Here is a 57,671-nt window from a genome sequence, read left to right on the forward strand (position 1 = left end):
CTTATATGTATCATCCTTAGTTACTTTAATATTTTTTTCGCCTTCGCCACTATTCAACTTTAGTATTGTATTATCATTTGAATCCACAACATAAGCAATTATAGTTCCTTTTTTAGTTTTATCATCAAAAGAAAATATCCAATTCTCACCTTTTTTAACTTTCCTATCTTGAGTTGCAGATCCAGTAAATTTTCTATAATCCCCAGATATACTACCAGATACACTATCTGAAGAACCATGAACTTTACCACCAACGATAGTTCCTTCTCTTGTAAAACAACCACTAAGAATTACTAAACACAAAACAAATAAAATTGTATTTCTAAAAATCCCCAACATCATTACCCCTTTTCTAAAACCATAAAGAACGTACTATCCGGTAGCGCAACCGTATTCCCAGACTCATCTTGAAACTCGATTTTCTCGCTAAGATGGTTTGTATATCCATCCTGCAAATAGTTCATAGCTTGAATGATGTTTACTTTATCTCCAAAGATACCCTTTACGAAATCCTTATAGTCGTTTGGCGTAAAGATTCCAAACTGCTCCTGCACCTCATGAACGAAGGAATCCTCACCCCAGGTATACGTATATAAGAACTCCATTGCATCATTAACAGGCATTTTGACTGTATTGTCTGCAAGTACCTCATACTGGATTATACGACCCTTAAATTGATGGACATACTGCTCTAAGAACTTCATTCCGCCCGCATCTTTAAAACGAATCACACGCATTAACCTTTTATCTTCGGTCATGATGCCATCACGAATGATAATACGACCTCCCGGCTTTAACACCTCGTAGGCACTCTGCAGACCCTTTTTAATTACTTCAAGATTGAATTTCTTACCTTCATACTCGATATAAGAGAACAGCTCATGAAGGATAGATGAATATACAATCGTATCAACCGATTCTTTATCAAACGAGCTGCTTAAGTTGATTGCATCCCCTTTAATGACGTCCCAAGAACGACCCTCGTTTTGCTTCTTCTTTTTCAACGTATCAATCACGTTTTCGGAAATATCGATACCGTAGATTCGTTTATCCTTGTTCGCTTCTTCAATCATGTCTAGCATGACACCACCACCGGCTCCGACATCTACAACCGTATCTCCCTTTATATATTCAAGAATAATTCGTTTATCATCAGCCGAACTATTCATATGCTCCAGATACACTTCTTCGTTATGGAATCTATCATACGCATCCTTACGTAACCCGAAGAAATCAAACAGCAGCACATTTGCCCGAGCATGCATCATATCTACCTTTTCTGCCTCTACACAGAAGGTAATTAACGCCTCACCTACAGCAGAAAACTGAAACGACACATACGCAGTCTTCATATCTTCATCGACTTTAACCTCAAAGGAAACATGCGTTGTATCGGGTTTCTCGTTCTCACGGTACTCCCGTAGATATTTCTCAATAACCCGCTTACGATACACATTGTCCTTCTTCTCGCCTTTGAAATCATAGTGCAACTGCTGCATCAATTTCTCGAAATGGATATGCTGAACCTTTCCAGTGCCTATCTCGTTCTTTAACATAACAAAAACTGTCCAGATATCCTCGAAGCTAAGAGCATGCATAGACGGTTCTACATACCACAAATCCTTATCAGATAAGAAGGTTTGAACACCACTCTTCTCGCTCCCCATAATTATATCTTTTTCAAATGCTGACTCCTTATGTTTTGGCGTAAGTCTATGTATGCGAGAAGTAAATGGTTCCACATAGCCATCAAACAGACCATCAATTGTAATCTTCACATTGTCCTTTACTTCACTCCACAAAGATTTTGATACGCCCTCAATAATACAATGGTTAAGATAGTATAGAATCTCCTTTAACCTACCGTCTCCGTACTCTTCTCTATACGTGTTAATCAAATCAATATGAGAGTCCAAACGAGCCTCACCGCGGATATACTGCCCAATTAATCCATGTGTTCTAATTAAATCTCGAACAAACAAATACTCAGTAGAGTTTAAGTTTGTCTCTAAACGTTCGATAAACTGAATATCACTAAAGATATCCGCAGAACCCTCGTTATGTACCAATAGGTTAATCCCGTTTTTTTCCCATTGCTCCCGCTGTTTTAAAGAACCTACCTTTGCAAGCTCACTATACGTTAGTACCTTTTCAATAATGCGATACGCTTCTTCATCTAAAGACAACCCCTCTAACACTTGCAGCGTACAGTGTACATAGTACAACACCGCATCTGTCTTTAATGCACCAAGTACCTGTACATTCTCATAGTTTTGATGTATCTCTTCTGCCTCGATTAGATGCTTTAACCACGTAGGGAGAGCATCAGAAAACCCTTCAATGTATTTATTTAGAACTTCAATGTTTTTCAACGTATTTCCCCCTCGATGATACGGACTATATATATTCATGGATAACCATTTTAATTATATCTATTTCTCCCCCTGTCTGTTTGTCATTTTAAATACTTTTTTTAAATCTTATTCTTTAACGAGTTTTATGTAGAATACCGAGGTAATAAATAAAAGAATAGTCAATGACTATTCTTTTATCAGAGTGTTGGGAAACTTTACTTTTAAAAGTAAGGTTTTTTATTTACTTCTTATCGATATAAGCATTTTTATAAGTATAAACACCACCAAATTGATGCTTTTCAATTCCCTTTACATAATCCTTTTGTACATATGCTGAACCAATATGATAAAGCGGTGCCACAGCAGCATCTTCTAATAAGACCTGCTCAGCTTCTAACAATACTATCCATCGTTTCTCTGGTTCTAGTACAAAATCAGTTTTTGCTTTCTTTATTAATTCATCGTAACGAGAATTGGAGTAATTCATTTTATTATTTGGATTACCCGTCGTAAATAGCTCTAAGTAACTAATTGGGTCTTTATAGTCAGGTCCCCAATTTGCCATAGTTATATCGTAATCACCTGTTTGTTCTAACTGTAACTTTTGTTTAAATGGCTGCTGTTTAATTTGTAGCGTTAATCCAGGCAAATCCTTTTCTAAGTCACCTTTTATATATTCTGCCATACGTTTTGCATTATCTTGTTCATACGTTAAAAACTCGAGGTTTACTTCGTCTACTCCAAGCTCTTTTTTCGCTTCATCCCAAACCTTTTGCGCAGTTTGTAAATCATATGAAGAAATATTTCCGTTTTCTTTTCTAAAATCTTTTCCAGTCTTTTCATTTATATGACCAACTGGTACAAGTCCACTTGCAGGTTTTGCCCCGTTATTAATAAAGTGAGCAACAAAATCTTCTTTATTTAACGCAAATGAAATGGATTGACGAACTTTTTTATTGGCTAACGCCGTATTTTTTTCATTAAAACGTAGCATAGCAATTCCAGGATCACTCGACATGTGTAATTCCTTATTCCCTTTATACTTGTCTACAAATTGTGAATTAATAGGTACTCGGTCCAAATCACCAGCTTCATATAAATTCACAGCCGTCATTGTGTCTTTTACAATATGAAAGTTTATTTCGTCTAACTTCACTTTCTTTTCATCCCAATATGTATCATTTTTCTTCAATTGAAATTCTTGTTCATGCTTCCATTTCTCTAATACAAATGGGCCGTTATATATGAGATTACTAGGTTCCAATGCATAATTCTTTCCTTGTTCTTTCAAAAACGATTCATGTTGTGGCAAGTATATAGGTAACGCTAACACCTGTAAAAAATACGGAATTGGCTGTTCTAGTTCCACTTCTAACGTATAATCATTTATAACTTTAACCCCAAGTTCATCAAGCGGCATTGTTCCTTTATTTATTTCCTTCGCATTTTTCACATAAAAGAGCATGTATGCATATTGAGACGCTGTTTCATGACTTACCGCTCGTCTCCACGCAAACATAAAATCATTTGCTGTTACATTATCACCATTTGACCATTTTGCATCTTTGCGCAACTCAAATGTATATTTTTTACCATCTTCACTTCTTTTAAACGATTTTGCTACTGCTGGAATAGGATGATCTTGATCATCTAGCACATACAATCCTTCAAATATGTTTTGCATAACATGTGCTGATGTACCATCCATCGTTTTCGCAGTGTCAAGGGAAGGAATTTCTTCTGATACTGTTACATTTAACACTTGTTTTTTAGCCTCTGTGTCACTTTTAATCGTTTTATTATTACAAGCTGTTAAAAATAAAGATGTAACAAGTGCCATTACCATTAAATGGCTCGTTTTTCGTTTCATGAATTGTTCTCCTTAGAAATAAAATGTTATAAAACGTTATATTTTGTTGTTTTGATTATAATAAATCATTATACATTATAAGTGGTTATTTATTAATATTTTATCAAGGGACATATTAGCGATATTTTATGTCTATTTCGTATAGGTGTTAGCAAGTTCGCTTGCAAACTTGTTAGCACTTTTTTATACGTACTAAAAATTAAAATTTGTCATTAGAATGGCTTGAACAAACAGTTAAAATGATAAAACAAACATTAAAAAATAATTAGTAAAAATTGACCGCCCGTAATAGGTGGTCTTTTGTTCATATTACTTCACATACGCATTACTAGCCGTAATGTAGTCTGTATTCCCTTTCGAATTGTGTACTTTATATTGCGGTGAGCCGTTAACGTCAACTTTACTACTTTTTTCCCTAAAGATTGAAATACGTAACAAATCGTAGACAATATAAATGAGGCATACAGCAATAAAATTCACATGGGTGGTATTACTAATATCTATGATGAAATAGGGATAGATGGTCTACCTATTCGTTTGTTTTTAGATGATAATGGTAAAATTATTTCTGCATTTCCAAGACAAGGTCGATAATTTAATTTTTGAAGGAGAAAATAATATGGATTACAAATTTGAGTTACTTAGTACAGGTAGTTTAGCTATTAGACTACCAAAGGAATTCGATATTTTAGAAGCTTTTTTAAATGTAGAGGTATCTGCATTCGGTGATTGGATAGCAGAAACTGTAGATAAAGTTTTAAATAAAGAAAGTGATCATGAAAAAATAAGTGCGAATATTTTTGGAGCAGATGTTCGAAGAGATAAAACTTTTATATTTAATAAGTATGATGAAAATGAGATTGAAATCCCTCTTGAAATAGAAACTATTACATTACGAAATCTAATAGATATTTGGTTAAATGAGCACACAAAATTGAAAACCGAAAAAAATAACAAGTAAATAATGTTACATACAGCGCGAAAAAGGCCGCCTGTAATAGGCCATATCCATCAATTTGTCCCTCTTTTGTTATAAAAGCCGTATATTATAGCAGAAATACTAACATAAAGATGCGACATTCTTTTGAATATTTATTCGTTCAAGACAAAAAGCTATCCTTTTAAAAAAGGATAGCTTTTTCAACTGACATGTAAATATCTATCTTTGCAAACCTCGTTTATATCGACTTGCTTCAAATATAATACGCTCTTCATCTAACGTTTTACATTCGCCATTCCAAACGACATGTTTTCCGTTAATAATTACATCGCTTATATCTTTCCCGCTAGCAGCATACACAAGATGTGATAACACTTCATCCGCTGGTTGTAAATGCGGCTTATTAGACGGGTCAATCGTAATAAAATCAGCACACTTTCCAACCTCAAGTGATCCTGTTTGTTTCATACCGATTACTTCAGCAGCTCCTTTAGTCGCAAGTGTAAGTGCGGTTTCAACTGGTAACGCTGTTGCATCTTGGTGAATACCTTTTTGTAATAATGTTGCAACGCGCAGTTCTTCAAACATATCTAAATTATTGTTAGACGCAACACTATCTGTTGCAATCCCTACTTTAATCCCTGCTTCTAGCATTGCTTTTACATTCGCTATACCAGAACCTAGTTTTAAATTACTATTCGGATTATGAGCTACTCGAACATCATGTTCTGCTAAAAATGCACGCTCACTTTCATTTAATACTACACCGTGTGCAATAACTGTTGGACGTTTAAACAATCCGCAACTTGCCGCATATTCTACTGGACGTTTTCCGTATTGTGCTTCAATATCACGTACTTCACGATCTGTTTCAGAAAGATGAATATGAACCATAGTTTGATTTTCTATTGCAATACGTGCACACTCTTCTAACATTTCTGTAGAGCATGTATATGGACTATGCGGCGCAATCATCGTAGTTAACATACCACTTTCGTTATAATAACGCTTCACATATTTCTCAGCTTCTTCAATTGCTTTCTTTTCATCTTCTTTCGTCCCAAAGCTAAATAAAGTTCTTGAAACAGCAGCTCGCATTCCGCTTTTTGACACCGTTTCCATAATTGCATCTTGATCTACTCCAATTGGATTAAACATATCTGAGAATGATGTTGTACCACTTTTCACCATTTCAAGTAATCCTAATTCCGTACTAGCAACCGCAAGCTCTGGAGTAAACTGACTTTCAAGCGGCCAAATTCTCGTCTCAAGCCATGGTTGTAATAACATATCATCGCCAATACCTCTTAAAAGGCTCATCACAACGTGTGTATGTGTATTTACAAGTCCAGGTAAAAGCCACTTTCCTTTCATATCAATTACTTCATCTACTTCAAAATCATTAGCGAATTCTCCGCTATTTACATCTATAATTTGATCATTTTCTACAATGATATATCCATTTTCTATCACTTCGTTTTGTTCATTCATCGTTACAATAGTAGCGCTTACATAAGCTGTTTTCAAAAGTATTTCCCCTTTCAACTCTATGAAGTTCCCTTTAATAAGTTACCACCATTATAGTAACTTATTAAAGATTAAGAGTCAAAAGATAATTTTAATTTTTTTGTTACCTTTTCATTCAAAATATCATATTGCTTTTCATTTGTATCTGCAAATGCTTCTTCCCGATTTGATTCCACATCCATATAATTCAATTTCCCATTAAATTGTGTCTCTGTAAAATCAAACCTCTGCCCATCTATAATGTTATAAAAGTGCCATACTTCCCCTATTTTTGTCTTTTTAATCTTTCCACCGTATATCTCTTGAATGACTAGTGCGGTTACACCACATTGTCCCTTGGCTGGATTCTCATTCGTCCACTTAGAGCTCGTTTCTATTGACCAAGATCTTATTAATGCTTCATATATTTGTTTTTTCTTCACATTATCCATTCTCAGCTTCCCCCGCTATTAATAGTTTTACACATCATATTGTAAAAGAGGTAACAGTCGATCCTTAAATACTGTTGATGGCGTCTCTCCAATTAACTTTGCTCCCATATTCAAGTAAAACCCTTTTGCATTCGGATCACTATCAATCGTAAAACTTTTTATTCCTAGTTCATTTGCTTGCTCTATTACATACTTCCACATTATTTTCCCGTACCCTTTCCCTTTGTAATGAGGATAAATGTATAGGAAATCGAGAGCTTTATCATTTCGTAAAAATGAGAAAAAGCCAATCTTCCTATTATCATTTTCTAAAACATATACAAAGTTATTCTTTATGTACTCTTCTGTAATTGTTAAATCTTCCTTACAAGCAAGTATGAATTCTTCGCTATAATTCCATGTTGCCTTTGAATGTAGTGCGAGTTCACTTAATTCATTCGCTTCACTATAACGCTTTTCTTATCTTCATGATTCTTTCTCCTCATCTTCAATATATAAGCTATTAAAATGATTCGAAAAGCAATTTAAAAAACCTCTTATTTCATAGATAAGAGATCACTTTTATTAATCTTTATTATAAAACTACAACGTTTCACCATATTATAGGTAACAATTTTTTAAAAGAAAAAAACGCCATTCCTAAAATTGGCGTTCTTTTCTTTAAATCTTTATAGCATACTATACTAAGAATCATTTGTTTTACTACTTCTTATCATACACACCTATACAGTTTCTACTACCGCTTCACGCATTGTTCCATTTTTAGCATAATTCGTATGCCAAGAAAAAGCTTTTTCTAAAACATGAGGGGTTTGTCCGCCTCTTGTTTGTGCTTCTTCGTAATAAGCTCGTAGCTGGTCACGATACATTGGATGCGCGCAGTTCTCAATAATAAGTTCTACTCTTTCTCTTGGTGCCAATCCTCTTAAGTCAGCATACCCTTGTTCAGTAACGATAACATCAACATCGTGTTCCGTATGGTCTACATGAGAGACGAAAGGAACGATACTTGAAATGTTACCGCCTTTCGCAATCGATTTAGTAACAAAGATAGCTAAGCGTGCATTTCTTGCAAAATCACCAGAACCACCAATACCATTCATCATTTTTGTACCTAAAACGTGAGTAGAGTTAACATTTCCGTATATATCTAATTCTAAAGCCGTATTAATCGAGATTAATCCAAGGCGGCGAATGATTTCCGGATGATTAGAAATCTCTTGCGGGCGCATCATTAATTTGTCACGATATTTTTCAAAGTTAGAAAATACTTGTTGCATTTTTTCTTCAGAAAGTGTGATAGAGCAGCAAGAAGCAAAATTGACTTTCCCTGCATCCATAAGATCAAAGACTGCATCCTGTAAAACCTCAGAATACACTTCTAAATCTTCAAACTCCGAATCTAACATTCCATGCAGGACTGCATTGGCAACTGAACCAATTCCTGATTGTAACGGTGCTAATCGATTTGTTAATCGCCCTACTTTTACTTCTTTTCGAAGAAATTCTATTAAATGCTGTGCCATAATAACAGTTTCTTCATCCGGAGGAACAATTGTCGATGGCGAATCCAGTTGGTTCGTAAACACAATACCCTTCACTTTTTCAACATCAATTGGAATACCGATTGTTCCAATTCGATCATCCGTTTTCACGAGTGGAATTGGAAGCCTTTCTCCTTGTTTACCTGGTTCATATAAATCATGTAGCCCTTCTAGTTGCGCGGATTGGGCCATATTCATTTCAATAATGATAGACTTAGCATTTAAGGAAAATGCTAAGGAATTTCCAATTGAAGTCGTTGGAATAATCATTCCGTCCTCAGTAATCGCAACCGCTTCCAAAATAGCGTAATCTATATCCATAACGTCAGCACGAAGTAACTCTGCTGTATGAGATAAGTGCTGATCTACAAATAAAAAGTCTCCATTATTAATCCCTTTTCGCATAGTCGCATCGGCTTGGAAAGGCAATCTTTTTCCTAAAATTCCTGCCTCAGCAAATAATTTATCTACATCCGAACCTAATGAAGCCCCAGTATAAACATTTACTTTAAAAGCTTCCTCATTCTTAACTCGGTTTACTAGCGCAAATGGGACTGCTTTCACATCACCTGCACGTGTAAACCCACTTAAGCCTAAAGTCATTCCACTTTGAATCCAGGAAGCTGCTTCTTCAGGTGTAACTACTCTATCTTTCAGACGTTGGTCTCTAATTCTATCCAAATTATGCTCCATATGTAATCCCTCTCCTATTGAATATTCATAATTATTTTACACATTAACATCATCAAAATAGGGATTTTAGTATACAATGCCGAAATTTCAGATAGAACAGCAAATCTAGGTTCTAAAGCAGAAAAATCTAGAATCCTAGAAGTTTACGAAAATAACTGGCGTATGATTGACTAACTGGTACTCTCTCACCATTATCCATTGAAAGTAAAAAAGTAGAATGAGTATCAGGATATATTGCTTTAATATGATTTACATTTACAATGAATGAACGATGGCATCTAATAAATGAATCTTTAGGAAGGAAGTATTCAAATTCTTGCAAAGAGGATTTATGTGTTCCTGATAACTCCTCTGAATTCACATACGTCTTTTTATCTTTCGCCTCTAAATACATGACCTTTGAAAAAGGAACCGGAATCCACCCGTCTGTTGTTTTTAAAGTAACAACTGACTTTCCATCCGTTAAAGCTGGATAAATTGCCGTCACGCAGCCTTCAAGCTTTCCATTGTTTGAAAATGGTACGGCCATTCCATGATAAGGAATACCAAAAACATCCCGATTAATAAACTCAGAGGCTTTTTGGTTCGTCACCATTGCTTTATGGGCAATCGTTCCTTCCTTTATAGGGTCCCCGACGCTAATCTTTAAATCAATTCGTTTACTTGGCCGATAGTAGATATATTCTTTCGTATTCGAAACAGCAATTGAAATTTCATCTGAAAATAATTCACCAACAACATCTAGTAGTAAACCTAACGTTTTATCTTCCATACTATTAACACCTCATTCATTATTATACTACTATTATGAGCAGACTTTTGGAGGATAAAAAGTTTGATTAGAAATTATCCTTAAAACCTTGGTTCAGTGTATATGCGAGCATTTGTTTTAAATAATCTATCTTTTTTATAAGGATTGGAAATGTATTGATGATAAAAATTTTATATTTCAGATTTAGAATTCCTCCGTTTCCTCAAAGAAACCCCACTTCAAAAAAGTGAGGTTTCTTCTTATACAATATGTCTATCTAACCACGAAATCAAATCTTTAAACACTTCATCTCTATTCACTTCATGAAACATTTCATGTCTTCCATTTTCATATAAACGAAGTGTTACATCTTTCACACCACATTTTTTATAGTTTTCGTATACTTCTTTTACACCTTTCCCCATATCTCCAACAGGATCCCGATCCCCAGAGAATATATGTATTGGAAGATTGCTTGGCGTCTTCTTATATTCTTCTAACTTATTTACCTCTAATACACCATGAAATAATTCTCGATAAAAACTCGTCGTACAAATGAATCCACATAACGGATCCGCAATATATTTATCAACTTGATCATTATCTGAAGATAACCAATCAAATTTTGTACGATTCGGCTTAAAGTTTGAGTTAAAATTTCCGAAAGATAAGAAATTTAGCATCGGACTTTTCGTTTTCACTCCGCGTAGTTTCATTTCGATTGTTGCTACTTTATGACCGATGACACCTAAAAAACCTGGGTTGCCACCAGTTCCTGAAATGAGGAATCCATCATATAATTCGCCTCGAAGTTGTACAGCTCGTCTGGATAAAAAAGATCCCATACTATGTCCGAGTAAAAACAACGGACATGTCTGCTCTTCTTTTATCATTTCCGAAACAAAGATTACATCAGATACAACCTGATTCCACCCTACATTTGGTTCAAAATGACCATAGTCTTCTTCTCTTTTCACTGTTTTTCCATGCCCTTTATGATCATGAGCGTAAACACCATATCCTGCCTCTAATAAAGCATCAATAAATTCTGTATAAACACCTGTATGTTCTGTCATACCATGTGCAATTTGAATAATCCCTCGCGGATTCCTTTCTGGTAACCACTTTCGTAAATAAATTTCCGATCCATCCAATGCCGTAACGAAACTTTCCTGTACGTTCATTTCGTCAGCCCCCAAATCTATTATGTATCTTAAAAATGAATACTCATTCATTATTCTTACTATATATTATATGCAATTGCTTTCATTATGACAAATTCCTTATTTATTATTCAACTATTGTCTTGACGACTCTGAAATAAAATTATATAGTTACTTACATAAAGTAATTATTATATTTTTAGGAGGTTTCTACTATGATGCCATCACTATTTTTAGCACATGGTTCACCAATGCTTGCTATTCAAGATACAGATTATACAGATTTTTTAAAAACACTTGGACAAACATATAAACCGAAAGCAATCGTCATTTTTACCGCTCACTGGGAAAGTGAAGTATTAACAATCTCCTCATCAGACAACGAGTATGAAACAATTTATGATTTCGGTGGATTTCCTCCTGAGTTATATGAAATTAAATATCGAGCAAAAGGCTCTTCTACCATTGCATCTATGTTAGAAACAAAATTAAAAAATAAAGGTATTCCAGTCCATCATAATATGACGAGAGGTTTAGATCATGGTTCATGGACACTATTGCATCGCATGTATCCAGAAGCAAATATTCCTGTCGTACAAATATCAGTAAATCCATTCCTTCCTGCAAAAGAACAATTTGAAATTGGAGAAGCATTAAAAGGACTTGGCCAAGAAGATATTTTAGTAATTGGCAGCGGCGTTACTGTTCATAATTTAAGAGCTCTGAAATGGAATCAGACTACACCTGAAAAATGGGCAATTGAATTTGATGATTGGATTATTAAACATATGCAGAATAATGACAAAAATTCATTGTTTAATTGGGAGAAAAATGCACCTCATGCACAATTAGCAGTACCAAGAGCAGAGCATTTTGTTCCTTTGTTTATCGCAATGGGAAGTGGTGAGAATAACGGAGAAGTCATTCACCGTAGTTACGAGCTCGGTACATTAAGTTATCTCTGTCTTCAATTTTAATGAAAAAAGGATGAAGCAACTGTTGCCTCATCCTTTTTTGTTTACTTAGTTAACTAACTTCCAAATGTTGTTTCTCTAATACCTCTTCGTTCTTATTATGAAAATATACCCAAATACACGCAATGAATAATAGTGATGATGTAGAGAAGAAAACATATTGGAAACCTGCATGTGCTGCAATTTGTCCCCCGAGTACTGGATCAATCATATTTCCTAAAAATTGAAATGACTGATTATATCCAATTAAATTCTTCGTACTTTTTTTAAATTTATAATTGTTATTCTGGAAATTCCATTTATCTTCCTAAGTGGCCCGTGAAACAATTTCTTGTTCATCAAGTAAGAACTTCAAGCTTGATAAAGAGATTGTTTGGAAATTTTCTTTCGACATACGTTTTCGATAATGCGTAGGTGTTTCTCCAATCATTTTTTTAAATATGCGGCTAAAGACTACTAAACTACGAAAGCCCACCTGATAAGAAATGTTTTCTACCGATTCATTTGTCATTGAAAGTAAATACGTTGCGTAATTAATGCGCATCCTTAAAATCCATTCCTTCATGGTCATCCCGAAATGATTGTGAAAGACTCGTGAAAGATGACTTCGATTGACCGCGAGATGATCTGCCACATTCCTTACTGTAATCTCCTCTAGATAGTGCTCTCCAATATATGTCATCGCTTCAATCGCGAGTCGTGAAGACTTTTGTTTTACTCCTTTTGAGAATTCACCACCATCGGTAAGTAATACTCTTAAAAATCGATAAGTCAACTCATTTAACTTTAATTCATCTTCTAATGTATCGTTGGAACAATTCATACACTCCAAGATAATATCCAAATATTTCTGAATATTAACCGAAGTAACAGAGTGGTTATCTTCTTTAAAACTCGAATAATGAATAATTTTGTCTGCTATCTTCCCACCAAATGAAAGCCACGCATACAACCATGGTTCTTCTGCATCCGAGCGATAAAAGGTCGATTCCCCTGGGCGAATGAGAAAAATATTTCCTTTCTTTAATGAATATTTTTCATCTTTTACATAGTACATTCCTTTTCCATCCAACACGACATGAATAATGTAGCTGTTACGTACAGCTGGTCCAAAAGCATGAAAAGGCAGTGTTTTTGAAAAACCACAAAATTCAAAATAAAGATCGCTTGAGAAGTGACGCTGTTCTTTTTTAAAAAAGAGTGCTTGTTCCATGGGTTTCTCTCCTCTTCGTGATTGCTATAACTTCATCTTCCTTTTAAAGGAAAAAATGCAACAAAAGGTTAAATCAATGTCACAAAATGATATAAAACAGAAAACGCTTTCTTGTTAAAATATACTTGAAATAGAAAAGCATAGGAAGAAGATTCATGTAGTTTGTTAGTTTTTTATGTTTAACGTGTAAACGCTTTTATATCCTTATTAAGATTAAATGAAGAAAAAATTGGCAACATTCGCACGACTTAATTCATCACTTGGTGCAAATGAGACTGCACTAGCAGTTGTACAAATCGTCAAAGAGCTAGAAGCAAAGTTAAATCATGGCGGGGATGCAACTGAAGAGTTCAATTCTAGTGCTGCACTTGCTCATTCTAAATAAAGAAGTAGAGGATATCTAAAATGAACATTATAACAAAAGATTTCGGTGCAGGTTATACGATTATCACTATTACCAATCTGAATGGCCTGCAATTGACCGTTTCAGATTTAGGCGCTCGCATTACAAGTTTAAAGGTACCAACAACAAATGGTCTACGTGAGCTCGTACTTGGTTTTGATACGGCACAGGAATATCTTGAAAAGGATTTATATATTGGTGCCTCAATTGGACGAGTAGCTGGACGAATTCAATACGGAACTTTTCAAATTGATGGAGAAATCTATAAAGTACAAATTGATGAGACAACCGGAAACACTTTACATGGCGGTACCCCGGGATTTGAAAGTAAAAAGTGGCACTATCAAGTTATCGATAATAATGATGAGGTCTCAGTGATATTTCATACGGTGAGTCCAGATGGTGAAAATGGTTTTCCAGGGAACCTTGATGTCGAGATACGTTACACATTAACTAACACGAATGTTTGGAAAGTAGAAACTAGGGCGACAAGTGACAAAGATACCTTGTTTAATCCAACAAATCACGTGTACTTCAACTTAACTGGTGATGTAATGCAACCTGTAAATGAACACACATTATGGGTGAATAGTGATAGATTTGCACCACTTGATCAGAAAAGTATTCCAATTGGTGAAAAGCGGCCTGTAGAAGGAACTGCGTTTGATTTTCGAAAGCCAGTTAAACTCAAAGAAACCTTTAGTAGTACTTTTGGTCAAAAAGAATTAGTGGATGGAATTGATCACCCATTTTTCTTGAACCGACCTAAACTATCACATAGTTCAGTGAAACTCATTAGCCCGGATGAAGTGGTTACAATTGAAATAGCCACAAAAGAACCAAGTGTCGTCATCTTTACGGCGAATTTTGGTAAGAATACGCCTCTTATGCATGGCAAGCAACTTGCAAACCATGGCGGAATTACCTTTGAAACACAGGTTTCCCCGGGTGCTGAACAGTATTCTGATTTTGGGGATATAGTTCTTAGGGCGGATTCGACTTATCAAACGATGACAGAATTTCATATTATTGCTCCATTACCATAAGTTAGGGTTATATGAAGTTAGATTGAATTATTTTCCATAAAGGACTATAAAAAAAGTGAAAACTCCCGAATCGTAATTGTTATCGAGACAAACCAAGAGATGAGTTTTCACTTTGTAAGCTAAGTTTATCAAAATAATTTTGCCATATGATTACAGACTTAGGTTAATTCGTTCTTCCACGGCTTCGTTTTTGTGCGCTGTTGTCATGGTCACTCCTTGTCAGATGTAGCATGGGAATACGACATTCCTTATACCACGTTAGAAACATATATAGAAAAAGTTAGATACTGCTATCAGAATTTATTTAAAATACGATGTTGTGTCTAGAAATAATAAGGAACTGTTAGAAGTGATCCAGTGAGTACGGAGATAATTTCCTTGCTTAGAATAAATGTAAAAGAGAGGTTTATACTTATGGAAAAGAAACGTGAACTAACTTTAAAATTTGCTGAGGTATTTGGACCTCAAGAAACAACTCAATATTTCTCTCCAGGACGTATCAACTTAATCGGAGAACATACAGATTACAATGGTGGCTATGTGTTCCCCGCTTCTATTACTTATGGAACTTACGGAGTAGCTAAACGTCGTGAGGATGATAGAGTATTAGTTTACTCAACGAACTTTGAAGAACTTGGAGTGATTAGCTTCACGTTGAATGAACTAGATTATGATAAAAATGCAAATTGGGGAAATTATGTAAAAGGAGTTATCTTAACACTGAAAGAAGCAGGTCATAAAATAGACTGTGGTTTTGAGTTATTAGTTGAGGGAACGATTCCGAATGGAGCGGGACTTTCAAGTAGTGCTTCACTTGAATTACTGGTAGGCATAGTATTAGAAGACTTGTTCAACTTAGACGTAACGCGACTTGAATTAGTGAAAATGGGTAAAAAAGTTGAAAATGAATTCATTGGTGTAAATTCTGGTATCATGGATCAATTCGCCATTGGATTTGGTGAAAAAGACAAAGCAATTCTCCTTGATACCAATACGTTAAAGTATGAAATGGTTCCAGTGGTTTTGGACGACTATGCTATTGTAATTATGAATACTAATAAACGTCGTGAACTAGTAGATTCAAAATATAATGAGCGCCGTGCTGAATGTGAAGAAGCACTCGCACGTCTCCAAACGAAGTTAGAGATTCATGCACTTGGAGAACTAAGTGAAGCAAAATTTGATGCAAATCAAAATCTTATTGGAGATGAAGTCCTAATTAAACGCGCGAAGCATGCAGTTTACGAAAATGAACGCACAAAAAAAGCCAAAGCAGCTCTTACTGCAGGTGATTTAGAAGAATTCGGAAAGCTATTGAATGCTTCTCATACATCTTTAAGAGATGATTATGAAGTAACCGGAATTGAATTAGATACATTGGTGGCCACTGCGCAAAAACAAGAGGGTGTGCTTGGTGCCCGTATGACTGGAGCTGGATTTGGGGGCTGCGCCATCGCATTAGTAAAAGAAAGTGAAACCCAAACTTTTAAAAATAATGTTTATGATGAATATATCAAAGTTGTAGGATATGCGCCTGTCTTTTATGTGGCACACATTGGTAGTGGAACTACAGTGATTGGATGATGAATGAGGTGGAGACGATGAACACATGTCAAGCAATTTATGATTTTACTACACTTGCAATTGAGAATGGAGCCATTGAGGAAAATGACCGAATTTATACGCACAATCAACTATTACGTTTGATTGGCGAATCGGAAATGGGAGAGATTACTAGCGTAGTCGAAAAGAATCCACATGTGCTGTTAGATACGCTCATAGATAAAGCGACGGAAAATCTTATTATCTCTAAAAACCAAGCCAATCGTGATATGTTCGAAGCGCTTTTAATGAATGTGATTACACCACTTCCCTCCAAGGTCAATGCAAATTTTCAGGAGGCATATTGTAAAAGTCCTAAACAAGCAACGGATTATTTCTTTGAACTAAGTAAACGCAATGATTATATAAAGACCCGTGAAATCGCAAAAAATATTCATTATTTAGCAGAATCAAAATATGGTGAACTTGAGATTACTATTAATTTGTCCAAACCAGAGAAAGATTCAAAAGAGATCTTAGCGGCTAGAAATGCACCGAAGGGCAATTATCCAAAATGTTTACTTTGTATTGAAAATGAAGGGTATTTTGGTCGCTTTAACCATCCAGGGAGAAGCAATCACCGAATCATTAACATCGAGCTAGATGGAGAAGAATGGGGTTTTCAATATTCACCATATGCATACTTTAATGAACACTCCATCGTATTATCTAAGAAGCATCGACCAATGAAAATTTCTCGTGAGGCATTCTCTTGTTTACTTAGTTTTATAGAAATCATGCCACACTATTTCATTGGTTCAAATGCGGATTTACCTATTGTAGGAGGATCTATTTTAAGTCATGATCACTATCAAGCTGGAAGCTATACCTTTCCAATGGCAAAGGCTAAAGTTCTTAAAACGTTTGAACTGTCTGGCTACTCAAATATTTCTTGTGGTATTGTCAACTGGCCGATGAGTGTGATTCGCCTCTCTTCTTTCAGCAAAGAAGAACTAATTAATGCCAGTACCTACATTCACGAAAGTTGGAAGAACTATTCAGATGAATTCTTACAAATTCGTGCACAATCAAAAGATGGCACAAAACATCATACGATTACACCAATTGTGCGACGTCGCGAAGGAAATTATGAAATTGATCTTGTACTACGTGATAATAATGTGAGTGAAGAATACCCTGATGGAATTTTCCATCCACATCCAGATGTACAGCATATTAAGAAAGAAAATATCGGGCTTATTGAAGCCATGGGTCTTGCAATTCTCCCTCCGCGTTTGATTGAGGAGCTTCATGAAGTTGAGCTGTACTTGTTAGATAAGGAATCCACTGTTCCTGAAATCCATCAAAAATGGGCAGATGAATTAAAAGTCCAGGGCGGCTATACGGAAGAGAACATCCAAAGCTTTCTTCAAACTGAAGTTGCAAAAAAATTTGAACGCGTCTTAGAAGATGCTGGTGTCTATAAGATGAATAAAGATGGTAGAGCGGGGTTTGATCGCTTTATCAAAGAATTACAAAGCACAAATCGAGAGGGGTTATCAATCTAATATTTTGATAGACCCGGATAGCAACTTTCACAAAAAAGAATTACTATTTTAGAATAGTAATTCTTTTTCCAACCGGTTGAGCGCCACATAACAAGCCCCATACACACCTGCATCATTATGTAATGCTGCTAATACTATATCCGTCTTTTTTCGATAAATCTCCATTACTGCTTGGTGAAACCTTTCTTGAATTTGTTGCAAGAAAGGTTCCCCTTGTTCAGCAATCCCGCCTCCAATAATAATTAATTCGGGATTGAACATATGGGCAATATTCACTAATCCGGTAGTGACATATTGTAAAAACTGTTCATATACATCTTTTGCTAACTGCTCTCCTCCATGTATGCGTTCTATAATTTCTTCACCTGTAATGGTGTTTATTTCTACCCCTTGTAATCTGGAAGCTTCTTGATACTGACGAATTAGAGCTGAAGTTGATGCATATCTTTCGTAACATCCTTTCCCGCCACAACTGCAAGCTTCTCCATTATGGACAATTGTCATATGACCGAGCTCTCCAGCTAGTCCGTTTGCACCTTGGAGCATTTGACCATTTATCATAATACCGCTACCGATCCCTGTTCCAAGCGTAATTAAAACAATATGTTCTTTTCCACTACCTATCCCTTTCCACATTTCACCAATGCAAGCTGAACGAACATCGTTTTCAACAGTTGCGGTATAACCGGTTTCTCTATAAATATAGTCTGTTATGTTCGTGCCACTATACCCAGGAATATTGGCAGAAAATATAACTTCTCCTCGTTCATTGTCAATCAATCCACATGACGACACCCCAACGGAATGAATCTTATCATTCTTTTCTAATTCACGTATTGTGTCACAAATACGCTGCAGAATTTCGTTTTTTTGATTGTTTGCTGGTGTTTGGATTTTTCCTTTTTCATATATTGTTCCTTGTTCATCAATCATCGCATATTTAATAAATGTTCCCCCAATATCAAAACAAGCGAAGCTTTTCCCCATATTTCTCTCCTTCCTACTTTTATACAATTGTAATTTCGTTATAGAACTTCTCTACAAGTTGAGGTTGTATATAACCTGTTGCTTGCTCTGCTGCATTCGCCATGCCACAAGCAGCAGAAAATCGAAGTGCATCCTTTATCTCATATCCTTTTGCGAGTGCATACGTTATGCCCGCAACCATTGCATCCCCTGAACCAACCGAATTGATAGAAGCTATTTCTGGTAAAATTGCCCTAAACCTCTCATCTTTCGTTATAAGTATCGCTCCTTCTTTTCCAAGTGAAAGAAGAACATACTGTACACCGCCCCGGCATATTTGAGTTGCCGCTGCGACCATTTCTTCCTGTGATACGTGCTGTTTTTGAAGAAACTGGCAAATCTCTTGCATATTTGGTTTAATTAAAAATGGCTTTCCTTGTATACCATGAGATAATGTTTCCCCACTTGTATCTAATATAAATTTCTTACCATTTTCAGCAGCTTTTTGCGCCAACTGTTTATAAAATGATTTTGGAATGCCACTTGGTAAGCTTCCCGATGCAACAATAAACTCAAAGTTATCTACAATTTTTTCATATTTTTTTATAAATAGAGCTATTTCATCTTCCGAAATAGCTGGGCCTGCTTCTAATATTTCTGTAGCTGAAGCAGCATTCTTTGTTATTAATGCTAAGCAATTGCGTGTTTCTTCTTTAATGGAAACAAACTCGTCTGTAATTGATAGTTCTTTCAACTTTTCTCTTATAAAATCGCCATTTCTACCACCGAGTAGGCCGCTACCGGTAATTTCTATGCCTAATAAGCAAAGTACCCTCGATACATTAATACCTTTGCCACCAGCTGTTTTTTCATATTCTTTCGTGCGATGTACTTCATGTGGCTTTAATTCATCTAACTCATATCGCATATCAACAGATGGATTCAATGTGATCGTTGCAATCATAAGAATAGCTCCTTATACACGATTCAAACTTTTACACATCTTTATTTTATCTGCAACGACTCGTTTCATCTCTACAATAGCGTCTGCAAAGTATTTTCGCGGATCGTTTTCTTCTGGGTGCGTTTGTAGGTAATTGCGTAACGCTGTGACAAATGCGATTTTTAATTCTGTTGCGATATTCACTTTACAAATGCCCAATCTGATTGTTTCTTGCACTAAACTATCAGATAATCCAGATGCTCCATGCAGTACAAGTGGAATATCAACTTGCTTTTGAATATCTGCTAATCTTTGTAAATCTAACTTTGGTTCTCCTTTATATAAACCATGCGCTGTTCCGATTGCAACTGCTAATGAGTCAATATTCGTGCGCTCTACAAATTCTTTTGCTTGATACGGATCTGTATAGATTGAGTTTTCTACTACTATATTTTCTTCTATTCCTGATAATTGACCTAATTCCGCTTCTACTGTTGCTCCGTATTGTTTTGCATACGAAACTGTTTCCTGAACAATCTGAATATTATCTTCGAACGAATGATGTGATGCATCAATCATAACAGAGCGAACCCCTAAATCAATGCAACTTTTAATATCTTCTATATCTTCATGATGATCCAAATGTAGGCTAATTGGTACATCATATCGCATTCTTGCCGCTTCAATCATATTCACAAGAATTTCTTTTCCCATATACTTTATCGTACCTGGTGTTGCCGCGATAATAACAGGTGATCGTAATTCTACCGCGGTTTCAACTACCGCTTTTAAAGTTTCTAAGTTATGAATATTAAAAGCAGGAACCGCGTATCCACATTCTTGTGCATTTCTTAATATAAATTGAGTTGATACAAGCATATTCTCAAGCCCTTTCCATTTTCTTTTTATATTTCATTTCTCCTCTAACAACTGTTCCGATAAGCTCTAAATCGTCTGTTAATATAAGAAAATCTGCTCTTTTTCCTGGCGCGATGCTCCCAATTTCTCTGTCAACTCCAACACTTTTAGCAGGAATAAGTGATCCCATATGAACACTTTCCCATAACGATGCATTTGTCCATTTCTTGATATTCTTCACACCATCAATAAATCGAAGTGTGCTCCCTGCTAAAGATCCTGTTTCTGTTTGAGCAACTCCATCTTTTACATGAACAGCAAATTCTCCTAAATGATATATGCCATCTCCTAATAAGCCCGCTCGCATGCAATCACTAACTAGACAAGTTTTATCGTATCCTTTACATTTATACAAAATATTCACTGCACTTGGATGTACATGATGTCCGTCTGCAATGATTTCACTGTACACATGTTCAGTAGAAAGTGCGGCTCCAACAACGCCAGGTTCACGATGATGTAGCCCCTTCATTCCATTAAACGTATGCACAAAGATTGTCGCTCCTGCTTGAATTGCCTCCTGGCATACTTCATAGTTCGCATCTGTATGACCAATTGCCACGCGAAGATCATTTTTTACCGCTTGCTGTATAAAGGCGATAGCACCTTCTCTTTCTGGTGCCATTGCAATTTTTCTAACTGTTCCTTCTGATTCAACAATCCACTCTTCTAGCAACTCAATCGTTGGGTTAATAAAATATTTTGGATTTTGCGCACCTTTATTGGCTTCAGTAAAACAAGGCCCTTCCAGAAAAGCTCCAATAATAGTTGCTCCTGCAACTCCCTTTCTTTTTGCATGAGCTATATTTTGTAAAGCCTTTGTAGTATTTTCTAAAGAATCAGTTAATGTTGTTGGCAAAAAGCTCGTAACACCATTTTCCAATAACTTAATAGAAATATTGTTTAACGATTCATATGTACAATCCATTACATCGTGTCCCGCTAAACCATGAATATGTGTATCAACAAATCCCGGAGCAATAATACGCCCTTCAAAATCCATTACCATTGCTCCGTCTACTATTTCTTCAACATGTTTTAGAAAGTAGCCATTTACAATATGTAAATACCCACTTTCACGTACCCCATCTTCGAGTAAATACATTGATGCTTTGACATAATAATTCATACATTTCTATTCCTTTCCTTTATAGGGATGTACGGTTACACCTTGAACAACGCGATTTACACTTCCGCTTGGGCAAGGATTATCTGGAGTAATGCCTAATGCAATAGATTTATATAACGCCAAAATTTGACCATATAATATATAAATAAACGTAATATATACATCATCCTTCAAATCGTTTCCGTCATGGCATAAAAATGTATTGCAATACTGCCTTGCTTCCTGGCTATCTTGATGCGCAATAACAATAATATCGTTTCTATCTTTCTCCTGATAAATTTCTCGTAATAAATCAAGATCATACTTTTTTGTATACTCATCATTCGATAAAAACAATACAACAGCTGTATCTTTATCTAAAATTGATTTTGGTCCATGTCTAAACCCAAGCGGCGTGTCAAACATAATGGGAATGCGGCCAGCCGTTAACTCTAAAAATTTTAGTGCAGCCTCCCTAGAAAGGCCTTCGAATACGCCTGATCCTAAAAATACAATTTTATGAAATTCTTTTTCTGCAATTTGCTTCATTTCCCGTTCTTGCTTTTCGATTACCTTCTTTCCTAGCTGAACAATATCCGTAATGCTAGATTGTAAAAGAAGGATTTCGTTATAGTTACATAATAAAAGTGCCGTTAACATCATAGAGGTAAAACTTCCTGTCATCGCAAACCCTCGATCATTTGCCTCCTTTGGCATATACATTATGAAAACATTCTCTTTATGTTGAAATTGTTTCGCTAAATTCCCTTCTTCATTACAAGTTAAAATAATATGATAAACGGAATGAATCATTTGCTCTGCTAGCTCCACTGCTGCTACACTTTCTGGACTATTACCAGAGCGAGCAAACGATACTAAAATAGTTGGGATATTGGGTTGTAAATAATAATAAGGACTTGAAACGATATTTGTTGTTGGAATACTTTCAATGTGCGTTTTCTTTACATCTACTATTCTTTTTATATATGGAACGATTGTATCTCCAACAAAAGCTGATGTCCCAGCTCCAGTAAAAATAACTCGCGTCTGCTCATGCCTTCTTGAGATATGGGAAAAAAACGCCGTAATTTCATGATGATTACTTTGAACATTTGAATATACTTGTTCCCAAAGATCTGGTTGCTGGGCAATCTCTTTCGCGGTAAAACACGCTCCATATGTTTCTCTTATTTTTTCATTTGCATGTAATAACATGTGCAAACCCCCTTCACATAATTTTATATCTTATAACGTCATCATTACCAGTTGAATTACAATAAGTANNTACTTATTGTAATTCAACTGTGTAAGTAAATTTATCCCCTCTAGCAATCGTCTCTGTGTATTCCATTATATTTTCTTTTGCATATGCGATTCGCTCTAATAATAGAGATGGATCATTCACTTGAATTTGCAGCCATTTTGCATGATCTTCATTTGCTGCAATTGCTTTAAAATTTTCTACTGCTCGTGTAATATGAACTTGATATTTTGCACGAAAAATTTCATACATTGGTGTCTCTTCTAGCTCTGTCCTCGTTAAATACGGAAAAAACTTTACGGGAATATACGACGTTTCAAACAACATTGGTTCTTTATCAGCTAACCTTAGCCTTATAATTTGATAGACTTCTTCTTCAAACTCAAGCTTCATAATTTTCGCTACTTTCTTGTCGCAATTCATAATAGTAAAGGATACTACTTTTGATGATGGCACTTTCCCAAACTTTTTCATTTCTTCTGTGAAACTATAAAAATGAACAAGACTTTGATTAAATACACGAGGTGAGACGAAACTTCCTTTTCCATGCTTTTTATAAATGTATCCTTCTTTCTCTAACTCTTGCATTGTCTGTCTTACTGTTGTTCTGCTTACATCATGAATCTCACATAACTCACGCTCTGACGGAAGCTTATCATGTTCTTGTAATTTCCCAGTTTCAATTAACTCTACAATAATATCCAGCAGTTGATAATATAGTGGTGTTCGATTATCTTTTTCAATCATATTTTACTCCCTCATCCATAAAGTTGTTATAACCATTTTATGGCTATTATAACGAATGGAAATAGGAACTACTACCACTTTCTCATATGGAAGTGGAAAGTGGTTCTCCATCAGTTAAAATTCTTTTCACCTATATTTCCCCATTTTGAGGTGACTCTTACGATACAGGTTAAATTCCTTACTTCACTTATTTCATTGTTTTCTGCAATTCTGTTACAGATTGTTTCACCTGTTATTCTTGATTTTTCAGCAGCAAAAGCAATTAAATGACTATTTGCCGAAATCATTGCAGACGTTAAACTTTCTTCATATTTAAGTTTCATTCTTTGCTTCCAGCTTCGACTGGAACCAACTGTTTTTTTTCTGGCTGAACAAATGGGCTGTAGGAATGAATCACAACATGATCCGGCGCTAAACCTTCTTCATCAAAAATAACAATTTCATTTTGCTCTTTCAGTAAGGATGCTGGAATCTTATAATCCTCCTGTGGTCCAATATTCCAGTACCTTCCTAAACATTGGCCGTTTACCCAAAAACATCCTTTGCTCAACTGATTCAAACGAACCTTTACAATAGAGCCATTGTCAGGGTTCCAGGTAAAACTACTTTTATGCCAGCGGGGATTAATAGTTTGTTGATCACTATTATTAACAATCTTCCATTCCCTTACCTCGTGTTGCTGGGCAAATGCTTTCGTTTTCCATCCAGAAATTTGCTCCTTTTCATTAAACAAGTAAAGGTCGAAACGACGAATACTAGTAATATTCTGAACATCTAAATCCAAAACATTTTCCCCTTGCTTTAAGGCAGCACTTATATCTGCAACTCCATAAACAGCACTGTTTTTTGACCAACCCGTTTGACATTCCATCAAGATATTACCCTTTTCACCATTTACTGTAACACGCGAAACGCCTTCACCAACGAGAAACGCTCGATCATAACCCTCATTCTCGAAGCTTCTTAAAAAGGCGATACGCTCTTCAATCATTGGTATTTGCGATAAATGATGTTGAACCCCACAGCCTTCAACCTGCCATTCTCCTCGTAAGGATAAATATTTTCCGTTAAGTGCTGGCGGCTCACTAATGCCCTTCGGTTCCCCTACCACCTGAGAATAGTTAAAGCGTCCCATATTCTGAACGAGGCATGTTAACGTATTTTTCCCTTTTTTCACTGGAACCTCAATTTCAGCAGCTCCAAGCTTGCTAAGCTTCCCGACAAATTGCTGATTACAGAAAACCATAACTGGATCCTCGATGCGAGGAAAGACAACCGTCGTAGTTTGCGTTTCTTCTGTATCAAATTCACTTTCATAGCCTAAATAGCCGCTAAACTGTCCAAAACTACTGAAATCAAGCGGTTTTTCTGCCTCTTTCACCTTTCCTGTTAAAAAAGAAAGAGGTTCATCTGCCGTTTTCCATGATAATTTATTTAGTGCAGTATCCTTTTCAAGCTTAGGAACAATGACATCCAGCGATGTTCTTGTGACAACTTCAATAGAATAGCTAGAGCCATCCTTAAATAAAAGCTTTATTGTTTGTGATTGACTTCCATGAAATAAATGAAAAGCAATACTGCCGTCTTCTAACTCTTCGAATCGATTTGGTGTTGGACAATGAATTTCTGCCTTTTGGTCAAGCTGTACAACTAAAGTAGAACGTTGTCCATTTTCGTGATAGATCACCGCATGCCTAGAATCAAAACCTGTTGTCTGTCCCGTTAATGTTTTAATGGTAACACTATTTCCTACCTTGATATTACGGACAATCGGTAAAATGGCATTGGCTTCAATCGTAAACGGAACAAGCTCATTGCCATGTCTCACATGGGATTGAATTCTTTCATTCCTATTATTCTCAATAAATAGTACTTCGCCATGAGGACTGACAATTCGCTCCGATTTAAGGTCACTTGACAGCTTCACATCAGAAGCAGCTTGTTCTGCATTTGTGAATAGCGGTTCCAGCCATTTAACAAATGAATGGTATCTTTTTAATACTTCATATTTTCTGGTTGGCTGTAAATATTCGTCAATGGCGACATCATAATCATATGTTGTCGTACAAAAAACCTGTTCACTAACTGTTCGTCCGCCCCAATGATCAAAATTCGTGCCACCAAAATACATGTAATAATTAATGGTCGTAAATCCATTGCTCAAGAGCTGGTAACACTCACGTTCAAGCTGCTGAGGTGTTTTTTGATTCGCTTTATTTCCACCCCAGTGTTCAAACCAACCAATCCAAAACTCCATGACACCTTTCGGCTGATCGGCAAATCGTTCATCTAAACTCTCAGCGGCACGGTTGGCACTCGACCAAAAATTGCGGAACTCCACAGCACCATCGACTGCTCCATAGCATGTAACGAATGGTAATTCAATGCCTCTTGCAATCATTCCATCACGCAAATATTCCATATATTTCTTATCGGGTTTACCGTAAGCTTGGAATTCATTTTCAATCTGAACCATAATAACTGAACCGTTTTTCGTTAATTGATACTCATCAATAATTGGAATAACCTGATCAAAATATTGATCTACATAGTGTAAAAAACTAGGCTGCGCCGAACGATATTGAATATCTTTTTTCGTAGAGAGCCACCACGGAAATCCGCCAAAATCCCATTCTGCACAAATATATGGACCAGGTCTTGCAATGACATATAATCCTTTATCAGCGCATAATTGAAGAAAATGCGCTAAATCTTTATCGCCAGAGAAATCCCATTCGCCTTCCTTCATCTCATGGAAATTCCATGGAATATAGGTTTCAATTGTATTACATCCCCCAGCTTTTGCTTTTTCTAAAACATCATCCCACTCAGCCCTTGGAAGACGGAAGTAGTGGATGGCCGCAGATAAAATGAAGATTCTTTCATTATGAATCTTCCAACTTTTCTTATCGTAAGTTATCATGATTTCCCTCCAAAATTGTCATGTCCCAAAATTCTTGATAACAGTTTTATAACTTAGTAGCAAGCAGAACTTCTACCAGCATGTTAATTGGATATCGCTAATAACGAAAAATGTACATATTGGTTTTTCTATATTTGTTAAAGTCTCTTTAAACTCCCTTGGTCTGGTTTTCAGATGGTAATGTTTTTTTATGAAAGAACGGATTCAAACCGGACAATTTAAAGTTAGAAGTCTCTCTCACTTTATTCTCCATCGTATGAAATATATTCATTGACACCCACATAGTAAAAAAGGCTACAACACTAACGCTAAAAAATGGAATTAAACCTGGAACCCACAAAAACAACCTAAATAAAATATAGTAACCGAAAGCTAATAGTATCGTATGGAACGGGAAGGATATTCCTAATAATAAGGACATTGTCAAGTATTGCTGCAGTTTAAATTCAAAATGAACAAAAACAGGGATAACATATAATAGTAGGATTAAAAAAAGTATACTAAGCGTGATAATAAAAATAAATAATAATTGATGCATGAGCCCGTTGGTAAATCGAATAACAGAAAAATTCAGATAGATCAGGAACCCAATGGAAAACAAAGCAAAGCCTATGGTGTTCGCTTTCCAAAACTCTTTTCGGAAAGTAATCCAATAAATTTCAACTAATGAACGGAGTTGTTCGTTTCCCATCCGCCATTTCCTTATGGCTGTAAATAACCCTACAGTTGCAGGCATCAGCCCCAGGATAATGCCCCCCATTAAAGTCAGGGCGATCCAAATGATTTGAAAAATGGCTATTTTCATGACAATTTCCGAAAAATTATAAAACTTCCATATTAGACCATTAGTTTCCATAAACACCATAACCCTCTTCCTAAGAAGGAAACACGTACGGAGAGCCAATATCATCCGTACGGTTCAATCAACTTTTTTATTTTTCCATTCTCTTATATGCTGCTTCATAAATTTCTAGATAACGTTTAACGCCCATTTTTTCTAACGTACTTTTATATTCATTCCATTTAGAGAAATCTGCTTTTCCTGTAATAAAGTTTGCTGTCATTTCTTTCAGATACGTATCCATGTCGGTTGAAATTGGTGTTAACTCACTCTGTTCTTCTACCGTAAAGTTAAACGCTGGCCAAACATCATCCAATTTAAGCGATAACGGTTCTGCTTGTTGAGCATTTGCAGTTGTAGCCTCTTTACTTTCTGCACCGTTAAAGTATTTTTGTTTAACAAAACCAGGGTAATAACCACCAGGCCATGTTAGGTATTTACTTACTGCTTGGTCTAGCGTTAATCCATCCGGATTCTTTTTGATTTCATCAACATAATCCAATTTACCCGTTGTTGGATCTTTGGTATAAGTTTTACCTTCGAAGCCCATAAAGAACATTTTTGATCCTTCATCACTATAGAAATGATCAATCCACCTTACCGTCGCTTCAGGGCTCTTATTCTGATTCGTAATAACAAACATCCCTATGTTTCCTAAAGGTGAACCAACTGCTGTATTTAATCGATCTCCATGAGGGCCTTTTAATACAGGCATTCCTACAAAGCCACTCAGATTTTCTGTCGTCCCAGGATCAACTCCGTTTATGACGCCAAAGGTATTCTTTGAAGCTTTCGCACTAAACTCTTCCGTCTTAAGAGTGAAGATTTCTTTATCAATTAAACCTTTAGTATAAAGCTTGTTTAAATATTGCAATAGCTCTTTATATCCATCAGTGGTCGGTACATAGCGCATTTTTTTTGTTTTCGGATCTAAGTCAACATTTTGATTCGCAGTTCCATGATTATTTAAGCCGAAAGATCCTTTTAGGGAGCTAATAAATTCATCGATTCCATATGCCCCGCCCCAAGGAATTTCGTCTGCTTTTCCATTACCATTTGGATCACCGTCTTTTATGGCTTGTAATACAGATTCAAATTCATCAAGAGTCGTTGGTTCTTTCAATCCTAATTTATCAAGCCATTCCTTTTTAATCCATGGTGTTCCATAAATGAGCCCCTTGAATTCAGGGTCATAAAAAGCTGGAAACCCATAAATTTTTCCATTAGGCATCGTAATCCCTTTTTTCACTAAAGGGTATTTTTCCATAATCTTTTTAAAATTCGGAGCATACTGATCAATTAGGTCATTTAGAGGAATAAATACACCCTGCTGACCAAATTTTATTAAATCCGTCTTTGGCACTGCAGCTGCGAATAGTAAATCTGGATACTCACCACTTGCAAGCATGAGATTTCGTTTTTCCTTCAAACTTTGTGTTTGGACAGCATCCCACTTAATATGAATATTGGTCATTTTTTCATATTCTTGCCAAAGCATTAAATTGTTCCAATCCTGTGATTGAAAAAACTTTCCCGCAAACCCTTCCAACTCAATCTTATCTTTTGCAATGGGCATTCCAGTTTGATTTAAATTAGATATTGTGGTTTCCTTTTTATTGTCGGCAGTGGTTTTCTCGTTGGAACATGCGCCTAATACGAGTGAACTCATTAGAACAAACGATAGAATACTAGCTTTTTTCTTTTTATTCTTCATTTCGCAATCCCCCTGATTTTATCCTTTAATAGATCCAACCAAAAATCCTTTAACAAAATACCTTTGTAAGAATGGATACAAACACAACATTGGTAAGTTCGCAAAAATTAAAACCGCATATTTCAGTCCTTCCACACTCATCTGCTGCTTTAAGAAGCTTTCACTCGTTGATTTAACCATATCACTCGTTTGACTTTGAATAAGAATCTCCCTTAAGATTAATTGAAGTGGAAAAAGTTCTTTATTTTGTAAATAAATTAATGCTGTAAAATAAGAATTCCAGTGTGCAACTGCATAGAATAAAATCATAACTGCAATAACAGGCATAGAAAGAGGCAAAACTATTTTCAGTAGAATTCTAATATTTCCTGCGCCATCAATCATGGCCGCTTCTTGAAGTTCAAGTGGAATGGTCGTTTGGAAAAACGTCCGCATAATAATAATATTAAAAACAGATACGGCATTAGGAATAACCATTACCCAAAAAGTATCAATCATTCCAAGATCTTTAATAAGCAAATAGCTAGGAATTAAACCGCCACTAAAAAACATCGTGAAAACAAATATTCCCATAATCACATTACGGCCAACAAAGTCTGCCCTAGAAAGTGGATACGCTGCCATAATCGTTAATACTACATTAATAGCAGTCCCTACCACTGTATATTTAACCGTATTGAGAAATCCGTTTATAATATCATGATTTGAAAATAATTTTTTGTACGCGTCGAAATTTAACCCCTTTGGCCAAAACCAAATTTCTCCGTTTAACACATGGAGTGGATTGCTAAGCGACGCGCTTATGATAAAGATCAAAGGATAAACAACCAGTAATGCGATAATTGTTAAAAAGAAATAATTGAAAAAATCAAAAACTTTATCGGATGCTGTATTTTCCAATTTAGTTCACCACCTACCATAGACTTGTTTGATTAACTTTTTTAGCAAAGAAATTCACCATTACAAGCATAATGAAATTTATGATTGAGTTGAATAACCCTATTGCAGCAGAAAAGCTGTATTCAGCTTGTTCGATACCGCTGCGATAAACAAAGGTAGATATAACGTCTGATGTCGACATATTTAGGGTATTTTGCATTAAGAAAACTTTTTCGAATCCAACTGACATAACAGATCCTGCATTTAGAATAAATAGAATAATAATCGTTGGCATAATCGTTGGGATATTAATATGCCATATTCTTTGCAATCTCGAAGCACCGTCAATCATTGCTGATTCATGTAAAGAATAGTCAACAGCAGTTAAAGCAGAAAGATAAATAATAGAACTCCACCCCATGGTTTGCCATACATCGGAAAACACGTATAATGTTTTAAACCAACTTGGTTCCGACATAAATGCGATTGGTTTTCCACCCACTAGAATAATAATTTGATTGATTAATCCATCCGGCTTTAAAAAAAGGATCAACATCCCGACTACTACTACTGTAGATAAAAAGTGAGGAGCATAAATAACGGTTTGTACAAATTTTTTAAACTTAGAATTTCTTACTTCATTTAGCATGAGGGCAATGATGATTGGAATCGGGAATGCTACTGCTAGTGTATAAACACCAATAATCAACGTATTTTTAATAAGTCTCCAAAAATAGTAACTATTAAAAAAGCGCTCAAAGTGTTTCATCCCTACCCATGGACTATCCCATATCCCTAGCGTTGCAATAAAATCTTTAAAAGCAATTTGCACGCCATACATTGGGATATAATGAAACACAATAAAGTAAGCGATTACAGGAGAAATCAATAAATAAAGTTCCCAATTTTTACGGAACGACTTCTGTAAAATTGTCCACTTTGACGAGGACGCTTCTGATTTTTTTTCTAATATGTTAGCGTGTTGCATACGAGTCTCGCTTTGAATAATTTTTTCCAAATTCTCTCCCCCTTCTCATACAGAAGCTAATCACACATACTTGACAGTTGAACCTTGATTGATTTTAATAACCTTTCCACCCGAGCGAATGGACTCAGTCGCTGCACAGCCGACCGCGACACTCATTCTTCCCGCATATGGTGTGGTTAAAGGCTGCTTGTTGTTTAAAACTAGTTCGACAAAGTCTCTGCATATTTTTGGATCCGCACCACCGTGGCTGCCTTGTTCTTTTTTCATGTCATAGGTTATGTCGCTAAGTTCATTCCATGAGTTTGATTTTCTCGTTTTCACATATACTTTTTCATTTACATCATCATTCTCTACTCTGCCTTTTGTACCGATAAAGGTATAGTTTCTTGAATAATCTGGTGTAAAGTGGCATTGCAAGTAGGAAGCTTTAATTCCGCCTTCAAGTTCCATAATCAACATATTATTGTCCTCAACATCGATTTCTTCCCGGAAAGCGCATTGGGTTAATACGTTCATACTCGCTTCCGTACAAGTATCCTTTTCATCACAAGTAGGACAGGTTAATGTATTTGGTTTCTCTCCACCGTAAAAATCGAGCCCCCCAAAAGCCGAAACCTTTTTTGTATATTTTCCAGTAATCCAATGGATCACATCAAGGTCATGAGAACCCTTTTGCAATAAAAGTGAAGTCGTATTTTTAGCTGTTCCATGCCAGTCATGGTAATAATAGTATCCGCCTAATCCGACAAAATGCCTTACCCAAACGGCTTTAAGATCACCGATTACCCCTGAATCAATAATCTCTTTCATTGTTTGGTACATACTCATATAACGCATATTAAAACCAACCATTAAATGCTTTCCAGACTTTTCCGCTTGTTCGATAATCCGGTCACATCCTTCTACTGTGATCGCTAAGGGCTTTTCACAATAGACGTGCTTTCCAGCTTGAAGTGCCGCAATGGCATGCTCTTCATGTAAATAATCGGGAGACAAAATAGCAATAGCATCAATATCCGTGCGAGCGAGTAACTCTTTATAATCAGTGGTAATATCTGCATGTTTGTTAATTTTTTCTTGAAAGGTTTTCAATCTTTCCATCGAAACATCGGCTGCAGCAACGACAACTGAATTTCCACCTGGATTATGCCAATACTTTGCAATACCACTCCGAAGTCCTGCACCAATAATCCCAATTCTTACATTTTCCATTTGATACTTCCTCCTATCCCTTCTTCTTATCCCTGCTACTTTTGATTATTCCTCTTGGTGAACCACCTCCTTAAAGTCTTGTGGAAGTATTTCCTTATTATCATCCAAATGTTTCTACCTAGTTTTTAAAGATGACGTGTTTGCTTTTTCGCCACCATTAGAACATCCTGCTGCTAGAAATAACAATGCTGACAAAGAGAATATAAGCCACTTTTTCATCTCATTTTCACCGGTGCATTTATTACACACTAATGGTTAGTTGAACTAACTAACGATCGATTTGTATTTTAAACCTAGTATTCTCCCTTATAAATAAAACGTTTACAAATAAGTGTTTTTATTTGTAAGAAACATTTTTTGTTCTTTCTATCACGCAGCTATAATGATGTCACTACCAGTTGAACTAACAAACTATGACTACTATATTGATTATGTATATGACAGATTCAATCATGATATAATGTTGTCATTACCAGTTGTTATGAAGTATACCATCACAACTTTTCCTTCCGCAATATATTTTTCTGAATTTTTTAAAACTTTTTATTTATCAACAAACTTATTCTATATTTTTATTTTGTAATGCAAACTATGAATTGAATTGCCTACAAAAGAAAAATTTTTTTTATAAAATATATTCTTTCTATTAAAATCGGATTGATGAAAATTAAACATTAATACAAGATAAAGAAATCCTCCCCTCAAGTTTTTAATTTACCTTGTCCTAACGAATAGCGAAAAATGAAGCCTAATTCATATAAAAGGGAGTGTTCCTATGATTCAAAAATTAAAAATGTATTATGGGAAAGATATAAAAATTAATGAGGCCATGTTGTCTGAGGATTATAACTGGTTTTTAGTTGCGGGAAACAAAGTAGGTATCCACAAAGCTCGCTTACATAAACGGGAATGTCAATTACTTTTATCTATCTTAACACCCTTTTATACCGATACGTTTTATGAAACAGAAAAAGAAAAGTTATAGTATGAAGCGTTATATCAAAATAAGGATATCCTTATTGCATCTTTTCGTTTTTTTACACTTTTTGACAACGAATCTATAATAGAACATGAAGAATTTCAAGAAGCTTTACAATCTATGTTTTCTTTCACCACTACAACAGTATGGGCGACTTCACAAAATGGTGTCCTCATCTTAGAAGAAAACATACCAGAACATATATTCCAAACTCTTCCTCGATACATTCAACTTTAGTTGTAAATAGAAGAAGAGGCTGAATGTAATATCATTCAGCCTCTTCTTCTGCAATCTTCAATATGTTATGAACACGTTTTGTAAATTGGAATTCCTCCATATGTATCTCCATCCCCTACTACTTTACTATTAAACCGTAACCATAAATAAGTGAAACGATTATTCCAACTACCAATATACCTGGCAGTAAATTTGCCACCTTAATTTTAATAACACCAAGTAGGTTCAATCCAATAGCGGCTATCATAATACCGCCCGTAGCTGTCATTTCCACTATAAATTGATTCATCAATTCTTTCGGAACAAAACTGTTAATTTGTGTTGCAAAAACTGCGATACCTCCTTCATATAAAATAACGGGAATTGCTGAAAATACTACGCCAATCCCTAAAGTTGTCGTTAATATAATAGAAATGAATCCATCGATAATCGCCTTTGTAAATAAAATGTCATGATTCCCGCGAATCCCGCTATCCAATGCTCCAAGTATCCCCATCGCGCCAATTGCAAAAATTAAAGTAGCTGTTACAAAACCTTCTGATATGCTTCCTTTCCCTTTCGATCCCACTTTATTTTCTAGCCAATCCCCTAAAACTTTTAACTTCCCTTCTAATTGCAGCCATTCCCCGATTACCGTACCAAGAACTAAACTTAGTATCACAACAAGAAAATTTTCACTTTTTAATGCCATTTGAAGTCCAAGCACAGTAACCGCTAAACCGATTGCGTGCATAATTGTCCCTTTCATACTTTCTGGAATCCTACTAAATAATTTACCAAGTAAAGTACCAAATATAATACAAATCCCATTAACAACTGCCCCTAATATAACCATTTCTCATTCTTCACCTTTCGAATTCTTTATTTCTATATTTTGGTTTACACATTGATTTACAGGTTATCTATATGTTAACTTAATATTGAGAATATTAACAAATAATTTCCACTGCTATAACCCGCTATTTTTTGTAACTATACATAGACCAGTTACCTTTAGTAGATTCATTGTTAATCTAATTGCGGGATAAACTCAAAAGGGAAGGTATTTATGAAAACTTTACTAAAACGATTTTTGTTAATAGCCTTTTGCATTACACCAATTGTGTTATTAATCAATTACTCTTTTATTTCAAAAGCGAAGGACAAACCCGATATACAAAACACATCGAGTAAAACAGCTTCAAAAAGCGAAAAGAAAGTAGAAGATCCCGAGATTACACTCACCTTCTCTGGTGATACAATGTTCGATTGGCAATTGCGTCCTATTATCGAAAAAAACGGTGCTGATTATCCATTCCAACATGTAAAAGAAGAAATAAAAAAAGCTGATATTTCTTTTGTGAATTTAGAATCAGCATTTACAACGAAAGAAAAGAAAGCACCTGGGCAACTATTTTGGATTAAAAGTGACCCATCTACACTACAAGCTATTAAAAACACTGGATATGATATCGTAAATATTGGAAATAACCATACACTTGATTATGGACAAGAGGGATTATTAGATACGATCTCTCATGTAGAAGAATTAAAGCTCCCTTACATTGGAGCCGGAAAGAACGCAAAAGATGCATATACTGCACGAGAAATGACTGTAAAAGGAAAAAAGTTTAAATTTCTTTCCTTCGTTCGATTTATGCCTGATTTTACTTGGGTAGCTGGTGACAATAAACCTGGTGTTGCGAACGGATATGATCTAGATTTAGTAACAAAAACAATTAAAGAGCAAAAACAAGATGCAGACTATTTAATTGTCTATATGCATTGGGGCGTTGAAAAATCGAATCGCCCGGTAGAATACCAAAAACAATATGTACCTAAAATAGTTGAAGCAGGAGCCGACGCGATCGTCGGAAGTCATCCACATTGGTTACAAGGGTTTGAATATTATAATAATGTTCCTGTCGCTTACTCATTAGGAAACTTTTTATTCCCAAGTTATGTGAACGGAAAAAGCGCCGAAACTGGCGTATTAACTTTAACTTTTAAAGGAAAAGATGTCCAAATGTCATTCAATCCTTATATCATCCGTAACAACCAAGTTTCCCCTGTAAATGAGGAAGAAAAGAAACAAGCTCTACAATATTTACAAACAGTTTCAACTGATGTAGAAATTGATGATACAGGGAAAATAATAAACAAACGTAACTAAACAGCAGAAAACCCTTTTCTCTGTAACATATATTACAGAATAGGTGATGAACATGCTGAAAGACTTATTAGAAAATGTAAGTTTGTTAGAGAACATTTATAAAATGTCCATAGCGATTCTACTTTTATGCTCCTTTTTTTCTGTTAGACTTCTAAAAAAAATAAAGCGAGAAAGAAAACTTTCTACCTTTGAATTCACTATGTACGTAATCATTCGTATTGCAATATTTTTTTGGTTAGCTAGCTTTATTCTTCTTGAATTTAATGAGTATCTAGTTTAACTATAAAAAAGATAGAACAAGCATTATGTTTCCCTTGCTTGTATCTATCTTTTTTATTTGGATGCTAACTCTTTCCTTCTATTAAATAAGCAAATCAAACAAAACAGGGTTTTTATTAAGCTCCATAAATTGAATATTATTTTCTTTAAAACGAGTAATTAATTGCTCATAATCCTCTTTATGTTTTAATTCTACACCGACTAACGCTGGCCCATTTTCCTTATTATGTTTCTTAATGTACTCAAAGCGCGTAATATCATCTTCTGGCCCTAACCCTTTATCAAGAAACTCTCTTAGTGCTCCAGAACGCTGCGGGAATTCAATGATGAAGTAATGCTGTAATCCTTCATAAATGAGCGAACGTTCTTTCATTTCTTGCATTCTATCAATATCATTATTTCCACCACTTAATATACACACAACTGTTTTTCCTTTTATTTCCTCCCTGTATAGATCAAGTGCTGCAATAGAAAGCGCACCAGCAGGCTCTGCTACAATCGCATTTTTCTTATATAGTTCTAAAATCATCGTACAAACTTTTCCCTCTGGTACTAAAACAATATCATCAATTACATCTTTACAAGTTTCAAATGTTAACTTCCCTACTTTTTTTACAGCTGCCCCATCAACAAAACTATCTATTTTATCTAATGCGACATTTTCATTTTGGAGAAAAGCCTCTTTCATAGATGCAGCTCCCATCGGTTCTACACCAATGACCTTTGTAGTAGGACTAACACCTTTTACATATGTACCAACGCCTGATGCTAACCCACCACCACCGATTGCTGTAAAGATAATGTCAACCGATTTCTCCATATCATGCATAACTTCAACTGCAACTGTCCCTTGACCAGCAACGACATACGGATCATCAAATGGATGAACAAACGTCATTCTATTTTCTTCACAATAACGCTGTGCTTCTTGGAAAGCACTATCAAATGTATCACCAACTAATACAATCTCTGCGAAATCACCACCGAAAAATTGTACTTGTGATACTTTTTGCTTAGGTGTTGTTGTAGGCATGAAAATTTTCGACGGAATCTTCAATAAGTTACACGTGTAAGCTACCCCTTGTGCGTGATTACCGGCGCTTGCGCAAACAACACCGTTTTGCAACTTTTCTTTCGGTAAGCTTTGAATCAAATTGTACGCACCACGAATTTTGAAAGAGCGAATCAATTGTAAGTCTTCTCGTTTCACATAAACGTCACAATCATATTTCTCAGATAAAACTGTATCACGTTGTAACGGTGTTTTAATCACGATATCTTTCATGCAATTATGAGCCATTAAGATATCTTCAATTTTCACTCTCTCCTTTACCTTGTGCACCATTTTATATCATCCTTATCTTTTTTAAATTGGCTCAATCAAAATTCGGGATTTTCAGAACAGCCCCTGTATTCGCCGATGTTACCATTTGCGCATAACGCCCAAGCCATCCAGTTTTCACTTTTGGTTCTGGTCGTTTCCATTCTTTTTTACGCTTTTCTAATTCCTCATCACTCACTCTTACTTCTAGCAAGCGTTCCTCAACATCAATACATACAATATCCCCTTGTTCAAGAAGTGCAATCGTTCCACCAGCTGCTGCTTCTGGTGAAATATGCCCGACCGAAATACCACGTGAAGCACCAGAGAAACGCCCATCCGTTAATAGCGCAACATCAGCGCCTAATCCCATTCCAGCAATTGCTGATGTTGGTGCTAACATTTCTGGCATACCAGGGCCGCCTCTTGGTCCTTCATAACGAATAACAACAACATCCCCTTTCTTAACCTTCCCAAGCATAATGCCCGCAAGCGCCTCATCTTGTGAATTAAAAATAACGCAAGGTCCTTCAAATCGTTTTACTTCAGTTGCTCCACTTTTAATAACTGCCCCATCTTTCGCAAGGTTTCCTTTTAATATACGTAAGCCTCCCTCTTCACTATGAGGGTTTTCGAGAGAATGAATAACTTCCTTATCTTGAATCTCAGCGTGAGCAATGTTTTCTCTTAACGTCTGTCCAGTAGCAGTGATACGATCTAAATGAAGTACCCCTTCTTTTCGGCTTAATTCTTTCAAAATTGCACTAATCCCGCCTGCTCGATCGATATCTTCCATATGCCAGTTAGAAGCCGGACTTACTTTACACAAATGCGGTACACGTCTTGAAACAGCATCAATACGACTCATATCATAATCTAGCCCTGCCTCTTGTGCGAGTGCTAGCGTGTGTAATACTGTATTCGTAGATCCTCCCATCGCCATATCAAGTGCAAATGCATCATCAATTGCCTCTTCTGTCACAATATCTCTTGGCTTAATATCTCTTTCAACTAATATTTTCAATTTCTCTGCCGCTTGTTTAATTAACTCTTCACGCCTTGGATCAATTGCTAAAATACTCCCGTTACCTGGAAGAGCTAAACCTAACACTTCACATAAACAATTCATAGAATTCGCTGTGAACATACCCGAACAAGAGCCACAAGATGGACAGCCATGATCTTCAATATCCTTCAATTCTTCTTCTGAAATTTTCCCAGATTGATAGGCTCCTACCCCTTCAAAAACAGAACTTAGATCAACTACTTCTCCTTTAGAAGTCTTACCTGCTGCCATCGGTCCACCTGAAACAAACACAGTTGGAATGTTAATACGAAGGGCAGCCATCATCATACCAGGTGTAATTTTGTCACAGTTTGGGATACAAATCATGCCGTCAAACCAATGTGCATTTACAACCGTTTCTACTGAGTCTGCAATAATTTCACGACTCGGAAGCGAATACCGCATACCGATATGTCCCATCGCAATACCATCATCTACTCCAATTGTATTAAATTCGAATGGAACCATACCTGCCGCACGTACTGCTTCTTTTACAAGCTTTCCAAACTCATTCAAGTGCTTATGCCCTGGAATAATTTCAATAAAAGAATTACAAATCGCTATGAACGGTTTATCAAAGTCTTCATCTTTTAAACCAGTTGCTTTTAATAAACTACGATGCGGAGCTTTATCAAAACCTTTTTTAATCATGTCACTTCTCATCTTGTCAAATCCCCTTTTACATATTTTTCACTTATAATATCTCAATCTATTTCTTTACTAACGTTTTCTTTTCTGGCTCCTTAATCCAGCTCATCATTTCACGAAGCTCTGCTCCTACTTTTTCTAACTGATGATTTTGCTCTGCTTTTTTCATCGCATTATACGTTGGGCGCCCAGCTTGATTTTCTAAAATCCATTTCTTCGCGAATTCACCTTGCTGAATTTCTGTAAGTACTCGTTGCATCTCTTTCTTCGTTTCATCTGTAACAATTCTCGATCCTGTTACATAATCTCCAAACTCAGCCGTATCTGAAATAGAATGGCGCATGTTCGTTAATCCACCTTCGTACATTAAATCAACAATTAACTTTAATTCATGTAAACATTCAAAGTATGAATGATGCCTCCTCCAATATAAAGAAGCGGGCGTTTTGCTTGTGAAATTGCTTTAGCCACCTCTTTAAGCTTCATAGTGTCTGGCATAGACTCCAGTTTGTATCCTGGAATCTCAATTACTTCATTATAAAAACTTGTTACCTTTTCATTTTGAATATCTTTTGGAATATCAATTAATACTGGTCCTGGTCGCCCGCTTTCGGCAATGTAAAAAGCTTCTTGTACAACGCGTGATAAATGATTCACATCACGAACTTGGTAATTATGTTTCGTAACAGGTACTGTAATCCCGATAACATCCACTTCTTGAAATCCATCTTTACCAATTAAAGTCTTTGCAACTTGCCCTGTAATGACGACTAAAGGAATCGAATCCATATAAGCATCTGCTAAGCCCGTAACTAAATTTGTCGCCCCTGGGCCAGAGGTAGCAAAGACTACCCCGACCTTTCCCGAAGCTCTCGCATATCCTTCAGCTGCATGAATGGCAGCTTGTTCATGACGAGTTAATACATGCTTCAATCCACTTTCATATAACGCATCGTATACTGGCAAAATCGCTCCGCCCGGATAACCGAAAACGGTCGTTACACCTAATTTTTTCAAGCATTGAATAACGTGCCCGGCTCCTGTCACTTCTTCGCACTGTAACTCCTCACATGCTGTATGCTGTGCCTTCATTTCGATTAACTCCTCTCCCTTTCTACATTAAGCTTTCCGCCAGTCCAGGAACACGTACTCCTCTTTCTCTCGTTAACTTTTTAAATTCTTCAGTTAATTGTTTCGTGACATCTCCTGGTTTCCCATCTCACATCGCTCCTCTTTTTTTCTATACTTTTGCAATCTATTTCTACATCGATTGCTGAGATGAGTATTTTCGACAGAATATTCAGTATATAAATTTTAAAAATATACTCGTCTCAACAATCGATTACTTACATACTTGTAGCAATCCATTGCTGAGACGAGGGAATCGTGGTACCACTCAGCTTCCTTACACTTCTCACGAAATATAAGCTCTGCAAGTCTAATGAGACTTTTGTTTTTCTATCGGGAACAACTCCGCTACTTTTTACTAGTTTCAAAAGCAGTGCTCCGAGGTGATCTTCAATGATTAAATTGTTACCACCCTCACAGCTTCCAGGCAGCTCTCTGAAACAATACCTATCATTTACTCTCCTCTTCTACGCATTCTCTTATTCTATTGTTTAAAATAAAAACTCTCGCCTCAGCAATCNNGATTGCTGAGGCGAGAGTTTCGCGTTACCACTCAGCTTCCTTATATTTCTCACGAAATATAAGCTCTGTAGGTCCAATTAGACCCCCGTCCTTTTAGCGGAGACGATGCCGTCGCCCTCTACTCAGTTTCCCTTTCGCAAGCGATGCTCCGAGGTGATCTTCAATGATTCGATTGTTACTACTCTCACAGCCTAGGAGCAGCTCTCTGAAACGATCATAACCATCTACTTTCCTCTTCTTTGCATATGCAAACTATAAAGTTAGAAAATTCTTAATTAACTTTTATTTGTTAAACGTATTATAGGACGTTGTTCTTTTCATTGTCAACATGTTTTCAAAATTTATTTTTAATAATACATATATTTTCGAATCTTTTTTATTGCGCAATAAAATTTTTTGTATAATACTATATAAAACATATATATTTAGGAGGATTACAGCAATGTCCGAAAAAACATACGAACTCGCAACCTTCGCAGGCGGTTGCTTTTGGTGCATGGTAAAGCCATTTGATGAACTTCCTGGTATTCATAAAGTGCTTTCCGGCTATGCAGGTGGTCATGTAGAAAACCCAACATATGAACAAGTAAAAGCTGGTACATCTGGTCATTTAGAAGTTGTACAAATTACATTCGATCCTTCTATTTTTCCATATGAAAAATTACTAGATTTATATTGGCCACAAATCGATCCAACTGATGATGGCGGACAATTTTTTGACCGTGGTCCATCTTATCGTACCGCTATTTTTTATCATAATGAAACGCAAAAAGAACTTGCTGAAAAATCAAAACAAGCTCTTGTAGAAAGCAGTATGTTTAAAGAACCAATCGTAACTGAAATTCGCCCGGCTGCACCTTTTTATGAGGCTGAAGAATACCATCAACATTTTTATAAAAAGAATCCAGAGAAATATGCTACTGAGCAAAAGGAATCTGGACGTGAAGACTTTATTAAAGAAAATTGGCAAAAAAAATAATACAAACGCATCGTGCTTTCTTTTAAAGTGCAATGCGTTTTTATCTTTGAAACAGGTACCATACGATTACAAAACCAATCGCTGTTAATGTCCAAAGTATTATCTCGTTTTTAACTCTATTCTTTTTATTAGTCATTTTATCTCTCCTTATAACAAGTAAACATATTCAAGATTTTTTTTGTTTAATTGTCCACCAGATGAAAGTAAATACATCCTTACATATTCTTGTAATAAGAGCACCTATTATTCCGATTGCAATTGAAATTACTAACATCTGTCCAAAACTAAAAGAATTTGTATATGTTATGTAGAGAACGACCCATACAAGCAAAGCATCTGGTAAATAAAGTGCAAACTTTTTAAACATTTATTCACCTCTTTTTATACCTTCTTTGTAAAATATGTTTTCTATTGTAGATTTGAAATAAAGAATAAGAATCCATTTTGAAAAAGGATTCTTATTCAGCAAATGTAAGGTTGATTATTTTCCACATACCTTATTCCATAATTACTCCTGAAGTAGAAATATATTACTGGATCCGTATTGTAATTTCACTGTTTTTATTCCTCATCAACAAATATTTACAATTAGTAACTAATTACCCGGCAGCCGTATACCTCGCCAGCTACCTACATCACATTGACCAAATTCATTATTACCTACCGCGACCACCGTGCCGTCTGATTTAAGTCCGACAGTATGCGCACAACCAGCCGCTATCGCTACAACATCGCGCCAATCGCTTACATTACATTGACCATACTCATTCCAGCCCACTGCCACCACTGTACCGTCTGATTTAAGTCCGATTGTATGATTCGTACCAGCTGCTATTGCTACAACACCTCTCCAGCCACTTACGTCGCACTGATTATGCTTATTATTACCCACTGCCATCACCGTACCGTCTCGTTTCAGACCAGCAGTATGAAGATACCCTGCCCCGACCGCCACAATACCACACCAGCCATTTACATTGCATTGGCCATATCGATTATTACCAACTGCCGTCACCGTACCGTCCAATTTAAGACCGACAGTATGCCAGTCACCCGCCGTGACCGCCACAATATCACGCCAGCTACTTATATTACATTCTCCTTCTTTATTTCGGCCCACCGCTATTACCGTGCCATCCAAATTAAGGCCAATAGTACGGCGCCAACCCGCTGCAACCGCTACAATATTATGCCAGTCGTTTACTTCACATTGGTCATGCTTATTCCACCCCACTGCTGTCACAGTATTATCACTTTTAAGAGCGATTGTATGAGCATTACCCGTATTCGTCGCCATATGAACATTACCCGCTGCGACTGCTTCAATATCACACCAGCCACTTACATTACATTCCCCCTCTTTATTTCGCCCCACTGCTACCACCGTGCCATCCGATTTAAGTGCAACTGTATGACCACGACCTGCTGCTATCGTATCTTTAGGCCACCGTTTCACTTTTAACACCTCCTCTTTCGGTGAAATGTAATTCATGTTTTTCCTCCTTCAAAATAAGCAAATATATCAAAACATACCTTCTTATCAAACTTTCTTTTTAATCTACATCTTTAAAAGAAACCTATTACTACTTCTTCCAAAAATAAAAACCTCCAGTTTATAAACTAGAGGTATTCTATTCATTTCTTCAATCTCTCAATAAAATCGTTCAATTTATCAAGCGATTTCATATTCTGATTACACGCTACACCATCTTTGCAAATATAGTTTCCCTTTTTAACAAAGGTTCCAGGTACATCACCTTTAATTTCAACTAAAAACATTCCCACTTCTTCATGCCCATGACATAATGAACAAATACTTTTTTTATTTAAACTTTGGAACGTTCCTTGCAGACCAACAAACTTATTTTTATCATTTTTCGCTATAATAAATTTCCTGCTTGATCCCTTATCAATCCAACTTAAATAAGATAATTCTTTCATATTCAGTTCTTCCATATCAGGAAGCTTTAATTTTTTCGCCTTAGGAAATAATTTTTTTAACGTTTGTGCTGTAACTTCTTGAAACGGAATGACATACGGATTTATTTTCAGTAAAAACGATTCTGCATCTTCTCTATTTTGAACTGTTAATACTGTATCAATTAACTCTTTCTGTTCATCCGTTAAATTCTCAAATACATGTATTATCTTTTCAATTGCAAGTGATTTTAACGCTTGAATTACACCTCTATCATTTGCCGTTGCATGCCCATTTGCTAAAATATAAGCTTGTGATTTTATAAAATTGTATTGATCACTTCTAATAAAAGCTTCCATCTTTATCACTCCATACAAATTGTTGATCTAGTTTTATTGTATACAAAGATTCAGCTTTTTGATATGTAAAAGATAACTTAGAAACGAATATTACATACTTCGATATGTTCTACCGCTTTATTTCCTGACAAAAGAAACCATCGTCTGTTTTCCATTCTGCATATAATACATCTTCAAATTTAGTAATCCCTTTTTGCTTTATTTGTTTATACAGCCATCCTTCATCAAAGCCAGCTTCTCTCAAATTATCTTTCACTACTTTTCCGTCACTAATTAATGAAATCGGTAAGTATACAGGCTTATGTTTTAAACTTAAATCATTTATAGTGGGAGATTCGTATTTACTTTTTTTCAGAACACTTATGTTTCCATTAGGTTCCAAAACCATATATTCAACTTCTCGGATTGAAAATATGTCTTTTTGTTGTCTTAGCATTTGTTGTAGTTGATTAATATCCAAATGATTTGAACTTAGTTGTTCCCGATCAATATATCCATTACGGATAATAATTGAAGGTGAGCCTTCAAAAAAACTTCTCGTCCCTCTAAATTTTTGTGTTATCACTTCTATTGAATAGATTAACACTACCCATACAAGTACGGCATATAAAATAGACCATATTTTTATTTTCGGATCATATATAGTATTTCCGACTAATTCTCCGAGAACAATAGCAGAAATAAAATCAAATGGCGTTAACTGCGATATTTGTGTTTTCCCTAATATTTTAGTAGCAATCAATAGAATAAAAAAACCAAAAAACAGTTCTATCGTTATTTGTCCAAGATGATTCATAGTTGCTCACCTTTCTGTAATATGAAATATAACGTTTTAATGCCCATTCATACTTCTATACGATTCATTTTTGCTATTATCATGCTCATTCCTCCCTCATATATCCAATACGTACAAAACAAAAAGAGCCTGATTCAAAATAATATATGAACCAAACTCTTTTACTTTTATTTATTTAGAATACACAATCTTTTTAATCGTTTCTCCAGAAAGAAAATATTCTTCTGCAAGTTGCTGAATGGCAGTTCCACTTTTAAAAGCATCTTTTATTGCTTTATTTCTTTCATCCAGATGTTTTCTACCACCAGATCGCGTACCCCATTTATAATGTTGCGTTTCTTGTTTTGGAATGTAAATTGTTTCACCTTGTATATACTTTTGAATTTCAGCAATTAAACTCTCTGGTAAAACGGCCTTAGCTTTTACGTATTTCATTTCTGCTCGCCCCTTATTTTTTATGGTTCATTTCAATAAGGTGCAAAGCCAAATATAAAAAATGATACGAACTCATTTTGGCGATTAATCGTATATTACTTGTCTACCTCACGCAAAGTATCGCCATTTCCATATTTGGCTTTGCATGAGACGTTGCAGTGTCTGGCAATTGAATTGTAATCGCCATATAAACACCTCCTAATATACCTTTTGATTTCATTTTATTATATGATAAATTCCCACCACTTGCATCTTCATACTTTTTGAAGCAACAAGTTATGCAGTTTGATATAATACTTTTTAGTTCAATCAAAAAGTATAGTGAGGTTGCATTATGAAGAAGAAATTAATCATTACAATAGTTACACTATTCATTATTACTATAGCATTATTCGGAACATACAAATTAATGAACGCAAGAAGCTTTCAATTATTTGGTGAGCTGACAAATCGCATTGAAACGAACGAAAAGATAGTGGCCTTAACTTTTGATGATGGCCCTACAAAAAATATTGAACAAATATTACCGCTTTTAGATAAGTACAATGCGAAAGCTACTTTCTTTGTTATCGGAAACGAATTAGAAAATAATTTATCATTAGGTAAAGCGATTGTTCAATCTGGACATCAACTTGGAAATCATACATATTCTCATAATAGAATGGTTTTCAAAACACCTTCTTTTATTAAAGAAGAAATAGAAAAAACGAATTCATTAATCCGTCAAACAGGATTTACAGACGAAATTGATTTTAGGCCACCTAACGGTAAGAAGCTAATAGGGCTACCATACTATTTAAATCAAAATAATATCGAAACGATTACATGGGACCTTGAACCTGATACTTTTTATAAATCCGCCACTGATAAAATTGAATACGTCAATAAGAATATAAAACCTGGTTCTATTATTTTATTGCACTCTATGTATGATGAATCTAATGAAAATTTACAGACCATTGAAGGTATCTTAGACTCTTTATCTAAAAAGGGTTATCAATTCGTAACAGTAAACGAATTGCAAAAAAGAGCAAAATAAAAAGGTAGCGTATCATATCACGATACGCTACCTTTCTTATTAAATAATTCCAAGTACATTTAAGAACACGATAATAATGGCAATTGGTGCGATAAAGCGAAGTAAGAATAACCATAAAACGAATAGTTTATAGCCTTTATTTTTACTTACACCAAGTTCTTTCATTAATACATCTTTCTTCATTTTTAAAGGAACAAAGATGGAAACTAATAGAACACCAAGTGGCATTAGTATGTTACTAACCGTATAATCTGCTAAATCAAAAATTGTTTTTCCAAATGGTTTCACATCGCTTAACAAACCGAATGATAATGCTGATGGTACTCCAACAACGAAGATTAATAACCCTACAATTAAGGCCATTTTTTCGCGATTCCCTTTTCCTTTTGATGTTAATGACGCAACACTAATTTCTAGCATAGAAATAGCTGATGTAATCGTTGCGAAGAAGAATAGCAATAAGAAAATAACGAAGAACACTTTTCCGAACGCCATTTTACTGAAAATAGCAGGTAATACGATAAATAGTAGTCCTGGTCCTTGAGATGGCTCTAATCCAAATGCAAATACAACTGGGAAGATCGCAAGTCCTGCAAGTAATGTAATAACAAGCGTTAAAGCTACGATAGAAAATGCCGAACGTGGCAAACTTTCTTCCTTCGGTAAGTATGAACTATACGTTACCATTACTGCTACACCAACTGATAATGAGAAGAACGATTGACCCATCGCATATAAAATAACTTCTGATGTTACATGTGAGAAATCAGGTTGTAAGAAGAAACGAACCCCTTCTCCAGCACCATCTAACGTAAGTGCACGAACAATTAAAACAAAGAATAAAACGAATAATGCCGGCATGAAATATTTATTTACTTTTTCAACACCATTTTGTACACCTTTACTTACGATGAAAATAGTAATAAGAATGAATAATAACTGTGCCCCCACTGCTAAATACGGATTGGAAATGATTTCACCAAACGTAGCTTCGTATGATCCATTTCCTTCCCATAGTCTACCTGTAATTGCATTCCATAAATATAATAAAATCCAACCTCCTACAACACTGTAGAAAGAAAGTAGTATGAAACATGTTACAATCCCTAATTTACCTAGCCATGGCCATAATGTTTTTGGTGCGATTGCTCTATACGCATCGACAGCCTCTTTTTGTGTACTTCTACCAATAACAAATTCAGCTAATAATAGCGGTAATCCAATTAATAATGTGAAACCGATGAAAATAAGAAAGAACGCTCCGCCCCCTCCAATACCAGCCATATACGGGAACTTCCAAATCGCCCCTAGTCCAATTGCAGAACCTGCTGCAGCTAATACGAAACCTAACTTCGATGTCCATTGCTGTGAATTCATCTTTTTATCTCCTCTCTGTTTCTATTTCTTTTTTCGCTATAATCTGTCTATGCTTATATTGTTCTGCTACCACTCCGATCTAATACAACCACTTCCCTTCAACTAAAAAACGCCCCTACGTAAATACGTAGGGACGACAAAAATATCGCGGTACCACCCTAGTTGTGAAAATCACTAAGAAACCACCGAAATAAAAAACGCCCCTACGCAAATACGTAGGGACGATAAAATATCGCGGTACCACCCTAGTTATGAAGCCACAACAAAGTAAGACCTAAATAAAAAACGTCCCTACGTAAATACGTAGGGACGATATATATCGCGGTACCACCCTAGTTGTGAACAAAATCTTCACCACTTTATTTGATAACGGTATACACTACCGTCTTTCATTTCCTCACAACGCGAGATTTATGAAAGATGCTCCAGGACGAACTTCATGAATAATCTATATACTGATTCACACCAACCATCAGCTCTCTGAAATAGGGAGATTTTCACTACTATACCCTTTCATTGCCCAAATATTATTTTCCGAATTGATTACTATCATTTTTATCATACATTAAAAATAGTGTCAACTTATATTTTGAATTTTTATGTAGTACATTCTATTTAAAAATTCAAAATATGACTTTTAAATGAATAGTATTAGAACATTTATGGTTTATACTGTATTAACTTCTCTAGCAGGTTTATAGTAGTATACGATGAATGTAAGATAGCGTGAGTAGGAGGAAAGAATTTTGTCTACGTCAAAAGTTTTAAAAGGAACTGCTTTATTAAGCGGTGCCACAATGATTTCACGTATTTTAGGGTTTATATACTTCTTCCCTTTTCAATTATTAGTTGGAACGCAAGGGGTCGCTTTATACGGATATGCATACTCTTGGTACGGTATTTTATTAAGCTTTTCAACAGCCGGCATTCCTATTGCCGTCTCTAAATTTGTTGCAAAACATAATGCGCTCGGTGATTATAGTACAAGTAAAAAATTATATAACTCTAGTGTAAAATTGATGCTGTTTATGGGCTTTTTAGGATTTTTAATTTTATTTATTGGAGCACCATACATATCACAATTTATTATTCGTTCTAAAACACCAGATCCACAATTTATCGCTGACGTAACACTTACGATGCGAGCATTAAGTTTCGCACTTATTATCGTACCAGCTATGAGTGTTACACGTGGTTATTTCCAAGGCTTTCAACATATGAAACCGAGTGCTGTTTCTCAAGTCGTAGAACAAATCGCACGTGTTGTTTTCATTTTAGTTGGTAGCTTCATCGTCTCAAAAATATTAGGAGGTTCCGTAGCCTCTTCTGTTGCAGTTGCTACGTTTGGAGCTGTTATCGGTGCACTTGCCAGCGTCTCTATTTTAATGATGTACTGGAAAAAGTATAACCGATTAAAACCTCCCGAAGGCGAATTAAAATCAAGGGCATCCAATATTCCGTTAAAAAATATTTATATAGAATTACTTCGATATGCAATCCCAATTGTATTTGTCGGTATTGCAATTCCGCTCTATACGTTAGTAGATCAATATACAGTAGCTGATGTCCTTAGAGCGATGGGAGAGCCTTTAGAAACAGCGAATGCAGTGTTTGCTTATATAACGAACTATGCACAAAAGTTAATTATGATTCCAGCTTCACTTGCAACTGGATTCTCGTTAACGATCATTCCGGCTATAACGAAATCTTATACAAGCGGGAAACTAGAAGAATTACAAGGGCAAATTTCAAAGATATTCCAAGTATTGTTATTCTTCACGATCCCAGCTGCATTCGGTCTCGCTAGTATCGCTTACGATGCATTCCGCATGGTTTATGTAGACCCTAAAATTGCACTTGATGGATCACAATACTTAATTTCATTTGCACCTTCTGCTATATTAAGTGCAATTTTCACAGTTTCAGCAGCTATACTACAAGGAATTGATTATCAAAGAAAAACAATGATTGCATTTTCAATCGGTATTCTCGTTAAGATTGTAGTGAATACACCGCTCTTACATTTATTTGGCGGACACGGTGCTGTACTTGGAACAATTCTTGGATACCTCGTTTCCAATGTTATTATGTTGTACTGCATCATTAAGTTTGCGAAATTTAAAATTGGTGAAACAGCAAAAACAGTATTTCTTATTACGATTTACTCAGCGGCAATGTCTGCTGTTGTAATTGCATTAAAAACATTTATAAGTTGGATTATTCCTGGCCAATCTTATATAGAATCACTAATTATTGTATTTATATGCGCCACAGCAGGAGGACTGGTTTATCTATTATTCGTATTAACGAGTGGACTTGCTTCGCATATTCTTGGTGATCGTATTCAACGTTTACCTGTATTAGGCAAGTTAGTAAAATAAAAAGAAGAGATGTAACTCATTGTTACATCTCTTCTATTTATTTTGCATATTGAATATGTTTTTGTTGCTCAGCAATATTTAGTGCTGGAGCATGGTGTTCTACTAAATGTAATACCTCTTTTATTAACATTTCTAACTCCTGCACACTATACTCCGGTTTCTCTATCAACGTATTCGCCATACGCTCATATAAGTTTTCAGGCTTAATACTCATTCGTTCCACATTATGCGGCATCCATTTAAATGCAGGATGATGCACATACATTTTATTCAAACCAAATAAGGTCCCAAATATATTTCTTTGCACTTCACAAATAACATCATATAGCATAAGCCAATCTTTTCGTTTTAAAAGAGCCTCTCGATTATGCCAACGATTGCTTAACCAAAGATTTTCTGAAATCATCCGTTTCGCTAGTTCTTCTGGATACACCGCCACTCTATCTTTTAATTCATTCACTTTCTTTTCTCCATACAAACTCACACCATCATGAACGGATGATACAATACATTGTTTCTCATAATTTATATCATAATGTTCTACAACTTCTGAAATAACCTTTTCTACGGTCACTGTCAAAAAATTACTGATCTCTAGTTTAATTCCTTCTTTCGTCAAATACGTTTCCGACCATTCTTCTTCTTCGTAAGGATGATATGACAAAATAGTGCCACCAATATAGTTAATAGGCCCTTTACGATCCTCATCCTCTGGCGGCGCTGACCATAAAATATGTAATTCGATATCTGAATGTTCATCTTCTAACTTTCTAGCTACTGAACCTGCTAACATAATGGATTCGATTTTCGAGTTTTGTCTATAAATCTCTGAAATTTCAATCGCTTTCTCTTTTAATCCCATTTCATTCCCCCCTAATACCGCAGTACTCTCCTCGCTTTTTATTTATCTATTTCGATATTGCATATTATATTACCTTTTCAAATTCACACTTAATCAAATTTCTACCCAATAACGCTGAACAATTTCGCCAGTATGAGAAGAAACTACTTCATTCTCTAACACACCGCCAACCTTTTGAATCGTTTTAGCAGAACCTACATTAACCTTATCGCAAGTTATTAACACTTTCTGCAATCCTAATTTTTTTGCTTCACCTAACGCAAGTTGTAGTTGTTTCGTAGCGTAACCTTGACGACGTTTATTCGGATGGACACTATAACCGATATGACCGCTTTCCAGTAATAATTCTGGATTTAATCGATGTCTAATATTCACAAAACCTATAAGTTCCCCTTTTTCAAAACTTAAAAATTGGCTAGACGGTACTCGATTAGCTTGTAAGTTTTCTCCCACTTCTTGTATACTCACTTTTTCAAACCATCCATCGAGAGAATCAAAATTTTGTAAAGAGCAGCTGCCGTGTGGTTGTTCTCCTACATGTAAAAATGTCTGCCTATACTCTATAATTTGTTCGCTATATTCATATGCTGGTTTCAATAACTTCATTGTCATTCTCACCACTCACCCATTCTCTATTTTTCGAAAAGAAACACCTTAATAGAGGATTTTCATCCTTACTATTAAGTTGCTTCTATCCCTTTTATTCAAATAATCCCATACTCAAATAACGTTCCCCTGTATCAGGTGCAATACATAAAACTTTTTTTCCCACTCCTAGACGCTTTGCTATCATAATTGCTGCGTAAACAGATGCTCCAGAAGACGGCCCAACTAATAATCCCTCTTGTCTAGCTAAGTTTCTCATTGTCGTTAAAGCCTCTTCGTCTGCAATTTGAATAATTTCGTTATACACTTCTGTATTTAAGTTTTTCGGGATAAATCCTGGACTAGTTCCTACTAGTTTATGAGGACCTGGAACACCACCAGATAAAACCGGTGATCCTTTCGGTTCTACTACTGCAATATATAAGTTTGGTAATTTCTCTTTTAACGTTTCACCGGTCCCTGTAATCGTTCCGCCCGTTCCTGCCGTTGCTACAAATGCATCAAGCTCTCCATCCATTTGTTCATAAATTTCAAGGGCAGTCGTATAACGGTGAATATTCGGATTTGCCGGGTTTTCAAATTGCTGCGGAATGAAACTATTTGGAATTTGCTTTTGTAGTTCTAACGCCTTCGCAATTGCTCCTGGCATTCTTTGTTCTGCTGGTGTTAAAACTACTTCTGCTCCGTATGCTTTCAATAAGTTAATTCTTTCTTTAGACATATTATCCGGCATAATTAAAATCGCTTTATACCCTTTAGCCGCCGCATTCATCGCTAAGCCTATTCCTGTATTTCCACTTGTTGGCTCAATAATTGTATCTCCTGGTTTGATAAGACCATTCTCTTCAGCAACGTGCAGTAAATTATAGGCCGCACGGTCTTTCACACTGCGTGACGGATTAAACATTTCTAGTTTTACATACACATCCGCTGCGTCTTCTGGAATAAATTTAGATAATCGGACGACAGGTGTATCTCCTATTAATTCTGTAATATTTTCACATAATTTCATAGCGCATCCCCTATTCTATCGTTTTCTTATCACTTGGTAGTAACCATGAAGTAAGTCCAATTAATGGTAGACAACTACATAGTAACATAATGAATTGTAGACTATATATGTCAGCCAATTTCCCAAGGACTACAGATCCTAAAGCTCCGAGTCCAAACGCAAGCCCTACAATTAATCCAGATACCATTCCTACTTTTCCAGGAACAAGCTCTTGCGCGTAAACAACAATTACACTAAAACTACTTGAACTAATAAAACCGATACATAAAAATAACGGTACGACCCACACAAGAGAAACGTGAGGTAGTAAAAGTGCAAGCGGCGCTGATCCAAGCATTGAAAATACAATAATATTTTTCTTACCAAATCGATCTGCTAACGGTCCACCAAAGAAAGTTCCTAACACACCGGCAATCATAAATGCGAATACGAAATACTGGGCATTTTTTATAGATAAACCGTAATGCTCAATTAAGTAAAATTGATAGAAATTCCCGATACCAGCACCGTACCAAGAGCGTACAAAAGTAAGGAAAACAAGAAGTATAATAACGAATTTAATATGCGTACTTACAATTGCATTTTCTGCCTCAAGCGCAGCCCTCTTTTTCCTTCTCACAGCACCAGTTGCTAATTCATTCTTATACCAATTTGATACGAAAATTAATAATACGATTCCTACTGCTGCAAAAGCGGTAAAACCTAAAGAGCCAATTTGACCGAGCGGAATGAAAATTAATGCTGTAAAAATAGGAGCTAAGGAATTCCCTGTATTTCCTCCCACTTGATAAATCGCTTGTGCTAAACCTCGTTTTGCCCCTGCCGCCATATAAGCAACTCGGGCACCTTCTGGATGAAAGACTGCAGAACCTAATCCGATAAATAAAACAGAAATAATAACAATAATAAAGTTTGGTGCAAAAGCAAGTCCGATCATCCCAAGCATACTCGAAAACATACCGAGCGGTAATAAAAATGGTGACGGCTTCTTATCCGAATACATACCAAAAACCGGCTGCATAATGGATGACGTCATATTTAACGCAAACGCAATCCACCCTACTTGCATATAGGATAAATTCATCGTTTTTTCCAAAATAGGAAACAGCGCGGGCACAACTGCTTGCATCGAATCATTTAAAAAATGACCGAAACTAATCGCAAATAATATTCGGTATATTGTCGGTGTTTCTACTGTGTTTTTTTGCGAAACTGCCTGCATATATGAATCTCTCCTTCCTTTACAAAATATATATTTATTAAAGTAAGTGTAATAAAGTAAAACTTTAACCTTAATAAATTCTGACTTTTGAAACATTTCTATTCTATACTGGTTTCGTTTCTTTTTCCAGAAATATCACTTCTTACATAATATATTTTTTCTATGCGTTTTATCGGATTTATTTATAGAAATTTTCTATATTTTCTTTTATACTAAGGCAGAGATGAAGGGAAGGATGACAACTATGAAGCAAAAAACTAAAGGAGTCGTTGCACTCTCAATTACATTATCTATGTTTTTAACAGCATGTGGTCAAAAACAAGAGGCAACAACTACCGGGGAAAAGAAAAAGGAATCTTCAAAACAAGTATTAAATATTGTAGAAGCTGGGGAAATTTCTACACTTGATTCATCTATCGCAACTGATGGGCATTCTTACGCTGCTTTAAACAACGTAATGGAAGGGTTATATATGCCTGGACCTGATAATCAACCTGTTCCTGCGGCAGCTGAATCATACAAACTGAGCGAAGACGGAAAAACCTATACATTTACATTACACGATTCAAAGTGGTCAAATGGTGATCCAGTGACTGCTCATGATTTTGAATATGCATGGAAACGTGCCGTAAATCCAGAAACCGCTTCTGAATACGCACATATTATGTTCGATATTAAAAACGCAGAAAAAATAAATAAAAAAGAATTACCAATTGATTCATTTGGTGTAAAAGCGATTGATAATAAAACGCTTGAAGTACAGTTAGAACACCCTGTTCCATATTTTTTAGGGTTAATGGGATTTGCAACATTTTATCCTCAAAACCCAAAAGTTACAGAAGCGCAAGGGAAAAATTATGGTCTTGAAGCTGCAAATGTAGTTTATAACGGGCCGTTTCAATTAAGTGAATGGAAACATGATACAAGTTATAAAATGACAAAAAATCCGAACTACTGGGATAATAAAAATGTGAAATTAAATGAAATCAATGTAAATATCGTAAAAGACACTTCAACAGCCGTTAATTTATTTGAAAGCAAACAAGTAGACCGAATTACAATTAATTCAGAGTTTGTTGATAAATATCAAAAAGATCCGAGCTTGAAGAAAATGGAACGTCCTTCTATGACATTTTTCCGATTTAGCCAAAAGAATCCTTTATTGGCAAACAAAAATGCTCGAAAAGCTATTTCGCTTGCTTTTGATAAACAAGGAATCGCAACAACGATTTTAAATAATGGTTCTATACCTGCGAATGCCTTCGTTCCAAAAGGATTCGTAAAAGGACCTGATAATAAAGATTTTCGCAGTACAAGTAATGTAAAAGTAGAAACAAATGTGAAAGAAGCTAAAACACTATGGGAAACTGCAAAAAAAGAAACTAATTTACAAAATGCTTCTCTTTCAATCATAACAACTGATGAGTCTAACGATAAAAAAATTAGTGAGTTTTTAAAAGGTGAACTGGAGAAAAACTTACCAGGATTAAAAATCACATTACAGCCCCTTCCAGTAAAAGCATTTTTAGATCGTGAAGGAAATGGTGATTTTGAAATTTCACTTTCCACATGGGGACCAGACTATCCTGATCCTACAACATTTTTAAATATGTTTGTCACAGACGGACCGTTTAATAAGATGAGCTATTCAAACAAACAATACGACGAATTAATTGAGAAAACGCGTTCTACTTTAGCAACTGACTTACCAGCACGTTGGAAAGCGTTCCAAGATGCAGAGAAAATCTTACTAGAAGACGATGCGGCTATCGCTCCAATCTTCCAATCAGGGCTTGTATATTTAGAACGACCAACAGTAAAAGGTGTTGTTATTCGTCCATTTGCAGGAATTTATTCTTATAAGTGGGCCTCTATTACAGAATAAGAAAAAGGCGATCCTAAAATAAATTAGGGTCGCCTTTTCTATTAAATAGCAAAACGCTTATACTTTTCGTAATCACTCGTCTTACATTCTACTTCTAGTTTCGTACCTTCATTCTCATAGCTCGTAGATAAGACGTGCGCATGATTATTGAAATAAGAAACTACCTGTCCTTGATCATACGGAATTAACATTTCGCACTTCGTATATTCTTTATAAATATGCGAGCGAATTATTTCTACAAGCTCTTCAATTCCAACATGTTTCTTCGCAGATAAATATACGCGATCTTCTTGTACTTTCGGAATTTCAACATCCACCATATCTGATTTGTTATAAGCATAAATCGTCGGGATATTTTCTACTCCAATTTTCTTTAACGTTTCATTTGTAATATCAATTAACTGTTCGTAATTTGGATTTGCGTAATCTACAACGTGAATAAGTAAGTCTGCTTCCGCTACTTCTTCTAACGTTGAACGGAACGCTTTTACAAGATGATGTGGTAATTTACTTACAAATCCAACTGTATCTGTTAATAAGAATGATTTATTATCTGGCAAATCAATATTTCGTACAGATGTTTCTAACGTCGCGAATAACATATCTTTTTCAAATACTTGTTTTTCTTCTGTACCATTATAAATTTCAAGCATTGCATTCATCGTCGTTGATTTTCCTGCGTTCGTATAACCTACTAATGCTACAACAGGAACTTCATTTTTCTTACGTTGTTTTCGCTGCGTTTGACGCTGAGCAACAAGCGCTTCTAAATCTTTATTTAAAACTGAAATCTGTTCTTCAATTTTACGACGATCTAACTCTAATTTCTTCTCACCGACACCTTTATTTTTCGTACCAACGCCGCCGCTCTGTCTTCCTAACGACTCACGAAGACCGATTAAACGAGGCATCATATATTGAAGATGTGCTACTTCTACTTGTAGCTGCGCTTCTTTCGTTTTCGCACGTTGCGCAAAAATATCTAAAATTAATATGGTACGATCGATTACTTTACAATCTAAATCCGCTTCTAAATTGCGAATTTGCGAAGGAGATAATTCGTCATTAAAGATGACCATATTCGCATCTACTTCGTTAACATAGGCTGCTACTTCTTCAATCTTCCCTTTTCCAATATAATGCGATGGATTTACTCGTTGTAAATTTTGCGTTACCTGCCCAATTACCTCTACATCACAAGCTTCTGCAAGATTTGTTAACTCTTCCATCGAATATGCAAAATCATCTTCATTACCTAAATTCACACCAACTAAAACTGCTTTTTGTACTACTTCTTCCATATATTTATTCCTCCATTTCGATTACGTAAAATAAAAAACACAGGTCACTGCCTGTGCTTTCGTAAACGGATAAGGGTTCACCAAAGAAATAGAAGAAAGCTATCCTTTCATCCTATTCCATAGTAAAAAAGTCTCAAAATAATATACGTATCCACATTAAGTGTTCACCTATACTATCCCATTCTATTTATAAAGGCAAAACAAAAAGAGGGCGTATTCGTCCCTCCCTCTTTTTCACATATAAGCTTAATAAAGGGTTCCTTTAAAATAGGCAGACCAATCCCGTTCACTCTGTACACAGACAGAGCCTTTGAGCGCTATTCAATTATTGGCACAAAGTATTGAGACGTAATCTGATTAAGATCAAAGGAAGCCCCTCCGTTCATTTTAAGTTACATAAAGTGTAGCATAAGTAATTCGCTTTCACAAGATTTAACAACCTATATCACGCGAAAGAAAATCTTCATATATTTACTTTAATCGTCATTTTTTGCGTGTTCTTCTCACATAAATAATAACAACTGCAATAATCAATAACACACCTATAGAAATAACAGCAACTTGCCACCAACTTAAACCGTTCACCATCTCACCTTTTAAATCCACTTTCTTCGTTGGAGCTGACTCTTTTGCAATATGACTTAAAGC

General features: G+C 35.7%; 49 protein-coding genes, 7 pseudogenes and 3 other annotated features (1 of these 59 running past the window's edge). Of the genes and pseudogenes, 13 read left to right on the plus strand and 43 right to left on the minus strand.

Annotation, left to right across the window (positions count from 1 at the left end; genetic code table 11):
• From COE49_RS19190 to COE49_RS28115, 4 genes and pseudogenes are all read right to left on the minus strand, one after another.
• On the minus strand, positions 1-339 hold a 339-nt coding region (locus tag COE49_RS19190), incomplete at its 3' end, for a hypothetical protein (protein WP_098946014.1).
• Positions 340-341: 2 nt separating this feature from the next.
• Positions 342-2,372 carry a class I SAM-dependent methyltransferase gene (locus tag COE49_RS19195; RefSeq protein WP_141524824.1) on the minus strand — a complete coding sequence of 677 codons (2,031 nt, stop codon included), beginning with the start codon at positions 2,370-2,372 and terminating at the stop codon, positions 342-344.
• 223 nt (positions 2,373-2,595) lie between these two features.
• Positions 2,596-4,224, minus strand: coding sequence for a peptide ABC transporter substrate-binding protein (locus COE49_RS19200; protein ID WP_098883094.1), 1,629 nt, complete (start codon positions 4,222-4,224; stop codon positions 2,596-2,598).
• Positions 4,225-4,533: 309 nt separating this feature from the next.
• A pseudogene (locus tag COE49_RS28115) lies at positions 4,534-4,629 on the minus strand (N-acetylmuramoyl-L-alanine amidase); the annotation flags it as partial.
• Between the two features lie 214 nt (positions 4,630-4,843).
• Here COE49_RS28115 and COE49_RS19215 point away from each other — a divergent pair.
• A complete protein-coding gene (locus COE49_RS19215) occupies positions 4,844-5,185 on the plus strand; it encodes a hypothetical protein (protein WP_098252686.1) in 342 nt (113 codons plus the stop codon).
• 198 nt (positions 5,186-5,383) lie between these two features.
• Here the strand turns inward: COE49_RS19215 and COE49_RS19220 are convergent, their stop codons facing one another.
• The 6 genes and pseudogenes from COE49_RS19220 to COE49_RS19245 form a co-directional block, all read right to left on the minus strand.
• Positions 5,384-6,709, minus strand: coding sequence for a bifunctional S-methyl-5'-thioadenosine deaminase/S-adenosylhomocysteine deaminase (locus COE49_RS19220; RefSeq protein ID WP_141556634.1), 1,326 nt, complete (start codon positions 6,707-6,709; stop codon positions 5,384-5,386).
• 53 nt (positions 6,710-6,762) lie between these two features.
• Complete coding sequence (locus COE49_RS19225; RefSeq protein WP_098946016.1) at positions 6,763-7,122, minus strand: YunG family protein; 360 nt, start codon at positions 7,120-7,122, stop codon at positions 6,763-6,765.
• 27 nt (positions 7,123-7,149) lie between these two features.
• Positions 7,150-7,591, minus strand: a pseudogene (locus COE49_RS19230) (GNAT family N-acetyltransferase).
• A gap of 253 nt (positions 7,592-7,844) precedes the next feature.
• Positions 7,845-9,359: a succinyl-CoA:acetate CoA-transferase ScpC gene (locus COE49_RS19235; protein WP_098252683.1), complete on the minus strand. Its 1,515-nt coding sequence runs from the start codon at positions 9,357-9,359 to the stop codon at positions 7,845-7,847.
• Between the two features lie 127 nt (positions 9,360-9,486).
• Entirely contained in the window at positions 9,487-10,131 is a 645-nt protein-coding gene (locus tag COE49_RS19240; protein WP_098946017.1) for a LytTR family DNA-binding domain-containing protein, read from the minus strand.
• 239 nt (positions 10,132-10,370) lie between these two features.
• On the minus strand, positions 10,371-11,309 hold the full coding sequence (locus COE49_RS19245) for an alpha/beta fold hydrolase (RefSeq protein WP_141556638.1): 939 nt from the start codon (positions 11,307-11,309) through the stop codon (positions 10,371-10,373).
• A gap of 179 nt (positions 11,310-11,488) precedes the next feature.
• On the opposite strand from COE49_RS19245, the gene COE49_RS19250 reads away from it, so the two are divergent.
• Positions 11,489-12,250: a DODA-type extradiol aromatic ring-opening family dioxygenase gene (locus COE49_RS19250; protein WP_098356964.1), complete on the plus strand. Its 762-nt coding sequence runs from the start codon at positions 11,489-11,491 to the stop codon at positions 12,248-12,250.
• Positions 12,251-12,299: 49 nt separating this feature from the next.
• Here COE49_RS19250 and COE49_RS19255 read toward each other — a convergent pair.
• Both COE49_RS19255 and COE49_RS19260 read right to left on the minus strand, forming a co-directional pair.
• A pseudogene (locus COE49_RS19255) lies at positions 12,300-12,506 on the minus strand (MFS transporter); the annotation flags it as partial.
• 48 nt (positions 12,507-12,554) lie between these two features.
• The gene (locus COE49_RS19260) at positions 12,555-13,460 is read right to left on the minus strand and encodes an AraC family transcriptional regulator (protein WP_088231249.1); all 906 of its coding nucleotides are present in this window, start codon (positions 13,458-13,460) and stop codon (positions 12,555-12,557) included.
• 229 nt (positions 13,461-13,689) lie between these two features.
• On the opposite strand from COE49_RS19260, the gene COE49_RS27695 reads away from it, so the two are divergent.
• The 4 genes from COE49_RS27695 to galT all read left to right on the plus strand — a co-directional run bounded on the left by COE49_RS27695 (position 13,690) and on the right by galT (position 18,019).
• The gene (locus tag COE49_RS27695; protein ID WP_176551492.1) at positions 13,690-13,845 is read left to right on the plus strand and encodes a hypothetical protein; all 156 of its coding nucleotides are present in this window, start codon (positions 13,690-13,692) and stop codon (positions 13,843-13,845) included.
• 20 nt (positions 13,846-13,865) lie between these two features.
• Positions 13,866-14,909, plus strand: coding sequence for a galactose-1-epimerase (locus COE49_RS19265; protein WP_098946019.1), 1,044 nt, complete (start codon positions 13,866-13,868; stop codon positions 14,907-14,909).
• 414 nt (positions 14,910-15,323) lie between these two features.
• Positions 15,324-16,493, plus strand: a complete 1,170-nt coding sequence (locus tag COE49_RS19270; RefSeq protein WP_088231247.1) for a galactokinase — start codon at positions 15,324-15,326, stop codon at positions 16,491-16,493.
• Positions 16,490-18,019, plus strand: coding sequence for a UDP-glucose--hexose-1-phosphate uridylyltransferase (galT, locus tag COE49_RS19275; RefSeq protein ID WP_088231246.1), 1,530 nt, complete (start codon positions 16,490-16,492; stop codon positions 18,017-18,019). The genes COE49_RS19270 and galT overlap by 4 nt, the downstream gene beginning before the upstream one ends.
• A 48-nt stretch (positions 18,020-18,067) precedes the next feature.
• Here the strand turns inward: galT and COE49_RS19280 are convergent, their stop codons facing one another.
• From COE49_RS19280 to COE49_RS19340, 13 genes are all read right to left on the minus strand, one after another.
• A complete protein-coding gene (locus tag COE49_RS19280; RefSeq protein ID WP_088231245.1) occupies positions 18,068-19,006 on the minus strand; it encodes an ROK family protein in 939 nt (312 codons plus the stop codon).
• Between the two features lie 19 nt (positions 19,007-19,025).
• The gene (pfkB, locus tag COE49_RS19285) at positions 19,026-19,949 is read right to left on the minus strand and encodes a 1-phosphofructokinase (RefSeq protein ID WP_088231244.1); all 924 of its coding nucleotides are present in this window, start codon (positions 19,947-19,949) and stop codon (positions 19,026-19,028) included.
• Between the two features lie 12 nt (positions 19,950-19,961).
• Positions 19,962-20,807: a tagatose-bisphosphate aldolase subunit GatY gene (locus tag COE49_RS19290; RefSeq protein ID WP_088231243.1), complete on the minus strand. Its 846-nt coding sequence runs from the start codon at positions 20,805-20,807 to the stop codon at positions 19,962-19,964.
• Positions 20,808-20,811: 4 nt separating this feature from the next.
• Positions 20,812-21,975, minus strand: coding sequence for an N-acetylglucosamine-6-phosphate deacetylase (nagA, locus tag COE49_RS19295; RefSeq protein ID WP_170933769.1), 1,164 nt, complete (start codon positions 21,973-21,975; stop codon positions 20,812-20,814).
• A 6-nt stretch (positions 21,976-21,981) separates the two neighbouring features.
• Positions 21,982-23,169: an SIS domain-containing protein gene (locus tag COE49_RS19300; protein WP_088231242.1), complete on the minus strand. Its 1,188-nt coding sequence runs from the start codon at positions 23,167-23,169 to the stop codon at positions 21,982-21,984.
• Positions 23,170-23,242: 73 nt separating this feature from the next.
• Positions 23,243-23,962 (minus strand): GntR family transcriptional regulator, encoded by a 720-nt coding sequence (locus COE49_RS19305; protein WP_088231241.1) that lies wholly within the window; start codon positions 23,960-23,962, stop codon positions 23,243-23,245.
• A 110-nt stretch (positions 23,963-24,072) separates the two neighbouring features.
• Positions 24,073-24,285 (minus strand): hypothetical protein, encoded by a 213-nt coding sequence (locus tag COE49_RS19310; RefSeq protein WP_088231240.1) that lies wholly within the window; start codon positions 24,283-24,285, stop codon positions 24,073-24,075.
• Positions 24,282-26,885, minus strand: coding sequence for a beta-galactosidase (locus COE49_RS19315; RefSeq protein ID WP_098946020.1), 2,604 nt, complete (start codon positions 26,883-26,885; stop codon positions 24,282-24,284). Before COE49_RS19315 ends, COE49_RS19310 begins: the two co-directional genes overlap by 4 nt.
• 148 nt (positions 26,886-27,033) lie before the next feature.
• The gene (locus tag COE49_RS19320) at positions 27,034-27,741 is read right to left on the minus strand and encodes a YesL family protein (RefSeq protein WP_240522839.1); all 708 of its coding nucleotides are present in this window, start codon (positions 27,739-27,741) and stop codon (positions 27,034-27,036) included.
• Positions 27,742-27,817: 76 nt separating this feature from the next.
• Complete coding sequence (locus COE49_RS19325; RefSeq protein WP_088231237.1) at positions 27,818-29,440, minus strand: extracellular solute-binding protein; 1,623 nt, start codon at positions 29,438-29,440, stop codon at positions 27,818-27,820.
• Positions 29,441-29,458: 18 nt separating this feature from the next.
• Positions 29,459-30,340 (minus strand): carbohydrate ABC transporter permease, encoded by an 882-nt coding sequence (locus COE49_RS19330; protein ID WP_088231236.1) that lies wholly within the window; start codon positions 30,338-30,340, stop codon positions 29,459-29,461.
• Between the two features lie 13 nt (positions 30,341-30,353).
• A complete protein-coding gene (locus tag COE49_RS19335; RefSeq protein ID WP_240522838.1) occupies positions 30,354-31,337 on the minus strand; it encodes an ABC transporter permease in 984 nt (327 codons plus the stop codon).
• 30 nt (positions 31,338-31,367) lie between these two features.
• Entirely contained in the window at positions 31,368-32,519 is a 1,152-nt protein-coding gene (locus tag COE49_RS19340) for a Gfo/Idh/MocA family protein (protein ID WP_088231235.1), read from the minus strand.
• Between the two features lie 775 nt (positions 32,520-33,294).
• Between COE49_RS19340 and COE49_RS28370 the strand changes: the two are divergent.
• Positions 33,295-33,711, plus strand: a pseudogene (locus COE49_RS28370) (PucR family transcriptional regulator); the annotation flags it as partial.
• 142 nt (positions 33,712-33,853) lie between these two features.
• On the opposite strand, the gene COE49_RS19350 reads toward COE49_RS28370, so the two are convergent.
• A complete protein-coding gene (locus tag COE49_RS19350; protein ID WP_088231234.1) occupies positions 33,854-34,570 on the minus strand; it encodes a DUF554 domain-containing protein in 717 nt (238 codons plus the stop codon).
• 213 nt (positions 34,571-34,783) lie between these two features.
• Between COE49_RS19350 and COE49_RS19355 the strand changes: the two genes are divergently transcribed.
• Both COE49_RS19355 and COE49_RS19360 read left to right on the plus strand, forming a co-directional pair.
• Complete coding sequence (locus COE49_RS19355) at positions 34,784-35,887, plus strand: CapA family protein (protein ID WP_088231233.1); 1,104 nt, start codon at positions 34,784-34,786, stop codon at positions 35,885-35,887.
• 52 nt (positions 35,888-35,939) lie between these two features.
• Positions 35,940-36,167, plus strand: a complete 228-nt coding sequence (locus COE49_RS19360) for a hypothetical protein (RefSeq protein WP_088231232.1) — start codon at positions 35,940-35,942, stop codon at positions 36,165-36,167.
• An 81-nt stretch (positions 36,168-36,248) separates the two neighbouring features.
• Here the strand turns inward: COE49_RS19360 and ilvA are convergent, their stop codons facing one another.
• The 5 genes and pseudogenes from ilvA to COE49_RS19385 all read right to left on the minus strand — a co-directional run.
• Positions 36,249-37,511, minus strand: coding sequence for a threonine ammonia-lyase IlvA (ilvA, locus tag COE49_RS19365; protein WP_088231231.1), 1,263 nt, complete (start codon positions 37,509-37,511; stop codon positions 36,249-36,251).
• A gap of 31 nt (positions 37,512-37,542) precedes the next feature.
• Positions 37,543-39,216 (minus strand): dihydroxy-acid dehydratase, encoded by a 1,674-nt coding sequence (ilvD, locus tag COE49_RS19370; protein ID WP_088231230.1) that lies wholly within the window; start codon positions 39,214-39,216, stop codon positions 37,543-37,545.
• Positions 39,217-39,262: 46 nt separating this feature from the next.
• Positions 39,263-39,616 (minus strand): annotated as a pseudogene (locus COE49_RS19375) (ketol-acid reductoisomerase); the annotation flags it as partial.
• A pseudogene (locus tag COE49_RS19380) lies at positions 39,607-40,293 on the minus strand (thiamine pyrophosphate-binding protein); the annotation flags it as partial. The pseudogenes COE49_RS19375 and COE49_RS19380, both read right to left, overlap by 10 nt.
• 22 nt (positions 40,294-40,315) lie before the next feature.
• A pseudogene (locus COE49_RS19385) lies at positions 40,316-40,420 on the minus strand (branched-chain amino acid aminotransferase); the annotation flags it as partial.
• Positions 40,421-40,569: 149 nt separating this feature from the next.
• Positions 40,570-40,808 (minus strand) — a binding site (T-box leader).
• 46 nt (positions 40,809-40,854) lie between these two features.
• Positions 40,855-41,100 (minus strand) — a binding site (T-box leader).
• A 193-nt stretch (positions 41,101-41,293) separates the two neighbouring features.
• On the opposite strand from COE49_RS19385, the gene msrA reads away from it, so the two are divergent.
• On the plus strand, positions 41,294-41,830 hold the full coding sequence (gene msrA / locus COE49_RS19390) for a peptide-methionine (S)-S-oxide reductase MsrA (protein ID WP_098252679.1): 537 nt from the start codon (positions 41,294-41,296) through the stop codon (positions 41,828-41,830).
• A gap of 166 nt (positions 41,831-41,996) precedes the next feature.
• On the opposite strand, the gene COE49_RS19400 is transcribed toward msrA, so the two are convergent.
• The 5 genes from COE49_RS19400 to COE49_RS19425 form a co-directional block, all read right to left on the minus strand.
• On the minus strand, positions 41,997-42,197 hold the full coding sequence (locus COE49_RS19400) for a hypothetical protein (protein WP_098252678.1): 201 nt from the start codon (positions 42,195-42,197) through the stop codon (positions 41,997-41,999).
• A 228-nt stretch (positions 42,198-42,425) separates the two neighbouring features.
• Entirely contained in the window at positions 42,426-43,322 is an 897-nt protein-coding gene (locus COE49_RS19405) for an RCC1 domain-containing protein (protein WP_088231228.1), read from the minus strand.
• 143 nt (positions 43,323-43,465) lie between these two features.
• Complete coding sequence (locus COE49_RS19410; protein WP_046959069.1) at positions 43,466-44,107, minus strand: FusB/FusC family EF-G-binding protein; 642 nt, start codon at positions 44,105-44,107, stop codon at positions 43,466-43,468.
• A gap of 109 nt (positions 44,108-44,216) precedes the next feature.
• Positions 44,217-44,903 carry a DUF421 domain-containing protein gene (locus tag COE49_RS19420; RefSeq protein ID WP_088231227.1) on the minus strand — a complete coding sequence of 229 codons (687 nt, stop codon included), beginning with the start codon at positions 44,901-44,903 and terminating at the stop codon, positions 44,217-44,219.
• Positions 44,904-45,074: 171 nt separating this feature from the next.
• Positions 45,075-45,338 (minus strand): CD3324 family protein, encoded by a 264-nt coding sequence (locus COE49_RS19425; protein ID WP_088231226.1) that lies wholly within the window; start codon positions 45,336-45,338, stop codon positions 45,075-45,077.
• A gap of 334 nt (positions 45,339-45,672) precedes the next feature.
• Here COE49_RS19425 and COE49_RS19430 point away from each other — a divergent pair, with 334 nt between their 5' ends.
• Positions 45,673-46,377 carry a polysaccharide deacetylase family protein gene (locus tag COE49_RS19430; RefSeq protein ID WP_088231225.1) on the plus strand — a complete coding sequence of 235 codons (705 nt, stop codon included), beginning with the start codon at positions 45,673-45,675 and terminating at the stop codon, positions 46,375-46,377.
• Between the two features lie 39 nt (positions 46,378-46,416).
• Here the strand turns inward: COE49_RS19430 and COE49_RS19435 are convergent, their stop codons facing one another.
• Complete coding sequence (locus COE49_RS19435; protein ID WP_088231224.1) at positions 46,417-47,754, minus strand: sodium-dependent transporter; 1,338 nt, start codon at positions 47,752-47,754, stop codon at positions 46,417-46,419.
• Between the two features lie 302 nt (positions 47,755-48,056).
• Positions 48,057-48,280 (minus strand) — a binding site (T-box leader).
• Positions 48,281-48,500: 220 nt separating this feature from the next.
• On the opposite strand from COE49_RS19435, the gene COE49_RS19440 reads away from it, so the two are divergent.
• Positions 48,501-50,135, plus strand: a complete 1,635-nt coding sequence (locus COE49_RS19440; protein ID WP_098356972.1) for a putative polysaccharide biosynthesis protein — start codon at positions 48,501-48,503, stop codon at positions 50,133-50,135.
• Positions 50,136-50,172: 37 nt separating this feature from the next.
• Here the strand turns inward: COE49_RS19440 and COE49_RS19445 are convergent, their stop codons facing one another.
• The 4 genes from COE49_RS19445 to COE49_RS19460 all read right to left on the minus strand — a co-directional run bounded on the left by COE49_RS19445 (position 50,173) and on the right by COE49_RS19460 (position 53,837).
• Positions 50,173-50,997 (minus strand): DUF4037 domain-containing protein, encoded by an 825-nt coding sequence (locus COE49_RS19445; RefSeq protein ID WP_088231222.1) that lies wholly within the window; start codon positions 50,995-50,997, stop codon positions 50,173-50,175.
• Between the two features lie 93 nt (positions 50,998-51,090).
• Positions 51,091-51,603 (minus strand): GNAT family N-acetyltransferase, encoded by a 513-nt coding sequence (locus COE49_RS19450; protein ID WP_088231297.1) that lies wholly within the window; start codon positions 51,601-51,603, stop codon positions 51,091-51,093.
• A 94-nt stretch (positions 51,604-51,697) separates the two neighbouring features.
• Complete coding sequence (cysK, locus tag COE49_RS19455) at positions 51,698-52,615, minus strand: cysteine synthase A (protein ID WP_098841111.1); 918 nt, start codon at positions 52,613-52,615, stop codon at positions 51,698-51,700.
• A gap of 10 nt (positions 52,616-52,625) precedes the next feature.
• Positions 52,626-53,837, minus strand: a complete 1,212-nt coding sequence (locus COE49_RS19460) for an MFS transporter (RefSeq protein ID WP_098946021.1) — start codon at positions 53,835-53,837, stop codon at positions 52,626-52,628.
• Positions 53,838-54,081: 244 nt separating this feature from the next.
• Here COE49_RS19460 and COE49_RS19465 point away from each other — a divergent pair, with 244 nt between their 5' ends.
• On the plus strand, positions 54,082-55,722 hold the full coding sequence (locus COE49_RS19465; protein ID WP_088231219.1) for a peptide ABC transporter substrate-binding protein: 1,641 nt from the start codon (positions 54,082-54,084) through the stop codon (positions 55,720-55,722).
• Positions 55,723-55,763: 41 nt separating this feature from the next.
• Here the strand turns inward: COE49_RS19465 and hflX are convergent, their stop codons facing one another.
• Both hflX and COE49_RS19475 read right to left on the minus strand, forming a co-directional pair.
• The gene (hflX, locus tag COE49_RS19470; RefSeq protein WP_088231218.1) at positions 55,764-57,023 is read right to left on the minus strand and encodes a GTPase HflX; all 1,260 of its coding nucleotides are present in this window, start codon (positions 57,021-57,023) and stop codon (positions 55,764-55,766) included.
• Between the two features lie 483 nt (positions 57,024-57,506).
• Positions 57,507-57,671, minus strand: the 3' portion of a protein-coding gene (locus COE49_RS19475; RefSeq protein ID WP_088231217.1) for a cobalamin biosynthesis protein CbiN. It continues 378 nt past the right edge of the window; the window shows 165 of its 543 coding nt (coding positions 379-543); its start codon lies off the right edge, out of view — the gene reads right to left on this strand; it ends in the stop codon at positions 57,507-57,509.

The sequence above is a fragment of the Bacillus sp. AFS029637 genome, assembly GCF_002584985.1.
Taxonomy (GTDB): Bacteria; Bacillota; Bacilli; order Bacillales; family Bacillaceae_G; genus Bacillus_A.

Bases quoted from the DNA above. Each gene is read 5' to 3' on its own strand.
- COE49_RS19350 (WP_088231234.1), bottom strand. From the start codon at position 34,570: ATGGTTATATTAGGGGCAGTTGTTAATGGGATTTGTATTATATTTGGT.
- COE49_RS19280 (WP_088231245.1), bottom strand. From the start codon at position 19,006: ATGGGGAAAAGCTTCGCTTGTTTTGATATTGGGGGAACATTTATTAAA.
- COE49_RS19460 (WP_098946021.1), bottom strand. From the start codon at position 53,837: ATGCAGGCAGTTTCGCAAAAAAACACAGTAGAAACACCGACAATATAC.
- COE49_RS19430 (WP_088231225.1), top strand. From the start codon at position 45,673: ATGAAGAAGAAATTAATCATTACAATAGTTACACTATTCATTATTACT.
- COE49_RS19420 (WP_088231227.1), bottom strand. From the start codon at position 44,903: ATGAATCATCTTGGACAAATAACGATAGAACTGTTTTTTGGTTTTTTT.
- COE49_RS19400 (WP_098252678.1), bottom strand. From the start codon at position 42,197: ATGTTTAAAAAGTTTGCACTTTATTTACCAGATGCTTTGCTTGTATGG.
- COE49_RS19200 (WP_098883094.1), bottom strand. From the start codon at position 4,224: ATGAAACGAAAAACGAGCCATTTAATGGTAATGGCACTTGTTACATCT.
- COE49_RS19260 (WP_088231249.1), bottom strand. From the start codon at position 13,460: ATGGAACAAGCACTCTTTTTTAAAAAAGAACAGCGTCACTTCTCAAGC.
- cysK (WP_098841111.1), bottom strand. From the start codon at position 52,615: ATGAAATTATGTGAAAATATTACAGAATTAATAGGAGATACACCTGTC.
- ilvA (WP_088231231.1), bottom strand. From the start codon at position 37,511: ATGGTGCACAAGGTAAAGGAGAGAGTGAAAATTGAAGATATCTTAATG.
- COE49_RS19355 (WP_088231233.1), top strand. From the start codon at position 34,784: ATGAAAACTTTACTAAAACGATTTTTGTTAATAGCCTTTTGCATTACA.
- COE49_RS19445 (WP_088231222.1), bottom strand. From the start codon at position 50,997: ATGGGATTAAAAGAGAAAGCGATTGAAATTTCAGAGATTTATAGACAA.
- galT (WP_088231246.1), top strand. From the start codon at position 16,490: ATGATGAATGAGGTGGAGACGATGAACACATGTCAAGCAATTTATGAT.
- COE49_RS19225 (WP_098946016.1), bottom strand. From the start codon at position 7,122: ATGGATAATGTGAAGAAAAAACAAATATATGAAGCATTAATAAGATCT.
- COE49_RS19435 (WP_088231224.1), bottom strand. From the start codon at position 47,754: ATGAATTCACAGCAATGGACATCGAAGTTAGGTTTCGTATTAGCTGCA.
- nagA (WP_170933769.1), bottom strand. From the start codon at position 21,975: ATGAATTATTATGTCAAAGCATCAATGTATTTACTCGAAGATGGGGTA.
- COE49_RS19340 (WP_088231235.1), bottom strand. From the start codon at position 32,519: ATGGAAAATGTAAGAATTGGGATTATTGGTGCAGGACTTCGGAGTGGT.
- COE49_RS19405 (WP_088231228.1), bottom strand. From the start codon at position 43,322: ATGAATTACATTTCACCGAAAGAGGAGGTGTTAAAAGTGAAACGGTGG.
- hflX (WP_088231218.1), bottom strand. From the start codon at position 57,023: ATGGAAGAAGTAGTACAAAAAGCAGTTTTAGTTGGTGTGAATTTAGGT.
- COE49_RS19290 (WP_088231243.1), bottom strand. From the start codon at position 20,807: ATGCTTGTATCAACTCAATTTATATTAAGAAATGCACAAGAATGTGGA.
- COE49_RS19465 (WP_088231219.1), top strand. From the start codon at position 54,082: ATGAAGCAAAAAACTAAAGGAGTCGTTGCACTCTCAATTACATTATCT.
- COE49_RS19315 (WP_098946020.1), bottom strand. From the start codon at position 26,885: ATGATAACTTACGATAAGAAAAGTTGGAAGATTCATAATGAAAGAATC.
- COE49_RS19300 (WP_088231242.1), bottom strand. From the start codon at position 23,169: ATGTTATTACATGCAAATGAAAAAATAAGAGAAACATATGGAGCGTGT.
- COE49_RS19450 (WP_088231297.1), bottom strand. From the start codon at position 51,603: ATGAAGTTATTGAAACCAGCATATGAATATAGCGAACAAATTATAGAG.
- pfkB (WP_088231244.1), bottom strand. From the start codon at position 19,949: ATGATTGCAACGATCACATTGAATCCATCTGTTGATATGCGATATGAG.
- COE49_RS19410 (WP_046959069.1), bottom strand. From the start codon at position 44,107: ATGGAAGCTTTTATTAGAAGTGATCAATACAATTTTATAAAATCACAA.
- COE49_RS19320 (WP_240522839.1), bottom strand. From the start codon at position 27,741: ATGGAAACTAATGGTCTAATATGGAAGTTTTATAATTTTTCGGAAATT.
- msrA (WP_098252679.1), top strand. From the start codon at position 41,294: ATGTCCGAAAAAACATACGAACTCGCAACCTTCGCAGGCGGTTGCTTT.
- COE49_RS19235 (WP_098252683.1), bottom strand. From the start codon at position 9,359: ATGGAGCATAATTTGGATAGAATTAGAGACCAACGTCTGAAAGATAGA.
- COE49_RS19305 (WP_088231241.1), bottom strand. From the start codon at position 23,962: ATGATTGAAAAAGATAATCGAACACCACTATATTATCAACTGCTGGAT.
- COE49_RS19240 (WP_098946017.1), bottom strand. From the start codon at position 10,131: ATGGAAGATAAAACGTTAGGTTTACTACTAGATGTTGTTGGTGAATTA.
- COE49_RS19325 (WP_088231237.1), bottom strand. From the start codon at position 29,440: ATGAAGAATAAAAAGAAAAAAGCTAGTATTCTATCGTTTGTTCTAATG.
- COE49_RS19310 (WP_088231240.1), bottom strand. From the start codon at position 24,285: ATGAAACTTAAATATGAAGAAAGTTTAACGTCTGCAATGATTTCGGCA.
- ilvD (WP_088231230.1), bottom strand. From the start codon at position 39,216: ATGAGAAGTGACATGATTAAAAAAGGTTTTGATAAAGCTCCGCATCGT.
- COE49_RS19425 (WP_088231226.1), bottom strand. From the start codon at position 45,338: ATGAAATACGTAAAAGCTAAGGCCGTTTTACCAGAGAGTTTAATTGCT.
- COE49_RS19215 (WP_098252686.1), top strand. From the start codon at position 4,844: ATGGATTACAAATTTGAGTTACTTAGTACAGGTAGTTTAGCTATTAGA.
- COE49_RS19265 (WP_098946019.1), top strand. From the start codon at position 13,866: ATGAACATTATAACAAAAGATTTCGGTGCAGGTTATACGATTATCACT.
- COE49_RS19250 (WP_098356964.1), top strand. From the start codon at position 11,489: ATGATGCCATCACTATTTTTAGCACATGGTTCACCAATGCTTGCTATT.
- COE49_RS19360 (WP_088231232.1), top strand. From the start codon at position 35,940: ATGCTGAAAGACTTATTAGAAAATGTAAGTTTGTTAGAGAACATTTAT.
- COE49_RS19270 (WP_088231247.1), top strand. From the start codon at position 15,324: ATGGAAAAGAAACGTGAACTAACTTTAAAATTTGCTGAGGTATTTGGA.